The sequence below is a fragment of the Metabacillus herbersteinensis genome, from assembly GCF_042433335.1.
GTDB lineage: Bacteria > Bacillota > Bacilli > Bacillales > Bacillaceae > Metabacillus > Metabacillus herbersteinensis.
Genome location: NZ_JBHLVO010000020.1, coordinates 1 through 56624 on the forward strand (window position 1 = coordinate 1; position 56624 = coordinate 56624).

The following is a 56624-nucleotide window of genomic DNA, read 5'->3' on the forward strand; positions in this document are numbered from 1 at the left end:
AAAGACTTACCCGTCACAAGAAAAAGGCAGAACATTTTCTAGGTAGAATTTCGGAACAAAATCCCAAACTCTTTAAACATTGGGATATAGGTATCAAGCCTACGGCTGAATAATGGGAGCCGGATGAGCTGAGAGGTTCACGTCCGGTTCTGAGAGAGACTACTGGGGAGGTTCCTGTGGTCTACTTGCCTTGTTTGTTGTTTTCAATATAAAAGTGAAGCTGAACAATTCTTCCATTCCTTAAAGTTGAGGTTAAAGAAATTTAACCTAGAAATAGCTGAGGACAAAACTAAAATTATTCCCTTTGGACGGTTTGCGGAGATAAATGCAAATCAAAAGGGGAGAAGTAAACCAGATACCTTTGATTTCCTTGGCTTTACTCATTACTGTGGGAAAAGTAAACAAGGCAATTTTCGAGTGAAAAGGAAATCAAGCAGGAAGAAAGTCCGGGGAAAACTAAAAGAAACTAAAGAATGGTTGAAGAGTAATAGAAGTAAAGATATTCATATGATTATGGATAGATTTAAGCGTTCACTGATAGGTTATTATAACTACTATTGCGTTACTGATAATACCCAAAATGTAAACAACTTCAAAGATAAAATCGAGTATTTACTGTTTAAATGGCTCAATAGAAGAAGTCAAAGAAAGTCCTTCACATGGGATAAATTCAGATTATTTCTTAATAAATATCCGCTACCTTCTCCAAGGATTAAAGTGAATATTTATGATTTAAGAAAAGAAATTAACTACATTCTGTAAATGATGACTTGGAGGAGCCGTGTGCGTTAATTGCGCAAGCACGGTTCTGTGAGGGGGGTGGAGTACAATCTACCGTAAGGTAGAAAGACTCCCTTCTACTCGACTACTTTAAGAAGGAGTAAAGCTATTTCATCTTCAACTAAAGTGGCAGAATAGTTGAACAAGAAATTAGAAGGTAAATACTGATACTTTAGAAAAAAGGTAATATAAACTCTCAATTTGAAGAATTGAATGGCATTACTTAAATAAGTAATTACCCATTTTTCATATGCAGTTGTTAAGATAAATAGGTATAAGTGAACGGAGGGATAAAGTGTTAATACTAGTTTTGTTAATAACAATAGGCGTGGGAACAATCATTGGATACCTTAGAGAATTATCAAAGCAAAACAAGAAAATAATAGAATTGTTGGAAGAAGGTAGAAAATAAACACTGCTTCTTCAATTAACGGGTGCGTTAGTTGAAGAAGAATTAAGTGATTTATGAGTGAGGTCAGATTTTAGTTATTCAATTAAAGGGCGCTTATCCGTTGTAGGTAAGTGTCTTTTTCGTTGGTAAAAATGATTGATATAGTTATCTGGATTTGGTACTAAGCAATAGGGCAGTTTAATTGAATAAAGAATTACTCATTAAAGTAGCGTAATGTATATAAAAAGGGGCGAGAAGATTGGAAAAAGGCATCCTACCAAAAGTAACATTAAGAGAACTTACATTAGGAGATGTGGAAGACAGTTATCAATGGTGATTAGATATAGAAGTAACAAAACATCTTTATATGCCAGACCAATATCCTCCATTTAGTCGAGTAGAGACAAAAAAATGGTTAGGGCTGTGCGTAAACAGAACAAATTTTTATATCTAAGTATTCTTAGGAGGTATCATATGAACGAAAATAAAAATTTTATACATACTATTACATTCCTTCCCATTTTAAGTAACTTGATTTTTACTCTTAATAAAGCCCATCAATAATTAGAAATTCTTTCACATTAGACTGCTGAACGGAAAAAATGATGTTTTTTATTATCTAAAATTTAACAAATTAATTATGATTACATAGCTACCTAACCTCTTTTTGCCGATAAATATCTTTATGTTAACTAAATTTGTATATAGGATTCATCCGATACTATGAGATCTTGTTCAACTAAAAAACCACCTATACGGTGGTTTCAAAAGTGTAGCAAATAAAATTGTCTAAATTCATTATTATGTAGGAAATTGTTTTAGGTGAAAGTTTTGGCTGGACTAGCTGGATTCGAACCAACGATCACGGAGTCAAAGTCTGTTGCCTTACCACTTGGCTATAGTCCAACAAAATCCCCTTTAAAGGGGATAAGTATTATTAGTAACGGTTTTGTTGATTTTGTTGTTGACCTGAACTTTGTTGTACTTGAGCTGTAGCTTGGGCTTGCTGAACTTGTTGTTGAGCTCGTTCAAGCTGTTGCTGGGCCTGTTGCAATTGTTCTGGATTTGCATTAGCTTGAGCAGATTGAACAGCCTGTTCGTTATTGTTGGGGCAATATCCGCATTTTGAATACTATAGCAGGGTCTTAGGGATATTAATAATTAAAATTGTTTTGTAGTAGGAGGGGTTTTAAGAATGACAGAACATCAAACTAAACTTACTTCTTCAGAGATTTCAAGCCTATGGATGACGTATCAGTCTAGTACAATGATTATTTGCGGTGTGAAGTATTTTTTAGCAACCGTAAAAGATGAAGATATACGTGTGATCTTAAAATATGCTTTAGACTATTCAGAAAAACGAGTTCAAACCGTGACACAAATCTTAAACTCGGAGCAATATCCAATCCCAATCGGTTTTACGGAGCAGGATGTTAATACAGAAGCACCTCGGTTGTTTTCTGATACGATGATGCTGATTTATATGTTGAATATGGGAAGGATGGAACTAACAGCGTGTAGCATGATGCTTACTTTTTCTGCACGAGATGATATTGCTGCTTTCTACACAGATTATTTTACAGAGTCAAATGAGCTTATGAACAGGGCGAGGAGAATAGCCTTAATAAAAGGTATTTTTACTCGACATCCCTATATTCCGACACCAGGGCAAGTAGATTTCGTAAAGAAACAAAGTTTTTTAGCCGGTTGGTTTGGTGATCAGCGCCCATTGTTAGGAATTGAAATTGCCAATCTTGTGTACGATGCAGAAAGAAATGCAATAGGTGAGGCTTTGATTACGGGATTTAGTCAGGTTGCAAAGTCAAAGGAAGTTCGTCAATATATGTTGCGAGGAAGAGAGATTTCAGCGAAGCATTTTGAGGTTTTTAGCTCTATTCTACACGAGGAACACCTGTCAACTGCGAAAAATATGACATCGGAAGTAACCAATTCCACTTTATCCCCTTTTTCCGATAAGCTTATGATGTTTCACGTTACAGGGTTAAGCGCATCCGGAATCGGTCAATATGGAATTGCCATATCTGTTAGTCCAAGACGTGATGTAGGAGTGATGTACACTCGTTTAATTGCTGAGATTGCGAAATACTCGGAAGAGGGTGCCAATATTATGATTAATAACGGTTGGATGGAAGAACCACCAAAAGCAGCAGATCGTGATGAACTAGCAAAGGAATAATATGGAGGTAGGCTTATACAAAGTGAACAAAATATTAAATTAACTTCTGCTGAAATTTCTCAACTATGGTCTAATTATATGAGTGACAGTATGTCAGCTTGTGGTTCTTAAATATTTTTTAGAGAAAGTCGAAGATATTGAAATCCTGCCTATATTGGAGTACGCATTGGAGTTAGCACAATCGCATCTTCAAAAGCTTACATTCATTTTTAACAGTGAAAAATTCCTAATTCCATATGGCTTTAAAGATCAAGAAGACGTTGAGGTAACTGCTCCACCATTGTTTTCGGATACGTACTATCTTTTTTATCTGCAGCAATGGGGGCAGATGGGGTTGGATGGTTATAGTATTTCGTTGTCTTTAGCTGCACGTTCAGACGTATTCGAATATTTTTCGGAATGTATTGATGAATCGAAGGAACTTCTAAAAAAAACGGTTAATGTTTTACTATCAAAAGGGCTTTACATACGTGCCCCGTATATTGTAACCCCAAAGAAAGTTGATTTTATTAAAAAACAAAGCTTTTTGACAGGTTGGTTGGGAGAACGCAGACCACTAACTGCTTTAGAAATAACGAATCTTTATGCTAACCTTCAAAGAAATGTGTTAGCAGGGCTACAGTGATTGGTTTCAGTCAAGTTGCTACATCAAAAGAAGTGGGTCGCTTTTTGAAAAAAGGAAAAGAGATTGCTTCTAATCATATAGAAGTTTACAGTTCCATTTTAACTGAAAATACCCTTCCTACTTCTGTTTCTTGGGATACTGAAGTATCGGATTCAACAGTATCACCTTTTTCTGATAAATTAATGATGTTTCATTTCAATTCAATAGCTTCCCGTGCCATAGAATATTACGGGACAAGTTTGTCAGTAACATCCCGACGTGATTTATCGGCACATTACATACGAATTATGGGGGGAGTACTAAAATACGTAGAAGACGGAATAAACATCATGATTGATCATGGTTGGATGGAACAACCTCCTCGGATGATTGACCATGATGAATTGGCTAACACTTAGAAGATGATGAAATGGAGTAAATAGATAAACTGGAAAGCATCTTTTGGAGTGTGGCATTACCAGGATTTGCTCAACTATTAAATGGAAAGTTTCTCAAAGGATTCCTATTCATTTTTTTAGAATTCTTAATAAATGTGCAATCAAATTTTAATGAAGTAATCATGTTAAGTTTTCATGGGAATATTCTGGAAGCGATTGACAGAACCAATTATCAATGGCTGATGTTTTACCCCTGTCTTTATATGTTCGCCATGTGGGATGCTTATTAAGATGCAGGCGGTAGAAAAGAACCTTTTTCATTTTACCGTTTGTGTTTTCCGCATATTTCATAACAATTGGTTAAATCTATTCCTCAACGTTTACTGGAAGATCCTTTTTTATTGTCTATAAGAAGCAATGACAGAAATCGTTTGTGTCACCCAGTGGTCTGGATCTTGCACGCTGTATCCTGATTTTTATTGGGCCGAGCTTTCCCCGTATATCTTTTCTTCTTTGACTAGTAAATGCTTTAACACTGCTGGTACCTAGATCAATTCCAATTACATATTTCATCGCCAGCCTCCTTGATATGAAAGGGTTTGCATTTTCCGGGAATATATTACTATATTTGTTTTTAACCCAGCGGACAGTCAGCGTAACTTTTTCGCTGCTGCCTAGCAAAGGGAGTTCTTAAAAAGAATGCTGGCGGTGTGAAGTTTTAGCAACCGCCGCCAAATGGGGTTTATTAAAAATATAAATTAATTAATCGTAACTCTGGTTTTTTTAAATAGTTGTGAGATAGCAATCGATGCTGCTCCTAAAAAGATTGCATCATCCCCTAGCTGAGAGAAGAGGATCCGGAGCTGTTTTTCGTAATAAAGACTTGCGCGCTGTTTGACCATTTGTGTGACAGGCTGAATCAACCACTCCTCAGCGGCTGCCATTTCCCCCCCAATTATCACTAATTCAGGGTTGAGAATCCGCACAAGATTGCTGATTCCAATGCCAATATTTTTCCCGATACTCTCAAAGAGGAGAATGACATGTTTATTTTCTTCCTTCGCAAGCTCTACGAGTACGTCCATATCCGGACTGGTCTTTCCGAAACGATGTAGATGCTCTGTGATTCCATCTATTTGTGCCGCCTGGTGTAAGAGCGGTTTTACAGAGGCATAATGCTGCCAGCAGCCGACATTGCCGCATTCACAAGTTTCCCCTTGAATGTAAAATGTTGTATGACCTACCTCTCCGGAAAAGCCGAGCTGGCCCCGATAAAGTTCTTTATTTAACATAATGCTGGCTCCGATACCATGGCCAATACTTATATAAAGCATATTTGTGGAATCTCTGCCGAGCCCAAACTCTGTCTCTCCTAGAGCCCCTACCTTTGCTTCGTTATTCACGACAACAGGTAGGGAAAAGTCATTTTCAAGCATTTTTTGTAACGGGACATTCTTCCACTTTAAGGTTGGAGCGATGAGGATAGTACCGCTTTCATCGATTGTCCCAGGGAATGCGACGCCAATACCTACGACACCATAATGGCTATCCGGTACTTTTGATATAAGGCTTTGAATGGTACGCTTTAAATGTCCGTAAATATCATCCTGAGAGATTGTGTTAAGCGGTACCTCAATTCTTTCAATTATCGTACCTTGCAGATCTGTCAATATAGCTGAAATGAGGTGAACCTTTAAGTTGATGCCAATAGAAAAGCCGGCACGACTATTTAACATTAGGATTACTGGCTTTCGACCTCCGCTGGATTCACCAGGTCCTGTTTCATATACAAAGTGACTTTCAATTAATTCATTGACTAGGTTTGAAACCGTTCCTTTATTCAGTCCGGTGATCTTACAGACTACAGCGCGGGAGATAGGAGAATGCTGTCGTATCGCCTCAAGAACAACGGTTTTATTTATTTCTTTAACGAGGAATTGGTCACCCGTTAATGCCATAGTATCACCTTCTTTATTTCAATCAATAGTAATATCAAATATAGTATAATTCTTTTAAAAAAATTTATCAAACTTAGTTTAGCCTATGGACAAACTAAGTTAAGTAATGTTAATATTCAGAAAGTAGCTAACTTAGTTTATCCTCCGGATAAACTAAGCGATAGTATGAAATAGGTGTCGTCCATGAACGAAAGAGCTGAAAGCACTCCAAATTTTTTTTTTTTGAGAAAAGTAAGCGCTTCATTCAATCAGCGATTAGCTGTCGTAGGCTGCATTTATTAGGTGACAGAACAGAAGGGGGAGAGAATACATTGTCCATTCTATTTGGATGTCATGGTTCAACGTGGGAGTTAGATTATGATAAAGAGACCGATTATCTAGGCCATATTATCAGTGTGGTTGAGAAAGCTGGATTTAAAGGAATCGATGTTCAAGTCTCATTACTTGGAAGATTTAAGAATGCACCTGAACTTCTCAAAGAGGAATTAGCGAAAAGAGGTTTAGAGCTTGCTGCCCTTACACTTCCATTCAGTTGGAGTAATCACCAAGAAACAGAGGAAGAGCGGAAACTAGCAGACTATTTTATGGAGTATTTGAAGCATTTCCCCAATGCGATTATGAATATTGCTCCAAGAGTCGGGCTAAACCGTGACCATCTGTTAGAGCGGCAAAGGGATATTATTCAATGCGCAAATGCCCTTGCTAAGAGGGCTTATGATCAAGGAATCGTTTGCTCGTTTCATCCAAGTTCTCCTCCAACTTCATATTTTAGAACGGAAGAAGACTATAAAGTCCTTTTTGAAGGATTAGACTCAAGATATATTGGCTACACACCTGATGCCGGTCATATTGCCTTTGGGGGAATGGATGTTGTCAATATCTACAAAAAATATCTGCCATGGATTAAGCATGTTCATTTTAAAGATGCCTCATTCAAGCCTGAGTGGAAAACGATGGGCGAAGGTGCCATTGATTTTCCGCAGATTGTCAGTATGCTGGCGGAGCATTGTTATAAGGGGTGGATCATGGTAGAGGAAGAGACGAAAGAATCTGAGGCAAACCCTGATAATGCTGTCGTAAACATCGGGGACTATATGAGAAATCATTTAGCTCCCATTGTTAAAGGAGTAACTGTTAAAGGAGTAACGTCGTGATGAAAAAAACGTTATTCCTCCCTACATTGCTCATATCAGAAGTTTATCATCCATACTGTCTTGAAAAAGGGTCTACTGCTAATTTAATAGAGAAGCTAGCAGAGGATGGCTTTTATCGGGCGGTCGAAATCGGGTATGGGTATGATCCGCAAGAACGGAAGCAAATCTTGACATCAGCAGAGAAAAATAATTTGATTGTTACCCAATGGCTGACCTCTTTAATTAATGAGAAAAATCTCGATGTTTCAGCGATTGAACCGCAAAAAAGACGGGAATCCGTAAAGCAGATAAAAGAAAGTTTATATGCAGCAGCGGAGTGCGGTGCATCTAATATTGCATTTATTAGCGGTCCAGACCCGGGAGTGCAACTACGAAAAGATGCTGCAGAGAGCTTTTATCAAACTTTATCAGAGATTTGCGAGGAAGCCACACAATATAATATGAAAGTTTTGGTTGAGCCGCTTGATCGCGAGGCACATAAAAAACGTTTCTTAGGTCCTACGAGTGAGGCAGTCTCATTATTTGCAAGAGTGAGAGAGTCGTATCCGAATGTTGGTTTCGCTTTTGATACCGCTCATGCAGCCTTAAATGGTGAAAATATTTACGAAGCTTTAGAATTAGCAAAGCCCTATATTAATCAGTTGCATTTTTCAAACGCAGTTTTAGATGTAGAACATGAATTGTATGGAGATCACCACATGCCGATTGGTAGACCCGGCTTTTTAGATAGTGAAACAATCAGCAGTATTTTGTGGAAAGTAGAAGAGCTAGAGATTCAAGCAGATCAGGGACTTCGTGTATCAATCGAAGTTCGAGGTACAGAGAAACAAGAGCTTCATACGAATGAAAAAGCAGTAAGAGCAGTTTTAGAAAAAGCATTATTTACTGTAGGAATTCAAGGCTAGAGCGGCGGGAAATGCTCACCATTTAACCGAAATAGTAGGAGGAGGTTGAATCGATGACGACAAACACATTAGAAGAAATAAGAAGGACAAAGTTAGTGGCCATCATCCGCAGCCACTCTTCTGAAGGAATTGAGAATACCGTAAGGAGTCTTTATAAAGGCGGAATCCGTGCGGTGGAAATAACGATGAATACGCCAGGCGCTCTCAATGGAATTGAAAAAGTGAAAGAGCAGTATCCTGACTTGCTAATTGGCGCAGGTACGGTACTAGATGCGGAGACGGCAAGACTTGCTATTTTGTCAGGTGCCAGCTTCTTACTTGCCCCGACGCTGAATAAGCGAACAATCGAAACAGCGAATCGTTACAATGTACCGATGATACCAGGTGTATTAACCCCTACTGAGGCGTTAGCGGCTTATGAATATGGGGTAAAAATGGTAAAAATTTTCCCGATCAGTCACCTGGGGCCTAAATATCTTTCTGATCTAAAGGGGCCGATGCCGTTTATCGAAACCATGGCAGTAGGCGGTATTTCATTAGACAATGCCGGCGACTATGTAAAGGCAGGAGCAAGTGCTTTAGGAATCGGCAGTACGCTCGTTAATGACAAGCTCGTACAACAAGGTGATTTTACAGAAATTGAAAAACGGGCAGCCAGATTCGTAGAAATCATAAATGAATTTCAATCACCAACTGAAATACAAGAGAAAAGCGGTGATGGATATGAAGGTAATTTTAATTGACTCCGGCACGACTAATTCAAGAATTAGGTTAATGGATCAAGAAGCAAGCACAATCATCGATTCTGAAAAGGTTCTGATTGGTGTAAGAGACACAGCAATTAAAGGTGACAACAAGAATTTGATAGAACAACTAAAAAAGGGAATCCAGCGATTGCTGACTAATAATCATCTTGCATCTACTGATATTAATTATATCGCAGCTTCAGGGATGATTACTTCGAATCTAGGAATCTATGAAGTTCCCCATATCGACAGTCCTGCGAGCCTTAAGGACTTCGCAGAGAATTCGATAGTTATTAAGCTGGAAGAATTCTTTAATATCCCATGTATCTTTATTCTAGGAATGAAAAACACGGTAAACGTGGACTCAGATGATTTGATACCAGGTATAAATGATTTCGATGTGATGCGCGGCGAAGAAGTGGAATCCTTCGGCCTTCTGAGACAATTTGATGTTAATGGAAGAGGAATGATGGTACTCCCGGGTTCCCATACAAAATTTGTCGCGGTAGACGAGCAAAGGTCATTAGCGTATTGTTTATCGACATTAGGAGGAGAAACCCTTCTGGCACTACAGAAAGAAACGATTCTATCAAGTTCACTCGAACAAAAGCTGGTTGAAAGTATAGATGAAGAAATGCTTGAAGCAGGGTTTAAAGCAGCGAAACAGTATGGTTTAACAAGAAGTTTTTATCATATTCGCTTACTTCATTTATTTACTGACTTGGATGCGAATCAACGGGCGAACTATTTAGTAGGATCAGTTATCTACAATGATATCGAGGCTCTTTTGCAATCGGTGGAAGATAGGGAAGAAATAAAATGGTTCATTGTCGGAGGATCAGATCCTTTAAGGAAGGCGTTTGCTCATTTATTAAGATATTTAAATAAAAATTGGAAAATCATTGAAGCTAACAATCAACAAGTAGAATATTCACTCGTATTTGGTGCTAGTGAAATTATTTCAAAGTGTAGTCAATTGTACTTTAATGAATGAAAGCGCTCTAAAAAACAAGAGAATCTAAATAAGGTGGGGGAAAATATGAAAAAGCCATTGAAAATGTTTGGAGCCGTAAGCCTGTCAATTATGCTAGCAGTTTTAGCCGCATGTAGCAGTGAAACGAGCAAAACTGGTTCTGAATCTAGTAAAGACTCAGAGTTTCCGCAAAAATCTATTACCTTAATTGTCCCTAGTACGGCTGGCGGGGGAACAGATACAACAGCAAGAGCGTTAGCAGCAGAAGCTGAGGAATATTTAGGTCAACCAATTGGTGTCGTAAATAAGCCTGGCGGCAGTGGATCCATAGGAATGACAGAAGGAGCAAATGCCAAGGCAGACGGCTATACCGTAACAATGGCTTTTGTTGAATTAACCATGTATGAACACCTAGGGCTTTCCCCACTTACTCCAGATCAGATTAAGCCAGTTGGATTAATCAATTTTGACCCATCAGCGTTAACTGTTGCCGCTGATGCTCCATATGACACGTTAGATGAATTCATCGCCTATGCAAAAGAAAATCCAGGGAAAGTAAAAATCGGTAACTCTGGTACAGGCTCCATTTGGCACATCGCTGCAGCAAGTCTAGAATCAAATGCTGATATTAAAGTAAATCACGTACCATTTGAAGGTGCAGCGCAAGCGACAACCGCACTAGTTGGTGGCCATGTGGATGCTGTTACAGTAAGTCCAGCAGAGGTAAAAGCACAGCTTGATGCAGGAAAAGTGAAAACACTAGCGGTTATGTCAGGTAAACGATCAGACATCATTCCGGATGTACCGACATTTAAGGAAGCTGGTTTGGATGTTGAACAAATCGGTACTTGGAGAGGTTTAACCGTTCCAAAAGATACGCCTGATGAAGTAGTAACTGTTTTGGAAGATGCGTTTTTAAAGGCTGCTGAAAAGGAAAGTTTCACGAAATTCATGTCCAATAGTGGTCTTGGTATTCAGTTGAAAAGCGCTTCCGAGTTTAAGACATATATGAAAGAAAACTACGACTTGTATGGAAAAGTCATCTCTGGACTTGATTTAAATTAAAAATAAAGAGTAGGAGATTGGGAGTTTCCCAATCTCTAATTTTCAAAATTTAACTTGGTACATAGGGGCAAATTTCTCAACTAGGGGAGTGAAAATAGATGAGGATTCCAAACATCATTTGCGGATTCATTGTTATGTGTATTGCAGGGTTCTTTTACGCGCAGTCCTATCAGATTAAAGAAGTGAATGTTGCAGAAATAGGTCCGATTATCATGCCAAGGATTTATTGCGGATTATTGATCGTTTTAGGCGGAATTGTAGTGATTCAAGGGTTATTAGATAAGAGTGCGAAAGAGGAAAGGGAAAACACCATGGGCTATGCAGCTGCATCGATGGGGTTTGTCCTACTGTATATTCTTTTGATTCCATTTACTGGTTTTTATCTTTCCACCGTATTGCTTGTTGCAGGATTATTATTCTTTTCAAAGGTTCGTAATAAAATCTTGCTCATTTCCGTTCCTTTAGGGGCTACACTATTTATCTATATAGGTTTTGAAAAACTATTAAAAGTGGCCATTCCTATAGGTTCGTTATTTTCATAGGTGGAGGTGTATGACATGAATTTATTAGTAGAAGGATTAACGAATATAATGCAGTGGCAAGTTCTGTTGACGTTAGTTGTTGGGACGATTATCGGAATCACGATTGGTTCGTTACCAGGGTTAACATCAACGATGGGGGTTGCCGTGATTCTGCCTGTAACCTTTGGGATGGAGCCTGTTACAGGGATTTTATTGCTTATCGGTGTGTATTTTGGTTCTGTCTACGGTGGTTCCTTAACGGCCATTTTGATCAATACGCCTGGTACTCCTGCTTCGGCAGCAACGGCGCTTGATGGTTATGCGATGGCTAAACTAGGATTAGCCCATAAAGCATTAACGATATCAACCCTTGCATCAGCAATTGGCGGGACCTTAAGTGTCATCGTGTTGATGTTTGTGGCGCCACAATTAGCAAACTTTGCTCTAAAATTTAGTGCTCCAGAGACATTTGCGCTCGCGTTATTTGGTTTATCGATTATATCGAGTTTAGCTGGAAAGTCTCTTATAAAAGGACTTATTACAGGGATTCTCGGCTTGTTAATCGCCACCATTGGTTTAGACCCGATGGTCGGAGTGCCGAGGTTTACTTTCGATAGAATGGAACTAATTGGCGGCGTGAATTTTATTCCGATCATGATTGGGTTATTTGCTGCTTCAGAAGCATTTAAATCGATGGAGGATGCTTTTTCGACTCGAAAACTTATTATTACGGTAGAAAAGGTGAAATTGAAGTGGAGTGAATTTAAAACGTTAATTGGCACCATCCTTCGCTCAACGGGAATCGGTACGTTTATTGGGATGATTCCAGGTGCAGGTGCGGACATTGCTGCATTTGTCGCCTATAACGAAACCAAACGTTTTTCAAAAAGTAAAGAGCAGTTTGGAAAAGGGGAACCAAGAGGTGTTGCAGCACCAGAGTCAGCGAATAACGCGGTAACGGGCGGAGCGATGATCCCATTATTAACATTGGGAATTCCAGGAGATGCTGTTACGGCCGTCCTTTTAGGCGCATTTATGGTTCAAGGAATACAACCTGGTCCGATGCTGTTTGAAACAAACGGCCCCTTGGTCTATACCTTATTTATTGGTATGCTTCTTGCGAATCTTCTGATTATAATTATTGGTTTACCGGGCATACGTCTATTTACGAAGATTTTACTTGTACCTAAGGCCGTGTTAACACCACTTATCTTTGTTCTTTGTATTGTTGGCGCTTATTCGTTAGGGAATAGCTATTTTGATGTGCTTGTCATGTTTATTGCAGGTGTAATTGGCTATTTTATGTCTCGATATGACTTTCCGGCTTCTCCATTAATATTAGGACTTATTTTAGGACCAATGATGGAAAGTAATCTCCGTCGTTCGCTCGTAATGTCTGAAGGGGATATTAGTATCTTTTTCACAAGGCCAATATCAGCCGTGCTATTAGTGATAGCAATTATTACTTTGTTTACACCAATTATCGCAAGGTTTTTCAAGAAGTCGAGAGCATAGGGAGGGTTTAATATGAAAATTCGTAGTTATGAGCTTTTTCAAGTTCCACCGCGCTGGTTATTTTTAAAGATAGAAACGGACGAAGGAATTGTTGGCTGGGGTGAACCGGTCATCGAAGGCAGGTCTTCTACGGTTAAGGCTTGTGTTGAGGAATTAATGGAGTATTTAATTGGAAAGGATCCGTTACGAATTGAGGATCACTGGAATATGTTATATCGGTCCGGCTTTTACCGCGGCGGTCCGATTCTGATGAGTGCGATTTCCGGAATTGATCAAGCCCTTTGGGATATCAAGGGAAAGTATTTTAATGCTCCTGTTTATCAGCTGCTAGGCGGAGCTTGCCGTGATTCGATAAAAGTCTATTCCTGGATTGGCGGCGATCGGCCAGCCGATGTAGGTCAAGCGGCGAAAAGTGTCGTCGATGCTGGGTTTACCGCCGTAAAAATGAATGGCACAGAAGAACTGCAATACGTTGATTCCTACGAAAAGATTGATCAAGTTGTGGAACGTATTGCGGCAGTCCGTGAAGCGGTCGGTAATTATATTGGAATTGGCATTGATTTTCATGGCCGGGTACATAAACCAATGGCGAAGATTTTAGCGAAGGAATTAGAACCCTTCCGCCCGATGTTTATTGAAGAACCTGTACTTTCAGAAAATAATGAAGCCCTTAGAGAAATTGCGCAGCATACTTCCATTCCAATCGCTACAGGTGAAAGGATGTTTTCACGTTGGGACTTCAAATCCGTTCTTGCTGATGGATATGTAGACATTATTCAGCCTGATTTATCACATGCTGGAGGAATAACCGAATGCAAAAAAATTGCTTCGATGGCAGAGGCCTATGATGTTGCCCTTGCTCCACATTGTCCATTAGGCCCGATTGCTCTAGCTTCTTGTCTTCAAGTAGATGCGACGGCACATAATGCGTTTATTCAAGAGCAAAGTTTAGGTATCCATTACAATCAAGGCAGTGATCTGCTGGATTATGTAAAGGATGCAGCTGTCTTTGAATATAAAGATGGGTATGTCAGCATTCCTCAAGGTGCGGGGTTAGGGATCGAGATTGATGAAGAATACGTAAGAAAACAGGCCGAAGTGGGTCATAATTGGAAGAATCCAGTTTGGCGCCATAAGGATGGTAGTATTGCAGAATGGTAGATAACCGAACAGAATGATTTTTCAAAAGACAATAGCATAACGTGACGAAACCATTTTTAAAAAGGCATATGTAGCAGCCTGACGAAATAATAGGAGGAACGGGATGAAACCTAAAGTATTTATTGCAAAGCCTATTCCTAAGGAAGTAGAAGAATATATTTCTCACTATTGCGAATATAAAATTTGGGATCAGCAGGAACCGATTCCAAAGGATATTCTCCTAAATGAGGTCGCTGAAGTGGATGGACTTTTAACTCCAAAAGGGGTAATAACGAAGGATTTTTTAGAAAAAGCCCCCAAGTTAAAAATTGTCAGTAATATTGCGGTAGGCTATGATGCCTTTGACCTTACTGCCATGAAGGAGAGAGGAGTAATAGGTACCCATACTCCATACGTGCTCGATGAAGCTGTAGCCGATTTGGCTTTTGGATTAATTTTAGACTCTTCAAGAAGAATTAGCGAATTTAATCATTTTGTTAAGGATGGAAAATGGAAACAATCACTCGATCGTGCAGAGTGGTTTGGCCAGGATGTCCACCATGCCACAGTAGGGATTATTGGAATGGGACGAATTGGAGAAAAGATTGCCAGAAGAGCTGCACTAGGATTTGAAATGAACGTTCTGTATAACAGTACGAGAAAAAAACCGGAGTTAGAAGAGAAATACGGAATGGTTTATAGTGAGATCAATCCTTTATTAGAACGATCAGATTTTGTATTAGTGATGCTCCCGCTGAAGGATTCTACCTATCACTTTATCGGGGAAGAGCAGTTTCGTTTAATGAAATCTAACGCGATTTTTGTTAATTGTTCAAGAGGCCAGGTTGTTGATGAAAAAGCGTTAATCAAAGCATTGCAAGAGGGCCAGATTCGCGGCGCGGGTCTTGATGTATTTGAAGTGGAGCCAGTTGCTATAGACAATCCGCTATTGAAAATGGACAATGTCGTGACACTTCCGCATATTGGTTCCGCTACAGAAAAAACTAGATTCGATATGGCGATGAAGGCGGCAGAGAACCTTGTCGCCGGTGTAACAGGCCAAGTGCCGGAAAACGTTGTACCCGAATTGCAGAGTCTCGTAAAATCTCCAAGTGCATAAGATTCGGGAAAATAAATGCTAAATCATTTAAATAGGAGGAAAAAAATTGATAAAAAATATACAAGATACGACGACGTTGAACAATGGAGTAAAAATGCCTTGGTTGGGCTTTGGCGTTTTTAAGGTGGAAGATGGGCAGGTTGTTGTTGATGCAGTGAAATCAGCGATAAAGAATGGATATCGCAGCATCGATACAGCGGCCTTCTATGATAACGAACAAGGTGTGGGCCAAGGGATTAAGGAATCTGGTGTACCAAGAGAGGAATTATTTATTACATCGAAGGTTTGGAATGCTGATCAGGGGTATGAATCGACATTACAAGCATTCGAAACAAGCCTTAAAAAGCTTGGTTTAGATTATCTTGATCTTTATCTGGTTCACTGGCCGGTGAAGGATAAATATAAAGAAACGTGGAGAGCGTTAGAGAAGGTTTATAAGGAAGGAAAGGTCCGTTCCATTGGTGTGAGTAATTTCAACATCCACCATTTAGAAGACCTTTTAAAGGATAGTGAAGTAAAGCCGGTTATCAATCAAGTTGAGTACCATCCACATTTAACACAAGTTGAACTACGTGAATTTTGTGAAAAGCAAGAGATTCAGCTTGAAGCATGGTCTCCATTAAAAAAGGGCATTCTACTAAGTGAACCTGCCATTGTCGAGATTGCAAACAAGCATCAAAAAACTCCATCACAAGTGATTTTACGATGGGATTTACAAAATAAAGTGGTGACTATTCCAAAATCAATAAAGGAACATCGTATCATCGAAAACGCGAATCTATTTGATTTCAGCCTATTAGAGGAAGAAATGGAAAAAATCAATTCGCTTAACAAAAATGACCGCACTGGTGCCGACCCAGATAACTTCAACTTTTAATGATCATTCTATTAGGCTTACGTTAAAGATACTTATTTTAGACTCTATCGAATAACGAACAACAGAGTCTTTCGTTTAGGGATAAATCTCTCGTGTATCTATACAAAAATTGGTGGAGATCTCGAAAAAGTCCCAATAGGGTAAACCCTGAACTATGACCCGACCCGAATAATGGACACCTTGTAAAAAAGGACCATTATTCGGGTTTTTTGTGTGTTGTCATTCAAAAAATCCGTTTATAATCAATTTATAATATAAACGGGGGATTACATGAGCAAGATTATTTTCAATGAGCTTCAACTAAAACAGTTAGAGAACAATCCAAATATTTTACAACTTACTGAGCGATCTATTACCTATCATCCTGACTTTAAAATCAAAGCCGTACAAGAAAATCTTAATGGGAAAGGACCCTACCAAATTTTTTCCGAGCACGATTTTGATATGACAACTATCGGTTCGGGTAAACCAAAGAAATGCCTAGTACTTTGGCGGAAAACGTACAGATTATTTGGAGAGGGATGGCTTGCGTACGGATCGTAAAGGTAGTGGTAGTACTGGTAGACCTGCCTCAAAAGAACAGACAATAGAGGATAAACTCAAAAAAGCAGAAGCGAAAATAAAACTTAATGGTTTTATCAAAAATCTACCTTTTATTTGGGGATTTCAAAGGAGTTAAAACTATTTGTTAGACAGACTCACGTACGGTGGTGTGAGAGGTCGGGGGTTAATCACCCCCTCCTACTCGATTACATTGGTAAAAATTTTTTTGGAATTTCTATTCAGTAATTTTGCAACGAATAAAACATCATTTTAAGATTTTCTAATTATTGATCGGGGAAATTATTAAATATAAGAAGCATAGAAAAAAACTTCATTATAAAAGTAGCACTTCCTATACTTTTTTAATACTTTTGACTGAAATCCATATTCATTAAATAAATTCAAGTAGCCTTCTTCATTTCTTATGTACTTTCCTTTATCATGTGTCGCCATATACCAATTACAAATCGATTTTTGATCTGTAAAGCAAGGCTCCATCACAATGATTGCCCCTGAATTTAGTGTAAGAATTCTTTGGAATTCTTTCATATACATCTTGATTTGTTCACAAGGAATATGATGTAGAACAGCTATTATTAAAATCATATCAACCGAATGATCTTCTAAAGGGATTCGATCACCTGTAAAAACATTAAAGGAATATTCAGGGTATACTTTTTTGGCATAATGAACTCTCTTTTCATCAGGATCTATTCCAAAATAATGACTAGGTTTACTCAACGTACAATTGGACCCAATACCAGCCCCAAAATCAAGGAGAACTCTATTATCAAGCTCAAAATGTTCTTTTACATGTCGGTGAATATATTTATTCGTACTCCATTTTGGCCTAACTAACCAATGGTATAACGAAGGAGAAAGTTCCATTATATGTCGCTCCTTTAACTAATTTACTAGTAGGTTGCGTTATATTAGAATCTTCTCTCGTGAATATTAATGGTAATTCGGATTGTTGAATTGTAAAAATCATATGTATTAAAAAAAGAAGGAGCTTGGAATAGCTCCTTTTCATTAGATTACATTTGTTTTTTCTATTACATCAACCTTTAACGGTAATTCATGAATCGTAATTTCTGGACGACTTCCTATACGAATATTAAAAGATGTTTGTCCTAACCCTTCATTGATATAAAATGGATTTCCATCCTGAATATGAAGGCCTTTAATAATATTCATTCTAGCTAACTTACCCATTTTAACAAGATGATAAGCTTTTGGATAGCAAATCTGACCACCATGGAAATGTCCTGATAACAAGTAGTCAAAATGATAATCTTTCATATGAAGAACGATATTAGGATCATGTGTTAATATTAGATTAGTCCCTAGCTTAATTCCTTTATATGAAGCTGATAAATCACTTCGTTTTGTACTAAAGTCGTCAATTCCAATAATATTTAGAGGCTTCCCTTGAACAGTAATCATTTCATTTGTGTTCTTCATAACCTTACAGTTATATTTTTCAAGGATAGCGATTAATTTTGAAAGATCCTTACGTAAAAGATAATCATGGTTACCAAGGACAGCATAAATACCATATTTTGCGTTTAATTTATTTAAAACTTCTAGATAAGGAATAAGCTTTGGAATCGTTCGTTTACGGTCGAGAAAATCACCAGTTAAAGCAATTAGGTCTATTTGTTCCTTCATTAGCTTTTCATAAAGCTGTTCGGGAGAAATTGATATTTTTTCAAGGTGTAGATCAGAAAGTTGGAGGATTTTTAATGTCGGTACATATCGTTCTGTATGATCTGTATCTATTTTAATTTTATTTATTACGACATCCTGTGTATTTTTGTATGCTTTTTTAAACAAATAAAAAAGAATGAAAGCTATTAACGTCAAAAAGATGAAATTCAATCTTTCACTCTCCTTCCATAAATGAATTATACCTGTTTAAACTTTAATTTGTTACGGTAATTGATGGTAAGAAATTAACTAAAAGCAGCTATGATAAAATGTAGCCTTTGAGAAAAAGGAAATGGTATGTTTGTTTCATTTTGTCTTGTTTTTTTGTGTTTACTTTGAGGTTTAATCTGGTGTTCTTAAAGTAACGATACAAGAGTTGAAGAAAGGGAGTTGCTGTGGCTCACCTTTTCTTATTGAACAACCGTAGAAGGTTCAATGGCTAGTTAACCAAAGAATGTCGCATTTCGAAAACAATATGCAATATAAAAGTAGCTTGTTCAACAATCGGGCGCATTTCTAATTTATGACACTGTTTTTCTTTATGGAACCATAATTTATATAATTTAGACTTAGTGTGGGGCTCATTTCAAAATGAAATGAGCCCTTAGATATAACATGAGATATAAAAAAAATGATATTGACAATAAAGTTTATATGAATTATTATTATCTCATATTCAAGATATTTTACTTTGAGATACTTTAATATAGAGTATTGTTGAGGAGGTGTAAACATGGAAAGGAAATGCTCAAATCATCCATTTTTAATGCTCATGCAAACGGCAAGGGTTTTTCATGAACAAATAAGGGATGATATGACCAAAAACAACTTAAGTATTACGGAGTTTTCAGTTTTAGAGGTACTTTTTCATAAGGGGAAGCAAACAATACAACAAATAGGTAAAAGCATACTGATCACGAGTGGTTCAATGACATATGTTATTGATAAATTAGAACAAAAAGGTTTAATAAAAAGGAATGCATGTCCTGAAGACCGTAGAGTTATACATGTAACAATAACAGATAATGGACTTAAATTGATGAATATATTAATGCCAAAACATGAAAAATTCGTTGATTATGCTTTTGATTCATTGAATCCTGATGAGGTAGAGAACTTGGTGTTTCTTTTGAAAAAAGTAAAAACAAGATTAGAAAAATAGTTCTTTTATTTCTTATATATCTTGAACATGAGATAAAATTAATTAAATTGGAGGAATTAAAATGATAGATATTGGCTTATTAATTATTAGATTGGTAATTGGTGTTTTATTCATTGGTCATGGTGCTCAAAAATTATTTGGCTGGTTCGGTGGTTATGGTTTAAAAGGAACAGGAGGTTGGTTTGAATCAATTGGTATGAAGCCTGGTGTAACAATGGCTCTTATTGCGGGATTAGCAGAACTTATTGGTGGAATTATATTTGCCTTAGGATTCTTAACGCCACTTGCTGGATTAATTATTGCTGGAACTATGGTGATAGCTATTGTGAAGGTGCATGGTCAAAATGGATTATGGGCAACATCAAATGGATATGAATATAATCTAACATTGCTTGCAGTTGCTATTGGTGTGGCTTTAATCGGTGCTGGTCAATATAGTCTTGATGCACTATTTTTATTCTAATATATCTCGAAATAGAGATACTTTAACTAAAGAGGTTTGTGCGAGTGGAAGATTTTATACATCTACTCTTTGAAATAGCAACTGACCTACCAGGTTTTGAGGTTGACGAGTCCAATAACGAACTAGGAAATATACTCATGATGCCGTCATGCTTAGAGTCAATACGTTAAAAATTAGAAGAAACCTTACCTTCAGTAGAGGTTGGTGTTCTGAAAGGAGATAAATGATGAAACACATTTTTCAAAAAGGGAAAGATTTATCAAAACCGACTTTACTATTACTTCATGGTACAGGTGGGAATGAGTTAGATCTATTGCCAATTGCTGGAATGGTCGATGATGAAGCCTCTGTATTAAGTGTCCGTGGAAATGTAATGGAAAATGGAATGCCACGTTTCTTTCGAAGAATAGCAGAAGGTATATTTGATGAAGAAGATCTAATTTTTCGAACGAAGGAATTGAATCTGTTTCTTGATGAAGCAGCACAGAAATATGATTTCCATAGAGATAATATGATTGCCATCGGTTATTCAAATGGAGCTAACATAGCCGCAAGCTTGCTCTTTCATTATCAACACGCATTAAAGGGTGCAATACTTCATCACCCAATGGTACCTAGAAAAGGGATAGATCTCCCAAATTTATCAGGTAAATCCGTATTTATTGCAGCTGGAACAAATGACCCTATTTGCTCTGCGATTGAATCTGTTGAGTTACAATCTTTACTGGAAAATGCAAAGGCTAATGTAGTAATTCATTGGGAGAATAGAGGACATCAGCTAACAGCGGAAGAAGTTGAAACTGCAGCACAATGGTATCGAAACTTATTATCATAGGATTTATTAAAAAAATTTTGGAGGTTTAAGTTATGGATAAAACTGAATTAGGAGCACTAATATTACGTGTAACATTAGGAGTATTGTTCTTTATCCATGGATTAGTAAAATTCCAAGGTGGGATTCATAATATTGTAGGTTGGTTTGATAGTATTGGATTACCAGAATTCATGGCATATGGGGTTGCTTTAATAGAGATGGTTGGGGGTATCGCTTTAATCATTGGGTTAGCAACAAGACTTATTTCCGCCTTGTTTGCACTATTAATGATTGGGGCAACACTAAAAGTAAAACTATCAGTTGGCCTATTAGGAAATGGTCAAATGGCTGGTTATGAATTAGATTTAGCCTTTTTGGCAATGGCAGTTTATCTTGTGATTAATGGAAGTAAGGTATTATCAGTAAGTCAATTAATTTTTAATCGAGATACAAGCGTGACAAAATCAATTTAGAGTAAGAAGAGATAATATAAAAAACGAATAACTTTGGAAGAAATATAAAAGTTTAGTTTATAGAAAAGAGTAAATACACATACTATAGGCGGTGTTTAAATAATGGGTTTTTTATCTAAACTATTGGGGAATTCACCTAAAAAGGAGACAGAAAAAATGACAAATGTAAAATTAGCAGTAATTTATTACAGTTCTTCAGGTACAAATTATCAATTAGCTCAATGGGCAGAGGAAGGGGCTAAAGAAGTTGGTGCTGAAGTAAGAGTATTAAAAGTACCAGAAACAGCTCCCCAAGGCGCTATTGAATCAAACCCTGCATGGAAAGCGCATGTTGAAGCAACTAAAGATGTACCAGAAGTAAAATTAGATGACCTAGAGTGGGCAGATGCTATTATCTTCAGCGTTCCAACACGATTTGGAAATATGCCAGCACAAATGAAAGGATTCTTAGATACAACAGGTGGTTTATGGTTTAATGGTAAACTTGTTAATAAGGTAGTTAGTGCTATGACATCTGCACAAAATCCACATGGTGGCCAAGAAGCAACAATCCTATCACTTTATACAACAATGTACCATTGGGGTGCAATTGTTGCTGCTCCAGGTTATACTGATCCAGTTACTTTTGGTGCCGGTGGTAACCCTTATGGTACAAGTGTAACAGTTGATCAAAATGGAAAAATGATTGAAGATGTTCAAGCTGCAGTTAAGCATCAAGTGAAACGAACAGTATCAGTAGCAGAAATGGTGAAAAAAAGCAGTAAGTAATCTAAATTCATTCTCATATAAAAAGCTTTACTTCGTATTGAAGTAAAGCTTTTTGATGATTGTTTTCTAAGTCCCATGCTCTTTAATCGTTGTAAAATGGCACTAACTGGTTTTTACATACCTAAGTCTGTTTAAACATCTTTTTAAATATTGAAGTAGATCATAAGCTATATACGACATAGTAAATATAATGAGTGTCTTAAATAGCTTTAAGAATAAATTGTCAGATATATCATCCATATCTAACTCCAATAAAATTATATCAAAAATATTGATGAAGAATACATGAACAATATATATACCTAAAGCTCTTCCGCCTATTTTAGTAATGAACAAACCTTTCCCCAAAGTATTATTATTTAATACAAATAAAAAAAGAAATGAAGTTAAAAAAATAGTAGATAAAAAATATTCTCCATAGCCGCCTGATAGTACCTTATCTAATAAGTATCCTTCTGCCGCTTGAATAGCAGCGAAGATAAAAATTAATAATAAGTAGGTTTTTGCGGTTATTGCTTTTGCCTTTTTAAAGATCTTATTAAAAGCAAAGAAGAAGCCCAAAGTGGTATAAAAAAGACCAATAAATAAAGCATCACGGGTACTTAGAGGAAAATCATAGAACACTGAGTACGATTGTCCGAAAAGACCTATCAAGTTTAAAATTAGGCTTGCGATTAACAGAAGTCTTACTTTTTTAAACTTAAAGAACCCGAATAGAATGATAACACTCCAAATTAATGCCGGTAAAAACCACAACTGGTATCCGCTAGTCCCTCTTCCATAATAGATTAGGTCAAGAAACGAAAAATGATTAAAGTATTGCTCAAATTCATTTGGTGCATCAGCAGCTACTTTATAAATAATAAGAACATCATACATCATATAAAAGAAGAGCCAGCATACATATAGTTTGGTGATTCTTACAATATACCTTTTAAAATAATCAATTGAATCCTTTGTATGTATTATCTTTTTACCGAAAAAATAACCGGATGCAGTAAAGAAGAATGGAACCGCAAACCTCGAGAAGTTATCGAGAATAAATAATCCAATTTGGTTATCCCTTGGGAAAATATGAATGACTAAAACAGCAAATATTGCAAAAAATTTTATGAAGTCAATCGCGTTGTTTCTCTCCATTTTTTCGCCCCTTCAAACACTTTTACTAATTGCTCATATTATTTACAACAAAGAGCTTTTTATTTTTCTTTCTGAATCCGACCTTTAAAGAAGGTTGGTGAAATTTAGAAGGGATTGTGAATTAAAAGGATTATACATAGTGATTGTAGAAATTAGTAAGAACACCAAAACATTTAGGAGGGAAATTAATGATTAATAAAGTTGGTCAAATTATGTTGTATGTAAGAAACCAAGATGAGGCAGTGAATTTTTGGACAGAAAAAGTAGGGTTTAGCGTAATTTCTGATGAAGATAACGGTCAAGGAATGAGATGGATTGAAATAGCCCCAACAAAGGAAGTTGAAACGAGTATTATACTTCATAATAAAGAATTAATTGCCAAAATGTCGCCTGGATTAAATCTTGGTACACCTTCGTTAATGTTTTTCACGGAAAATCTCGATAAGTTACATAACGATTTATCAAGTAAAAATATCACTGTCGGGGAAATTGTAAATATGCCTTCTGGCAGAGTATTTAACTTTGCCGATGGTGAAAAAAATTATTTTGCAGTCATGGAAAAGAGTGAATAACAATCATTTTTTTTGAACGAAAGGGCGCGAAAGTTAAACAATGGGGTTGCCAAAGCAACTCCTATTTATTATTGCGCTAAAGGAGCATGAACGTGGCAGTTTGTTAAACTAGAATTATAGGAACTTTTTCTCTTCAGACCGTAAATAACAACTGGAGGTAAAAAATTATACTAGCATTCATTTGGTTTATAGTAGGCGTTGTTGCTTTTATAATTGACTTGCCCTATCAAATCAAGTAAGTGGAACCAATAAAGGTGGCATCTTAAAAAGCTTATCGCCAATGGCACGTGTGATTTATGGTGAATACGAATCTGATACAATTGCACCCGCCATCGCCATTGATCTTGAAAGACACTTGTATAGTCAATATAGTTTTCTCTATGAAATGGGTGGACTGATTAACCATATTGTGGAATCTCATCCGACAAATAAAGATACGAGAAGCTTCGATTTCTATTATCAAGAAAATCATTTATCGAAGCAATAAGTAGCAAAAATCTGATAACAATCTGTGATTTTGCCAATATTGCCGAAACTAGAGAAACAATTATTGATAAATTTTCAATCGTATCCGTGAGTTGAATAAACGAGATATGATGGAGGTTTATCAATGCCTTGAGCAAAATAATTAAATTAGAAATAGTAAAACAAGCCATATTTTAATACAAAGCTAGATGTCAGCCAGTGATAGAAAACTCATTTGCAATAATGAATTGCAAATGAGTTTTTATAGAAATGCGATTCACATTTATACAAGGATGAAAAATGAAAGAAAACTAGGTAGATTTCAACATCTGCCTAGTTTTTTTAATATTATATCCCAAGTGCTTTTTTCGTAACAGGACCAACAATACCATCTACAGACAGGTTTTTGGATTTTTGGAAAGAACGAACTGCTTTGTATGTGTTAGAACCAAATATCCCGTCTACTCCTTTGGTGTTGTAGCCTTTTGCAGTAAGTGTACTTTGAAGTGTTTTTACTCCGGATCCATGACTGCCCATTTTTAAAGTACCGCTGATTGTTCCTGTGGATGGTTTATCAGGTGATGACGGTGGCTTTGTTCCACTAGTTCCACCTAGTGCTTTTCTTGTTACGGGACCCACAACACCATCCACTGTTAAGCGGCGGGATTTTTGAAACTGACGAACTGCCTGATCTGTATTATTTCCGAACGCTCCGTCAATACCTTTGGTGGTAAAGCCAAGAGAAGTAAGTTTTCGTTGCAGATCTTCAACTGCCGGACCTCGGCTACCTTTTTTCAGAATCGAGCTATTATTCATGGCAGGAACAGAAGGTGATACTGAACTCGCAGTCACTTTGTATCCGTTCGATGCAGCAATAGAATCAAAGGACTTACTTGTAGAAGTAATAATAACTGTTGTGTTGGTCGGCACTTGACTGAACAACCATTCTACTTCATTGTCGAACATTCGAACACAACCACTACTAACGTATCCACCAATTGAGTTCGGATTGTTATTGCCATGAATGGCATACGTTGTACCATATGTTCCCCTCGCATTTATTCCTAACCAGCGGTTGCCAAGTGGATTTCGCGGATCACCACCTGGAATGTTGTCCTTGTAGTAAGGTCTGTTCACAATTTTATTCACAATCTTGAACTTTCCTTCAGGTGTGAGCGATTGACTTCTGCCTGTGCCCACCCTAAACACTTTTTTCAGCTGACTGTTTTCATAATATGCAAGCTGATTATTGCTCTTGTTGATGATAATGAATTTGCTACCTGCTGCGGATGCAGAACTCAACTCTAAACTAAAAATCATCAGAAAAGATAACACAAAAAGAATAAACGTTTTTTTAATCACAGTGACCATCCCCCTTATTCACTCTGTATTCAACCTATATAACGAAGTATATTTCAAGATTGTTACATAAATTAACAATATTTTGAAAATAAAAAACGTTAAGATTATTTAATCGGGCACGTTTATTTAGGTACGCGTCTATTTCGTGTGTTGGGCCACTTTGTTTAACAAGGGAAGGTATTAATTATGGACTTAATAGAAATAAAAGATAAAGAAGCTGATTATTTTTGTGGAAGGCAATCAATGAGATGATCAGAAGAACACTCAAACTTTAAAGTGCGAGGGTCAGACCCCTTTAAAGGAATTTCGTTGTAATGTGTGGAATATATGGAAAGACTGAAAGTTCATAAGGAGGAATGTAAAATGTATCATACGATTGAAGAATTTGTGACGAATTGGAGTCATGAAGCAAACTCTACACAAAAGATTATGGATGTTTTAACCGATGATTCACTGAAGCAGGAGGTGGCTCAAGATCACCGGACATTAGGAAAACTCGCTTATCATATTGTTACTTCCCTTCATGAAATGATGTCTCGAACAGGGCTTGTCTTTGAAGCAGCAAAGCATGAAAATGTTCCCACTTCAGCTAAAGAAATAGCAAACAGCTACCGTCAAGCGAGCGAGTCTATGGTTGCAGCCATAAAAGAACAATGGACAGACGAGTCATTGAAGGAAGTAAAAGATATGTACGGAGAACATTGGCCAAATGGACTTACTCTATCAATACTAAACAGTCACCAAATTCATCATCGTGGGCAGATGTCGATTTTGATGCGCCAAGCAGGGTTAAAAGTACCTGGTATGTACGGGCCTTCACTTGAAGAATGGCAAGAATATGGGATGGAAACACCAACTGTTTAATGAAGTGCCATAGCAATAAAGTCAATTAATTTTATAGCTGTATACGAAAGCCAACGCTACTTTTGTAGAATTGGCTTTCGTATGTAAAAATAAAACCAGTCTTCCGTTATCGGGACATAGAGAAATATTAAGATTTAATAAGGAAGTCTATTTGCCAGCGGTTAAGACGTTTTAGTGGAAAGGGGTATGACTAATGAGCTTTGAAAGTGAATACTTAAAAGTAGTTCGAGAAAGGTTTAAAAGTGTTAAAGAGCTTGGAGATAAGACAATAAGTCAATTATCAGAAGAAGATATCCAATGGGTATTAAATAATGGATCAAATAGTGTTGGAGTTATCGTTAAACACTTGAGTGGAAATATGGTGTCTAGATGGACTGATCTTTTAACTTCCGATGGAGAAAAGTCATATAGGAATCGTGAACAAGAATTTGAAAATAATATATCCTCAAAGCAAGAATTGATAACAATTTGGGAAAAAGGCTGGAATAGACTTTTTGAAACATTAAGTGATTTAGGAGAACAAGATTTATTAAAGAATATATATATTCGTAGTGAAAGCCATACTGTACTTGAAGCAATAGAGAGACAGATGGCTCATTATTCTTATCATATTGGTCAAATTGTTTATATTGGCAAGCAATTAAAAGACGAGAACTGGAAGAGTCTTAGTATTCCTAAAGGAAAGTCAGAAGTATACTTAAAACAAATGAAGAACATACACCATGGAAAATAAAGAGTATTCTATAATACCAGCTAATAGAATCGATCTTCCGTTATAGGGCGCTTTCTTGTAAGAAGAATAGCGTTCATTTTTTATGTTAGGGCGCACTTTTAAAGTAGAGTTCGTCTATTTTGTTTATCGATAATTAACGAAATAAAGAAGGGTTTGTCGTTACATAAATAGAAAATATATTAACTTTATTCTCAAATCATTGGATTGATCGTAGAAAAACCTGCAATTGTAAATATTGGATTAAATTTATTAAATAACTGTTATTTTCCTCCCTATCGCGCTCCCTGATGCTAAAATTAGTAATATTCAAATTAGTTTAAAGGGGGACACATTAAATGAACAAAATAAGTGATGTAATCACAAAAATTTCTTCTTCCTTTTCAAAATTAGAAGAAGTTGAGGGTGTATTACTCTCAGGCTCTCTATCTACAGACGCAAAAGATGAACATTCAGATATTGATCTCTATGTTTATTGTGACCAAGAAATTTCTCCTGTTAAAAGAACCTCTTTATTGAATGCTTATTCTGATTACATGGAGATAAACAACCAATATTGGGAGACGGAAGATGATGGTGAACTAAGAGATCCTCAAATTGGTATTGAAATTATTTATAGAAATTACTCTTGGATTGAGCATGAATTACAAAAAACGTTGGTAGATTGTACGGCTAATGTAGGTTATACTACATGTTTTTGGAGTAATTATTTACACTCTAAAATAATGTATGATCGAGATGGACGATTTAAAAAACTGCATGAAATAGTATCAGTTGAGTTTCCAACACAACTTCAAGAGAATATCATCACAAAAAACTACCCCCTTTTAAGGAATAGTATTACGTCTTATTATTATCAAATTCAAAAGGCCCTGATGAGAAAGGATCTCATAAGTATCAATCATAGGGTAGCTGCCTTTCTTGCTAGTTATTTTGATGTGTTATTCGCAATAAATAAGCTACCACATCCAGGTGAGAAAAAATTAATCTCTATTATTAAGAAAGATTGTAAACTTATACCTCAAAATATGGAGGATAATATTAATAGCGTGTTAACCAATAACACTGATTCTTTGTTAGATGACATAAATACGTTACTTAATCATTTGGACACACTCTTAGAACAAGAACAATTATTACCGTCAGGTACCAAATATTTAATTGCAAAAAATAAATAAATACAGGCTGCAGAAAGGCTCTGTAATGAATCAATAGGAAGTTCAAAATCTATTATCATTCTTCTTCAATCGCGCGCTTATTCGAAACAGGGTAGTGCCTTTTTTTATTGAATAAAGTATTGAGTAAACCGTTTCATTCTATTGATGATGAAGTAATTGTGGTTGCCAATATACATCATGATGGTGAAGGAAATATAGTAAGAAGACAATAGCTAAAGATAGTTAACCATTATATAAAATTACGAGCGTCACTTTTTCAATAACGGTGCAAGTTAGCTTTTGAAAAAATACCTTAAAAGTAAAGGAAAGTAAGGTTTAAAAAGGAAGTATAGTATTAATATAGAATAAATTACAAATAAGTTTTGTACTGAATATAATGGGAGATGGTAAAGTGAAGTCGGTAAAAGTTTATCATTATGATGCATTTAGTAGTAACCCAAATAAAGGTAATCCAGCGGGTGTAGTTTTAGAAGGAAATGACCTAACAGAAAAAGAAATGCAAGAAATAGCACTAAATGTTGGGTTTAATGAAACAGCCTTTCCTGTTGAATCGGATGTAGCTGACCTTCGAATTCGTTATTTCACACCAGGACACGAAATGAACCTTTGCGGTCACGCAACAATGGCTACCATTTATGCACTAAAGTCTAAAAGACTATTAAAAGGTAAAAGCGATTTAACGATTGAAACAAAAGCAGGGATTTTACCAATAAGAATAAATTCAACTATAAATAATGAACTATACATAACTATGAAACAGGCTTCTCCACAGTTTGAAGAGTTTAGTGGTTCCAAGGAAGATTTAGCTTTTTCAATTGGACTTTGTAAAGAAGATATAGAATCTGAATTTCCTATTTTATATGGGAGTACAGGTGTATGGACTTTGTTAATTCCAATAAAAGAACTTAGCGCTTTCAAAAGGATGAAGCCTAACAATAAACTTTTTCCCAATATATTAAAGGAAATGCCAAAAGCGTCTGTTCACCCATTTTGTTTGGGAACCTATGATTCCGATGCACATATGCACGCTCGCCACTTTTCTTCTCCATTTTCAGGTACGATAGAAGACCCAGTTACAGGCACAGCTTCAGGGGTCATGGGGGCCTACTATGCAAAATACATAAAAAATGATAGTGATACTAATTTAAATCTTTTAATTGAACAGGGAAATGAAATCGAAAAAGATGGTAGAGTAAAAGTGTCAGTTACCAATAATAATGACACTTATCATATTGAGATTACAGGTAATGCTGTTTATGTTAAAGAATTTGAGGTCTCAATCTAAAATAAAACAAATTTCTTGTTGACCAAAGGTGCTTGAGTAAAAAAGGATTGGTGTGGTTATTAAGCAATAGGGCAGGTTGTGGAAGAAACTTCTTTACAAGTTATACGTAGACAAGAGGTATAAAATAATCTAATAGTACCGACCATTAAATATAGTAAACACAACGAAAGAGGGATGATTTAGGGTATGAACAACCTTACGAAATTTAAAATAGTAAAGCCAGCTAATGAAGTATTTGAAGCCTTTGTAGACCCTTCAAAAATCGGGAATTTTTGGTTCTCATCGAGTTCTGAGAGATGGGAACAAGGCAAGACGGTTACATTGAGATATGATGAATACGATGCTCAAGGGGATATAGAAGTATTGGAAGTCGAGATAAATAGGAAAATCGTGTTCCAGTGGGGTGCAAACGGAGAAGGACATATTGTTACGATTACGCTAAAAGAGTTGGATAATTTAAGTACAATTATTGAAGTTAACGAAGAAGGTTTTAAAGAAACAGATGATGAGTTTATTAGTCAATTGATAGATAATAAAGAAGGTTGGGTATATATGTTGACTTGTTTAAAGGGTTATTTGGAATTTGGTGTCAACAAATTGAGAGCAGGATTAGTTAAATAACTAAAGGAAATAAAGAAGGCGAAAATCAATATTTTTTTGAATTGTTTAAATCTCTATACTTAATTGGGTTAAAAGATAATGGACTTCTTTAACTAACTGGCGATTTTCCTGAAATAAGAATGCGTCTTGAACTTAAAAAGAAATCTGTTTGCTTGGTATTGCTTTTTTGACGCAAACTACGTAATTTAAGTGGAGAGCATAAATATTCTCTCCACTGATTAATTAGAATGCTATTCAGTAAATGAAATGGGAGATCCAGTTGAAGTATGATGATTAACCCAGTCAAGCGATACTTTTGATACTTCAGGCCAGTTAGGTATTTGTGATCTATGTTGTTCCACCCAGCTCATACAATATTGGGGGTCAATATTATTTTCTTGGCATTGTGCTAAGAACGACTGAATTGTTGTTTCCGTACAGTTTTGCCATGATCCACAAGTATTTATCCAAATATTTTCTAGACTCGTTTGTATAGATGGATTATTTTCATTAGACATATTGGATTCCTCCTTTGTTAAAAGTTAAGAATGATTTAAACACTACCAACAGTAAGTATGTCCAAGGATTGATAATATATTACTTCATAATAGAAACAAATGAGCAGAATGGAAATCTGTTGAGTTAGATTTCCAACTAACAACACAACTTATAAAAACAGGAGTTAATATGCAAACGATAACGGAAATATCTAAAAAACCGTGGTTTCTTGGGAGTCTAATTGTTGTTTTTTTTGTCGTGGTCTTATGGAACATACCAATTGAGAAACGAAAATATGGACTCTCTCAAAGTAATTTAGCAACAGACTATACAGGTCTTCTTCCTGAGCGTGTTGAACGTGTAGTTAAAGTAGAAAATCGCACTGAATTACAAAAGATTGTAATTGAGGCAAACGAAAAAGGCCAGCAAATTTCAGTGGCTGGATTACAGCACTCACAAGGCGGCCATACTTATTACAAAGATGGTGTCGTTCTTGATATGCGGGCATTCAATGATGTGTTAGAAATTGATGAGCAAGATAAAACCATACGAGTAGAAGCTGGAGCAACATGGGAAGATGTCCAGGAAGCCATAACACCTTATGGTTTAGCCTTAAAAGTGAACCAATCACAGTCGATTTTTTCGATAGGGGGATCGCTTTCAGTAAACGCTCACGGGCGAGATATTCGTTATGGTCCGATGGCAGGAACCGTAAAGGAAATGACTTTATTAACCCCTACAGGAGAAATCAATAGAGTAACACGAGACAGCTCTGAGGAATGGATGAAGTACGTTTTTGGCGGATATGGTTTATTCGGCGTGATTTTAGATGTGACCTTGGAACTAACGGAAAATGACGTATACAACATTCATACCGCAGAAATGAAAACAGACGAGTATGAATCCTATTTTACTAATTTAATAGATCATAAAGATACAGCTATGCACTATGCAAGGGTAAGTGTTGCTCCAAGTACCTTTTTAGATGAAATGTATGTGATTGATTACAACTACACAGGAAAACAGGATCAAAATACGCCTCTCAAAGGAGAACAAGGTGTTCGTCTAAGTAAGCTTACGCTTGATTTTGGACGACAAGGTGGATTTTTAGAGAATGTTTTTTGGGAAACTCAAAAACTATATATTGATTCAATCGACGGTAATACAATTAATAGAAATAATGCAATGCGCTCGGAATCCACATTCATGGAATTTACGATACCTGGACGAGTCGAAGTATTGCAAGAGTTTTTTATTCCAGTCCATTCTTACGAAGAATACATAAATGATGTAAAGCAATTGCTCATACCAAACGACAAAAATGAAGATTTTAAAGTACATAATATTACGGTGCGATATGCAGCAAAAGACAACCACACAAGTTTGAACTATGCCAAGAAAGATATGTTTGGTCTAGTTATTTTAATTCAACATGGATTAGAAGAAAAAGAGATTGCTAATGCCGAAGCTATTATCCAAGATTGGACCAGTTTAACCCTCGACTATGGAGGAACGTACTACCTCCCTTATTATCGTTACCAAACAAAAGAACAATTCATGAAGTCATATCCTGGTTGGGAAAGGTTCCAAGAAGAAAAATTACGAAAAGATCCAAATGAAGTCTTTCAAAATCTATTTTATGATCATTACATCAAGTAAAGGGGCACAAATGAAGAATAAAAGTGAACGGTATCTCCCTCTTGTGGTGACAGTGGGACAGGTCGCTATTTTTCCATATTATATTGTTTGGTTAAAAGAAGTGTCTTTGACCTTCACGTTATTTGCATGGTTATTTGCCGCATTTTCTTTTGCGGCTGCTTGGGGCTATCGAATCTTTCAGTCGAAAAAGAATAAGAATAATTCTTATATCTCATTTATTTACACAGGGATGGGTGTTGTCTATATACTTGTAGGCTGTATAAAAAATTCGCTTGAATTTCTTCCCTATGCTGCACTTCTATTGCAAATCATTTTAGGATTTTTACAGGGTTACTTTCGTGCATGGCATATAGAGCAAAAGACCTATCGATTACACACTGTTCATCACTATTTAATTGTCGGTGTTACTATGATTGGTTTTTCTTTTGTTAGAATTATTTCTCCTGTTGTCTTTATTACTGTTTTTGGGAGTTTGTTATGTGTTTGTGGCTTTTGGAGTTTTATTCGAAAAAAGAAAGCTGAAGTACTCTAGGAGGAGACTACGTGAAATGAAATATATATATTACAAGTAAGGGGGGGCATTTTTGTTAGCTTTACGGATAATAACTTATTCTTTAATCATTGGAACTTTGCTTTTCTTAACAGCTGCCGTATTACCAGAAGTAGATATATTCAAATCTTTAGGAAGCGATATTTTCAAATGGTTGTATTTTATTCTAATTGCAATATTTTTTATAGTAACGAAAGATAAATGGTGGGTTAAGACAGTTTCATTACTTCTAAGTTTAGTAATTGCTATTATACTTATTGTTTTATTTATACCTTAAAAAAGTTGAACTGAAAATTATTAAAAAGAAGGCTGAGTTTTCTAGAAGTATGCGTATTCCATTATATGTAAATGATATTAAAAAAGATTTATGGAGTGAAATATGATACTACTGCTTGCTTCAGTCATTGGGTTTAATGCGATTGCATTTAAAAAAGTTAAAGGAATCTCAAAAAATAAAATTGTTCATATATGGGTTTTTACAATTACATTCCAGTTATTTTTTGATATTTTTATCGATTTAAAATACCATGGATACTGGTACTTTACAAAAGCTATAGATTGGGTGGGAATCCCAGCTTACATTATGTTAATCCCGCCAGTAAATTTGCTGTTTTTATATTGGTTTCCTTTTAAAAGTTCAATTATTAAAAAATTGCAATATTTTGTGATTTGGGAAATCTTATTGTTAATCTATGAAGTTGTTAGTCAAATACCTCATCCCTTTGGTTTCTTTCATTATGGATGGTGGAAATTATGGTACTCAGTATTATTGAATCCAATATTGTTAATCATTCTTCTAGGCTATTACAAATGGATTAGTAAATTAGAAAATGAGGTATGTTCGTAGAACTTTTATGAAACAAAAGATAAAAATTGACACAAAAAATAGACCTATAAATTGTCTGACAGCAATATTCAACGAAATGGCGCGATTGTAAAGTAATAAAAGCCCCATTGCTCTATTAACATAATGACAAATGGGGCTTTTAAATATTGGGATATCTTTAACGTTTTAAATTAGCATTTTCCTGAAGGTTCTTCACTATCATACAGTAAATTAAATCGGTTCATTTATTCTAAAAGCCTTCTTACTTGTTTTCCCCCCTGTTTCTTGCACGATCATAACAGCTAAAATAACCATTGCAATCCCAACGTACTGCCACAGAGTTAGAATTTCATCAAATAGCATGAAGCTTAAGAAAGCTGCAATAACAGGCTCCACCGTAGCAATTATGGATGCTCGACTGGATTCAACCGTTTGTAAACCTTTGGTATAGAGTAAAAATGCTAGCATTGTTGAGAGAAAGCTAAGACCTATAATCGAAATCCAAACTTCAAATGATGAAAACAAATGAACAACAGAACCTAATCCACTAAATGGAGTAATTGCAATTGCAGCAAAAACAAAGGTATAAACGGTTACAGTTAATGAATCATATTTCCTTAGTGCGAATTTACCAAAAATACTGTAGAGAGCATAAAAAAATCCAGATCCTAAACCCAGAATGAGACCATAAAGAGAAATCGATTCATCTGCATTTGGAAAAATCCCAATTACAAATGAACATCCAAGCAAAGTGGTAAATAAAGCAATCATTTTACGAGTAGTTAACAGCTCTTTAAAAAACACCCTTGATAAAATCGTTACAAATGCGGGTGCAGTATACAAAAGAATTGCAGCGATTGAAATCGAAGTCTCCTGTATTGAATGAAACAAGCACAAATTGAAAAGAACAATACTAAAAATTCCTGTTCCTACAAAATACTTACTATCAGAAACTTTAATTTTTAACAGTTTCTTGTTTTTAAAAAGTACATAGATTACAAGTAATAACGCAGCACACAAAGCACGTATCGAGACAACCTGAGTTGGTGTAAAACCCGAATTATATAAATTGGTTACAAAAATACCAATAATCCCCCATAAAGAAGCTCCTACAACAATAGAGAGATAGGCAAATTTTTTATCCATTCCATCGCTCCTTGCAAGGTATGATTACAAAGTGCTATTTTTCTTTTTTAGTTTTTCAATTTCTTCGGTTACAACAAATGCAAGGTCCTCATTACTATATAGTGCTAAAACATTAAGTAATGTATCATCAGCAATCGTTTCTGACTCTTCCTTTGGCACTGTTAAGTCAATCCCTTGTTGCAGGGCGTAGTTAGCAGCTTGGTTTGGGTAAGCACGCGAATAAAGTTCAGTAGGATTTAGCTGATTATTCACACACCATTGTGCGAACACTAGAATCATCATTTGCTCGTCTTGCTGAAAGTTTTTAATGATTTGGTCTTCAATTTCTTTATTATTCATTGTGAATTCTCCTCGTAAAGATATGATAATGACAACTATGTTTACAGTAAAACAGAGTATATTTTCATTTTAACTTAAAAAAGGATTCAACATCTCTATGAAATACAAAAAAATAAAGAAGAAAGTACTTTTAAGTAAAAGAGAAGATCGTTGGCATTAAGTAAAAAGTTAAGCTAAAATAAGAAATGATCAATGTATTGTGATTATGTTGCTGCTTTTAGGGACATAAAAGGTATCTAGTCTTGAACAATCATTTTGTACATATGAAGGAGAATTGAAATGGATAAAATTGAAGTTGGTGAAATTTTTACAATTAGTGATGACGAAGATCAAGAGCAAGAGGTTGAAGTATTAGGAGTCCTTACAATTGAAGGAACAGAATACGTTGCAGTAGGCTTTGTAGAGGACATTCATCAAGAAACTGAGGAAGAAATTGATATCTTCTTCTTAAAAGTAGATGAAGAAAATGAATTGTCAGCGATTGAAAGTGACGAGGAGTTCGAAAAAGTATCAGTTGCCTTTGAAGAAATTTTGGATGAGGAAGAGTAAAAGTAGCGAATAGAGAATAGAGAGGGGGATTCCCTCTCTATTTTCACTATTCTATTTCGTACTGATGAGTTCATTATTCGTCTCTGGAACCACATAACCAAGTCGTTGAAGATGCTTACGAATCCCACTTCGTTCCCACGTCTTAAAAATGGGTTCAGTTAACGACTTTTTTGGATAAAAGATCCCGATATTTGTTAGTTCTTCAAAGCTAAATCCTTTTTGAACATAGTCATCAATGAGATGATCGCGTTTATCGATAAAAGATAGAAATTTTTCCATCGCAACATGAAATTCAGCTTTTGTAAAAATACCTTTTTGATGTCCTGTTATGAAGGTGTCCGCATCAATGTTTAGTAATCGTTTTCCTGACTTTATGAAATCATCAATACTCCCATCTGCACCGTTATACCACGGACCGAAGGAAGTCATGTCATAGTCACCAACGTAAACTACTCCTAGATCTGGAAAGTAAGGGCATGAAAAACCACTAGTATGTCCAGGCGTGTGTAAGAAAACAGTTCGAACATCCCCAAAACTATAGTCTACGTCATACTCATATGTATCTGAAATTCCATCAAGGGAGTTAAGCCATTCTTGTGGAACGGATTTACGCCACAAATTAACACCATGAGATCCCCATTCCTGGAAAATTCCATTTCCCCTTGCGATCCCATCAATCGTACGCGATGTTTGAAACTCAATTGAGTTGATCCATTTTGTTGCATTCGGAAACAGATGATTATGACAGGTATGATCTGGATGGTAATGAGTGTTGATAATTAATTCAATTCCATACTCTTGGTCAATTTGAAGAAGTGCCTGCGGGTCTGCACCCGTATCAATTAACACTTTTTCAGAGCAATCAATATACAAACTCCTTGAGAACGGTACTTTACTATTGTTTGGACCTTCAACTACGATAATTGGACCAATTCGCTGCATTTTTTTCACCTCATTGTTAAATAATTACATTTTACGGTCGAGTGAATGAATATTCATTCATTATACAATAATTGTTTAAGTTAGGAAAGCCTTACCTTTTAGGTTAAGAGAGAAAATACCACTTGTCCTTGTTTTTCTGGAGAACCAAGCAGTGAATGTTGGTATAACCAATAAATGTAAAAAAAGACTTGATTATTATCATTTCATGTATTATTATCATTATATAAAATGATAATAATGAAAGAGTGATAAAAATTAAAAGCTCAAAAGCCGATCTCATTTTGCATCCTGTTCGAATGAAAATCATCCAATCGCTAGCAGGAGGGAGAAATTTAACAGCATCACAATTAACAGAGAAAATTTCCGATACTCCACAAGCTACCATGTATCGTCACCTGAAAATTTTACTTGAAAATGACATATTACTTATCGCAGAACAAAACAAAATTAGGGGTACAGTTGAAAAAGTATATGCACTAACAGAAAACGGGACAAATGTCACTCAAGAAGACCTTCAAAATGCTAGCCGCGAAGATCATATGGAGTACTTTATGAAGTTTGTCGCTACTCTATTAAGCGACTTTGGAAAGTATATAAAGAGTGAAAAAATTGATCTAGAAAAAGATGGTGTCGCATACCGACAAGCAAATCTCCACCTGAGCGATCAAGAATTTATGGATTTTGCAAAATCATTAAGCGCTGTTTATCAAAAAGCATTAAAAAATGAACCATCTGAAAACAGAACAAGTCGGGTAATTTCAACGATTATTATTCCTGAGAGGGGAAGTAAGCATGAATCATGAATTTAGAGAAGAAATTATCCAAGTCAATGGGGAGTTTCCACTAGAAGGGACTTTAACGATACCAACAGGACCTGAGAAAAAACATCCAGCTGTTTTAATCATACCTGGAACTGGAAAAAGTGATCGAGATGGAAACCTCCGGAAATTTAAAATGAATCTATATAAAGACTTAGCAGACTCAATTTCTAAACTCGGGTTTGTTACTCTTCGTTACGATAAACGAGGGACACATAAAAGCAAAGGGAAATATGTTGAAACCGGGTTTTGGGACTTAGTTGATGATGCGCAGCAGGCCGTTCACTATCTAAAAACTCATCCTGAGGTAGACTCTGAAAAAGTCATTATTCTTGGACATAGTGAAGGCTGTATTATTGCACCTGCAGTAAGTACAAGACTACCTGTAGCAGGTCTAGTTCTTATAGCCGGGGTGGGAGAGCCCTTTAAAACAGCAATACCAAGACAGTTTCAGCAGGTGTTAAAAGAAATCAACGACATGAAGGGTTCAAAAGGAAAGTTGCTTCGTTTTATGATCAAGTTGCAAAATCCAGAAAAAAGAAATGAGAAATTCATTAAAAAAGTGCTCTCATCTACAACCCCATCAATTAAACTCTTTGGTCTAATACCTGTTAATGCAAAATGGTACCGAGAGCATTTTGCTTATGATGTGATGCAAGAGCTTTCAAACGTGAAGTGTCCAACAATTGCAATCACTGGCTCAAAAGATATTCAAGTCATTCCTGAGCATGCGCAAAAGTTAGCAGAAGCAGTACAAGGGCAAGCTGAATGGCACATCGTCCCAAATATGAATCACGTTTTAAGGAAATATCCTAAGAACCATACGATGTTAAATTTAATGAAAGAATACAAGAGTATTCAAAAGCAGCTGATCGATGCTGATTTAATTTCAATAGTATCCCATTGGCTTTCAGAACATTACCTATATGAGGAAACCATTCAAGAGGAAAATGTTCGCTAGCCTTAGAATTAAAGCACTACATGTACTGGAAAAAATCAGTGCATTTTTTTGTGTCACGATAAAAGTAAGATTAAGTGCGGAACTTATCTGTTTAATAGTATATTAGTATTAGAACTTATGAGAAGAAATGGTAGGGAGTTAATAATGAAACTTGTATCTTGGAACGTAAATGGAATTAGAGCATGTGTAAAAAAAGGGTTTTTAGATTATTTTAAAACGGTGGACGCTGACATATTCTGTCTTCAGGAGACAAAGTTGCAACAAGATCAAATTACATTGGAACTAGATGGATACCATCAATATTGGAATTACGCGACGAAGAAAGGTTATTCCGGTACAGCAGTTTTTACTAAAAGTGAGCCCCTTACTGCAAAATATGGGATTGGAACGAATGATGAGGAGCCTGAAGGAAGAGTCATTACTTTAGAATATGAAACATTTTATTTGGTCAATGTTTACACACCAAATGCTAAAAGAGACTTGGCAAGACTTGGGTACAGATTAGAATGGGAAGAAGAGTTGAGGAAATATTGTCTCGAATTGAATGAAGTCAAACCAGTTATATTATGTGGAGACTTGAACGTTGCACATCAAGAAATCGACTTGAAAAATCCTAAGGGTAATAAAGGAAACTCTGGATTTACAATAGAGGAAAGGGGAGAAATGACAAAACTGTTAGACGCAGGATTTGTGGATTCTTTTCGCTATCTCTTTCCTGAAAGAACAGAAGCTTATACTTGGTGGTCATACATGAGCAAAGTCCGGGAGCGAAACATTGGTTGGAGAATTGACTATTTCATCATTTCAGCTAAACTAGCAAGTTCACTAATTGACTCGCAAATTCACGCGGATATCCTAGGTAGTGATCATTGCCCAATTATGATTGAGCTGGAACACTCTTTTAAAAATATTAGCGTGTGAGGAGAAAACAATGAAAAGTACAAGTGAAAAGGGCAAGTGGAAACAGCTCGTTGCATTGATAAAAGCAACACAACCACCCAAGTTTTTATTTGGAATCTCACTTTTTCTTAGTCTTTTAACAACATTGGCCGGTTTAGCCATTCCACTTCTAACAAGTCAGCTAATCGATGATTTTAGTTTGGATTCTTTAAGTCCGGGTGTGATCGTTGGGATCGTTGTTGCTTTCTTTTTACAAGCGATTGCAGGGGGAGTTTCTGTATACATCTTAGCAATCATTGGGCAACACATCATTGCTTCCCTTAGAGAAAGGCTTTGGAGAAAGCTCCTTGTCTTGCCAATATCCTACTATGATGCGAACGAAACGGGTGATTCTGTAAGCCGCATGACTAATGATACAGGAATCATTAAAAATCTAACCGTGCCCTCCTTAGAGATCCTGAGATTCTAATGCTCGATGAAGCGACATCTAGTCTGGATAGTCAATCAGAAGTCGTCGTCCAAGAAGCGTTGAAAAACCTAATGAAGGGTCGGACCACTTTGGTTATTGCTCATCGCTTGTCAACGATCGTCGACGCGGATCAAATTATCTTTCTGGAAAAAGGAAAAGTAACAGGCATTGGCACACACGAAGAATTGTTTCAAACACATGCCATTTACCGAGATTTTGCAAAGCAGCAATTAATCCTTCAAGGTCAAAGTACGAGCACGTAATGAGTTTTGATAAGGTTTACAGCCTGTTTTTCCTTAGAAAACTTATCGATACCAGATTTTTCTAAACAACTATGTTATAATGGTAGTACTATCGGTGATGTGATCTCTACAGATCGGAAAAAAACAAACCTTAAGGATGATAAAATGCTAGCAAAACTCAAAAAAGTAAAGTTCAATAGCGAAGGTAAAAATCCTGTCTATAAAGCAATACTTGAATGTCCAGAAGGAAAAGAACTGTATATTCATTTTGATTATTCCTTAACGAAGAAAAACTATGGCCCCTTAGAAGTTAGCTATAATGGAGTCCATCAAGGTACGAAGCTTGCTTGGTACACGAGAGATATAGAGAAAACGACTGTCGATAATTTCTTGAAGAAAATTGCTGTCGTTATGAATAAAAAGTACGGTTATGAGCTCGAACAATAGAACAAACATAAGAATAATTTACATTCCTAATTCAGCTTTAATGAGGAATGCGAAAAAAAAGACACAGAAGAAGTAAACTGTGTCTTTTTTATGGATATTTTTTGTGGCTATATCTAATAACACGTGTAATATCCATCCTTTATTATCATTCAACGTTAAAATCGCAAATGTTTAGAGGGATCTTTCATTGAAACCTAAAAAGCAGTAAGCCTTAATTAGTTGAGACCAACGTCGACTTTCCCTTCACTTTAAATGTTAGCAACAAACCAAACACCAAACAAACCGCTGAAAATAAGAAAGCACTTCTAAACCCACCATAATCATCAATCAACCAACCTGCGATCGTAGGACCGACAAATTGGCCAATTGCAAAATAAAAGGTAGCATAACTAAAAGCAAGCGGCATATCAGCGGGTTTAACATGATCCATACTTGAGGCTTGAACCAACGTAAATAAACCAGTTAATGTACAACTAAGAATGACGATATGAATAATAAACCAAATAAGTGTAGGAGAGAATACGGGCAGTAGTATCGCAAACAAAGTAATCCCCATTGTTAAAATCAGCGAGCTTCTTCTACCTATTTTGTCAGAAATAAATCCCCATATAGGACCACTGAAAATGGAAAGAATTCCATTTAAAGCAATTAATTGTCCCGCTAAGGCAACACTAACCCCTGAATCGATCATGAAGCTCATAATAAAAATCATTTGAACAATATATGCAACTCCAATTACTCCATAGATGAGTCCAACATTAATAACGTCCTTATTTTTATATACTTCACTTGGCGAAGAGGCTTGCTCATCTTTTTCTGAGGCTAGCATAATCGGGGGATTTTTTATAAATAAAAATGTTAAAAGACCAACGACCAAGCTGATGATCGCAAAAAGCCCCCAAGAAATTCGCCAACCAGAACCTAGAAATACATCATTTAAGTACGGAACGATAATTCCGGTGAACAAAATCCCGATTCCAACTCCGCTCGTAGTCAGACCAATTACAAGCCCCTTTTGCTCAGGAAACCATGCAACAAGTAGAGAAATCAAGGGAGTGTATGTAAAAGAAGTGCCAACGCCCAATAAAATCATAAAAAGAAAGGTCACCCAATAGGTAGGAGTGAACGCAAGACCAATAAGACCTAAGGAGACAAGTGAAATGCCGAGCAGTACCGTGTTTTTCCCACCCCATTTAGAGGCACAAACTCCAGCAAACATGATCGTACATAAGTAACCGAGGGAAGTTGTTGTGCCAAGAAAGCCAGCTTCCTTATAGGTGATCTGTAGTCCGTCTCTCATAAAAGGCAGGACAACTCCATATGAAAGTCTAGCAAAAGCTAAAACAACAATCGTTGTAAGCATTCCAATAAATGAATAGGTTAGAATATTATTTTCCCGAGGAAACTGCATTCGCGTCTCTCCTTTAAGCAAATTAATCACCAAACCTCTTTGGGTTATATATATGGTAAGTGAAGGACGTGTAGACAATTATTTTCATCGAGTGTTTTTTTACAATAAGGTTAATAGTAAGAGAGAGTTCTAATTGCAACTCTTTAATGTGGGTTCGTGTTGAATGAAAAAAGGAGGGGAGTGATTCATTCTATAGGGAAGTCTAAATACCATTTATCTTAAAAAAGGGGTAGTAAATTACTACCCCTTAGGAATTTTATGCTTATTAAGCTTGTTTTGCAGCTTGAATTTGAAGGGAGATCTTAATTTGATCTCCTACTAATACGCCACCAGTTTCTAACGCAGCATTCCAAGTTAAGCCGTAATCACTACGGTTGATTTTACCTTCTACTTCAAATCCAGCCTTCTCATTGCCCCAAGGATCAATACCAGTACCTTCAAATGCTACTGTAAACGTTTCTGATTTAGTTACGCCATGAAGAGTTAAATCTCCAGTTACGTTGTATTCATTTTCCCCTTTTTTCTCAGAACTAGTTGATACAAAAGTCATTGTCGGAAATTCTTCAACATTGAAGAAATCAGCAGAACGCAAGTGTACATCACGATCGTTGTTACGTGTATCGACGCTAGCAACATCAATTGTAAACTCAATAGCAGCAGTTGTTAAATCTGTAGGATCTGCCTCAATTTTCGCATCAAACTCCTGGAATCCACCTTTTACTGTTGCAAACATCATATGTTTTACAGAAAAATCAACACTACTGTGTGCCTTGTCAATTGCCCATTTTGTTTTAGTCATTTTATTCTCTCCCTAAGTTCTTTTTATTTACTCTAATTTTTATTTTAAAATCAAGAATACTTACTTCGAGATAAATTATATGATCTATTATTCTAATTGTCAATGAAAAATATGACAATTTACTGTGAATTTAATTCTATACTGCCAACTAGATACTATATGCTTGCTTAAATAAAGTTTCAAGAGAGCTTGAAACTTTACAATTATTTTTAATTAAAAGTAACGGATATCCCAAAAGTAGTCTAAATTAGATGGTATAAATGATAAGATAAAAGAAACGAATTTTCAGAATATGAACTGAGTGATCCTTAATTCTTTGTAAAGAAAGGTGAGCATAATTCAATGGCGTTTAAATTTTTTATAGGGAGCCTATTGGTATTTGCTATTTTGAATTTGATATTCTTCCTTGTTTCTCCGTTAAGATACCATCTATCCTTAAGATCGATTAGAAAAGTGCTATATACCTTATTTTTTGCTGCCGTTTCACTAGGTTTAATGTTTGATCAAATAGTCTTATCGAATTGGCCATTTATACTTACTTTGGCATCAATTGTTATTTTCATGGATCTCACACTCCTGCTCACACCAAGTATAATGAAAATATGGAATACTGAGTTTCAATATAGTGATTATGTTGAAAATGTAATAGATAAAAATGAAAAAATACAACAAGGAACAATGAGACGGGTAGGGACGATGTCTGAGATGATTCAAAATGCAGGAGAGTATTTCAGTGGCATCGCTATACCAAACACAGCTAAAGAAGAAAGTGATCAGTTGGAGAATTACCTCTCAACTTATTCTAATCAGTACGGTTTTCTAGTGCAATTATGGGATGTTGAGTGGGGAAAATCAGATGAAAGCAAAGAGGAAGAAGATCTCATTGATTTGACCTTAGAAAATTTAACAGAAGAGGAAGAAGAGCTTGCCTTTTTAGAAGGTATTGATGAAGTTTTAACAAGGATTGAACGCCTTAATTCGTTTGACTTAGGTATAGAGCGGGAATCCTACATAACATCTTTGTCTCAATCAGAAATCATTTCATTGATAAAAGAAGACAGTATGATTGTTCCAGTTTTTATGAACGAGAAAAATTTGTTTGTTGTTTTGAAAAATCAAAAGGGAACTTTGTTAGAAGTTGACGCAGTTCATATCACTAACTTAATCTATCTTTATCATTCATTTAACTAGAGTGATGATATAATAGAGAAAAGACCGCTTCACAGGAGGGTTTTAAATGGGAAATAGAACACTTGTCGTCAAATTTGCAGAAGGACAAAAAATCGCAAAGTTTACTGAAAGAGCCAAACGAACTCAAGATCTTCCTCGAGCAAAAAAGACCACTCACTTATCAGAAAAATCCACAAGCAAAATGTCTCATAGTGTACAGGAACTAAACAAAAAGGTATTACACTATATAAACAACTTATAACGTGATGCAGGGTGTATTTTAGCACCTTGCTTTTTTCTATTTATGAACTTATAAAATTCTTGTACTGTGGATAACGTTTCTGCATCCAGCTCCAGCGCCTAGCCCCGACGCACAGGACGTGCTAGTGCAGTCAATGCGACAGGATGTCGCGTTTTTGACTGCCTCGAGGTCATAAGTCAATTCTAAATTGAAGGCAAAGAACGCCTTCTATTTAGAATCGCCTTATGCTATGCCTAAGGCTGATCAAGGCGCTTGCGCTTTTGTTCTTTACAAGTATATTGGCACACTTTCTTGTATAAATTAGTAAAATAGATTACAAGGAAGAGGGAGATGTCATGGAAAAATCAAAAAAAGATAAAAAAGTCATTCCCAAAAAAGTAACTCGTTTCACTGGAGATACAAAACTAACAATAGAAAATCAAAAAGCATTAAAGATTATGAAAGCAATTAAAGGTAGCTTGGGTTAATATGTTCTATTCGAAAAAACCTTGTCAATCTTATATTGACAAGGTTTCATTTTTATTATTTTTGAGATCCAATCTCTTTATCACCATAATGCTGGCTTTCCGACCATAAACCAAAGCATTGCCAACAACAGCACAATGTAAATCCAAATCGAACGCTTCAGCTTGGCAGTGAGCTCATCAGGATTCTGTCCTTCTTCATAAAATTTACGAAGTGTTGGTGAAAACGCTCTTGCCAGAAAGAACAATGAAAGAAACAGAATAATCAGAGTCATAACGATCCAAGGTGTACCCCAAGTCCAAGGACCTAAAACGACTAAGAGTATGCCTGATCCAACAAGTACATGCCCCGAATGCTTTGACAACTGGACCACATATCGAAACGTACCTATGTAGGCATCCAGTTCTTCTCCTTTTGCAACACGTAGCTTCTTTACAAGGGGCAAAAGGATAAAGAAAGGTCCAATAGATGCAATCACACTAATTACATGGATAAAAATTAAAATACGGTAAAGTAAATACTCCATTACTTAACCTATTACTCATTAACAGGGCTGAACTCATGCACCCAAACTCGCATTTGCGGAAGCCAAGGCATACCTGGGTGATAGGCTAGTATTGATTGCTTATATTCTTCAACCGTGTCATAACCCTCATGTTTTGCATGCTCATCTGTTAATTCACCTAAGGACTGTGAATACACCTTATCCACTCGAAAGTTTTTATCCTTCAACACCATGATTTCTCCAACATCCGCATATCTTCCATTTCTGCGCGTTGCTGTTTTCTTACCTTCAAGAACTTTGGTAACATCGTCCTCCATTGTTACAAGGCGATCAACCGAACATGTTTTTGGTGGCAATTCATTATGTAATTCATTGTTACTCATTAGAAAAAACTCCCTTCGTATAAATATCTTTTATAATGTACCATACTTTGGGGTGGACTTGTACTTTCCCATTAAGTGACTTTATTAAGTACTATCCCAAAAAGTGAAACATTAAGTTAATACGAAACTAATAAGACATTTATTCCCTATTAATATTGCTCCGTACTCTGCAAGAACAATGGTAAAATAAGCTTATATAACCGTAGTTGCTAGGAGCGTGACAATCATAAAAAGTATAAGAAAATTCATCTATATAGCCCTGGGTTTTCTATTCATGGGTCTAGGCATTCTAGGAGTCATCTTGCCGTTACTGCCCACAACTCCATTTCTTCTTCTAGCTTCCGTATGTTTTATCAGAGGATCAAAGAAGTTTGAACTCTGGTTTAAGTCTACTAAACTATATAAAAAGCATTTAGAGGAATTCGTCAGAAACAGAGCGATGACGTTGAGTCAGAAGGTAACGATTCTTTTGTTTGCGGATTGTATGATCGCGATTCCGTTTATATTGTTGGACAATATATATGTTAGGATTCTTTTGATTTTGATTGTAGGGTATAAGTATTATTATTTTATTTTTAGAATAAGGACGTTGAAAACGCGATAGTTTTGGGGTAAAGAAAAAGCTATATCTTACTATATTCGTTACATTTGAGTCTTTGCCTTGACCGGGAATGGTTCGTGGATTCTAATCTCTCACAGGTCAGCCTTATAATGAGCTTCAAGCCCTTGGTAGGTAAGGGATTGGAGCTTTTTTGTGTTATTTGGTCATCAAAGACTTATTGAAATTTGCTCTTTTGATTGTTATTTGAAATTATTATATAACTCTTATTGTCATTTTATATTACATAATCGAACTTTTGTTTTGATAAAAATTACATTAAAGAGTTTTTATAGTTAAAGTGTCATAAAATGTAACATGTTATTTGATTAATTTGATTATTCTAAAGATAATAAATTATGAGATTTAAAGATATATTAAAAACTCTATGGATTAGAAACTTTCTACTCACAGTTGTAAAAAAGAAATAAGGAGGGAGTTCAAGATGAAAATTAATCAAGAACGTTTACAACAACATTTTGAGGAAATGAGTGAAATAGGGAAAATTGGAGAGACGGGAATTTGTCGTCCCTCACAATCATCGATCGAAAAACAAGCATTTGAGTTAGCGAGAAGTTGGATGGAAGAGGCAGGTATGACAGTAAGAATTGATCACTTTGGTAATTTAATTGGGAGACTAGAGGGGAAAGATCAAACTAAACCGGTTTTAATGCTAGGATCTCATTTAGATTCACAGCCATATGGAGGAAGATTTGATGGAGTGGCGGGAGTACTTGCAGCGATTGAAGTCGTAACAACGTTGACTGAACAAGGAATGACACCGGAGAATCCGATTGAAGTGGTATCGTTTTCTGATGAAGAAGGCTGGAGATTTAACAAGGGACTTTTTGGTGTTAGAGGAATCCTTGGTCAATTAGAAGAAGGGGAGTTATTACGAAAGGATAAAGATGGAATTACAAGAGAGCAAGCTTTAATAGACTTTGGCTGCGATCCAAATAAATTTGATGAATCCGTCTATCCACAAAATAGTATTGCAGCCTTTCTCGAATTACATATTGAACAAGGTCCAATTCTTGAGGAAAAGGATCAGCCAATTGGTATCGTAAGCGCAATCTCTGGACCCTTATGGTTAACGGTCAGGCTAACAGGATTTGCAGGTCATGCTGGATCAGTTCCAATGGCAATTCGTCAAGATGCATTAGTGGGAGCGGCAGAAATAATCGTTGCTCTAAATGAGATAGCCAAACAAGATCCATCGGCACCAACCGTAAGTACGGTTGGAACAATTGATGTTTTTCCAAATTCACGTAATATCATTCCTGAAAAAGTAGAGTTTACAGTTGATTTACGTGATATAGACATCAATCGCAGAGATTTATACGAAACTCAATTAAGAGAAAGAATTCAAAAGGTAGCTGATAAACATCAGTTAACATACGAAATTATAGAAGATACAAAAAGTGAACCACGATTTTGTGCAGATTGGATTAAAGATATCATACGAAACGAATGTAAAGAAAAAGGTTTAGAAGCACCTGAGCTAATGAGCGGTCCATTCCATGACTCCTTAGCTATGTCATATGCTTGTGATTATGGAATGATATTCATCCGTTGTAAAGATGGAATTAGTCATAATCCGGCAGAGTATGCTTCTTATGATGATTTGGCAAAAGGTACGGATATCATGTTTGGAACTGTATTAAAGATGATTAAACAATTGCAACCAAGTTTAACAACTTAATAGATGAAGCAATCTATGAAGTCGAATAGGGGGAAAGAAATAATGAAAATAAAAAACCTGTTTTCTACAATTCTTCTAAGTTTAATCATGATTCTAGCAGCATGTACGAATACCACTACAAGTGAAAATGCAAATAGTAGCAATTCTAAAGAAGGTGGACAATTAATTATTGGAATGGAATCAGAAGCTGATGTTTTAGACCCGCATAGAGCAGGTGGATGGGTGACAATGAGAATTACGAATCAGATGTTTGAACCATTGATTGGTGAAGACTTAAGTAAATCATCTGACGAAGAATCTGTGCCTAAACTGATTCCTGTTTTAGCTGATAGCTGGGAAGTTTCAGAAGATGGTAAAACCTATACGTTTCATTTAAGAGAAGGAGTTAAATTCCATGATGGAACAGAATTTAATGCTGAAGCGGTCGATTTTAATATTAAAAGATTAACGGATAAAGATTTTGATTATTACGATAATACTGGAGCAGGACGTACGTTTAGAACATGGAAATTTTTTGAAAGTAGTGAAATTGTAGATGAATATACAATGAATATCAAGCTTAGTCAGCCATTCTCAGAATTTCCGAGAATGTTAGCCCAAATCAATTCCCTTCAAATTGTTAGTCCAACTGCCATTATTGAAAATGGAAATGACAGTATGGGAGAAAATCCAGTTGGAACAGGACCATTTAAATTTAGTGAAAGAAATCGAGGGCAAAATATTACTCTCGTTAGAAATGAAGAGTATTGGGGAGAAAAGGCTATATTAGATACAGTTATATTTAGACCTTTATCAGATCCTGCCGCAAGGGTATTAGCTATTCAAAATGATGAAGTGGATATTATTGCAGTTCCACCACCAGATGCTATTGATAATTTGAAAGATCAAGGCTATGAAGTAATATCGGGAACTCCTCCACATGTTTGGTACTTAACATTCAATTTCGATAATGAATATATGAAAGATCAAAAGGTAAGGCAAGCAATCAATTATGCAATAAATCGAGAAGGTATTGCCAATGAATTATTAAATGGAACAGTAAATCCTGCCTATACGATGGTATCACCAGGTTCAGTCATTCATGATGCAGATAACAAATGGTATGAATATGATCCAGAAAAGGCAAAAGGGTTGTTGAAAGAGGCTGGATTGGAAAATGGTTTTGAAACGACATTACAATCATCGGTTGATGGTTCAGGACAATTGCTTCCAGTTGATATCGCTGAATGGATTCAAAGAGATTTAAAAGAGATTGGTATTGATCTTGAATTAGATACGCAGGAATGGATTACTTATTATTCAGGCTATAGTGATGGAATGGATAGTAATGTCGGAATGAATCAAATGTCATCTGGTCGTACTACTCCATATTTTCTATCAATGGTTGCGCACTCTGATTTTGTCGCACCTGGGGGTTTTAACTCTGGGAAGTATGTAAATAAAGATGTAGATACATTACTAGATAAGGCTTCCACCTCTTTAGATGAAAATGAATCAAATAATTTATGGAAAGAAGCAGAAGCAATAATTATGGAAGACGCGGCATTTGCTCCGATTGTAAATGATTCAGCACCATATGTTGTTCACTCTCGTGTTAAGGGGTTTGTTGTTCCATCTGAAGAATGGTACACATTAGCACCTGTTTGGATTGAAAACTAACATTGAAAGACAATGAATCAGAAGTGAGGGTATCTAATCTATGGGGTTAGATACCTGATGATTCACTTTCATAGATCTAAAAATTGGGAGGGGAAGGGATGTTTCGATATATACTTTCTAGAATATTATCTACAATTCCAGTCTTATTCGGTGTAACGATTGTTGTTTTTTTACTCATACGACTTATACCCGGTGATCCTGCTAAATCAATCCTTGGTGGTGACGCAACATCAGAGGCGGTAGATGTATTAAGAATTGAGATGGGGTTAAATGAACCCGTGTATGTACAGTATGGTACGTGGATATCTCAACTTCTTAAAGGGGATTTAGGATTTTCGTATACACTTCATACTCCCATTATTCAAGAGCTTTCTCCACGTTTTTTTAATAGCATGATCTTAACTATTGCTAGTTTACTTATTTGTGTAACCTTAGGTGTTATTTTAGGTTTGATAAGTGCATTGAAAAAAGGAAGTGTTTTTGACAAGGTCAGCATGGGTGTTGCCTTAATAGGAGCGAGTATGCCGGTATTTTGGATCGCGTTAATGCTTATGTGGCTATTTGCGATTAAAACTCAAATTTTCCCTGTAAGCGGTATGTACAATATGAGAAACCCAGGAGGATTCATGGATTTACTTCATCATTTAATCCTACCTGCTTTTGCTACCGCAACGGTTTCCTTAGCAGTCATTGCAAGGTTAACGAGAAGTACAGTGATAGACATTCTAAGGAAGGATTACGTGAATTATTTTCATTCATTTGGATTATCAAGATCAAAAATTAACCTCGTTCATGTCATGAGGAACTCACTGCCGCCAATCATCAATATTTCTGGTTTGCAAGTAGGTTATATTATTGGCGGAGCATTATTTAGTGAAGTTGTATTTAATTGGCCTGGCATTGGGCAAGCACTTTATGTAGCTGTTACTTCTAATGATTATCCCACCATCCAAGCTGGAATTCTTTTAATTGCGATCACTTTTGTGGTAGTTAATTTAGTCGTTGATCTTTTGAATGTTTACTTAAGTCCGAAATTACAAGATTCAATTAAAGCTGAATAGAGGTGAGAGGATGGCTAGTAAATGGAAACAGTCATGTAAAGCTTTTTTAAATGACAAAATGGCTACTATAGGAGCTGTTATTATATTGTTCTCTTTGATTTTAGCAGTTATTGCTCCTTGGGTATCACCGTATGATCCAAATGTAGTTGCAGAAGGAAGCGCACGTTTAATGCCTCCTGGATCAGAGGGACATCTATTCGGGACAGATCATCAAGGGAGAGATATTTTAAGCAGGATCATCTTCGGAACACAGACCTCATTAATTTCCGCAGTTGTTCCCGTCATTATTGCTGCAATCATCAGCATTTGTCTCGGGGTTATTGCAGGATATTATCAAGGGATTGTCGGTAACGTCATTATGAGAATTATGGATATCTTTTTTGCCTTCCCAGCTGTATTACTTGCGATCGCCATTGCTGCTATCTTAGGACCGGGATTACTTAATGTCATTATCGCTATGATTATTGTACGAATCCCTTATATGACCCGTGTTGTTTATACGGACACTTTACAAGAAAGCCAGAAAGAATATGTTGAAGCAGCTAAAGCATTTGGACTTGGTAAAGTGGAAATCATGTTTAAACAAATACTTCCTAATGTTTTACCTTCATTAATAGCCTACAGTACGACTCTTGCAGGCGTAACAATTGTTACGGTAGCCGGATTAAGCTTTATCGGACTAGGCGTTCAACCTCCAACTGCTGATTGGGGCAGAATGGCAAGTGACGGTAGTGAAGTACTAATGCAAGGGCATGCATATGTCACATTTATTCCAGGTATCGCCATCTTAATTTTGTCTTTTGCCTTCAGCATGATCGGTGATGGTTTAAGAAATGCATTAGATCCATATGAACATTCAAAATTGAAAGAAAATAAAAAAATGAGTACAAAAGCCATTCGAAATATTGCTTAATATTGGGTCAGGAGTTTATGAAAGGGTGGTTAGATGAATGTCCAATCAGCATTGCATACAAAATCTTTACTAAAGGTTGAAAATCTATCAACAAGAATCAAAACGACTGAAGGTTCTCTTACTGTCTTGGAAGATGTAAGTCTTACTATTGAAAAAGGTGAAATTGGAGCGATTGTTGGGGAGTCTGGTTCAGGGAAGTCAATGACAATTAATTCAATCCTACAATTGTTACCTAAAAACCTATTAGAAAACTACTCCGGAAATATAGAAGTAGACGGAGAAAATCTTCTCACTATTGGTGAGAAGAAAATGCAGGAGATAAGAGGAGGGAAAATCTCCCTTGTAGCTCAAAATGCTATGACTTCTTTAGATCCTTCCTATCGAGTAGGGAAGCAAATTGTCGAAATTATGTTAGATAAAACAAATTCGACAAAAACACAAGCGAAAGAAAAAGCGCTAGATTTGTTAGAGCATATGGGGATTGATGAACCGGAGCGGATTTTTCAATCCTTCCCACACCAATTAAGCGGTGGGTTAAGACAACGGGTTGTCATCGCAATGTCTCTTGCTTGCGAACCGGACTTAATTATTGCCGATGAACCAACTTCAGCCTTGGATCCGACTGTGCAATTACAAGTATTAGATTTATTCCAAAAAATAAATCGCAAGTTTGGAACAGCTATTTTAATTATCACTCATGATTTTGGTGTAGTAGCTCGTATCGCAGAGAAAGTAGCGGTTATGTATGCTGGGCAAATTGTTGAAAAAGGCACGACTGAAGAGGTAATTTTTAATCCAAAGCATCCATATACACAAAGTTTATTAAAATGTATACCAAACCTTGATTGGATCTTTGATGAAAGTGTAGGAAAAAAACCATTATTTCAAATTAAAGGGGAACCCCTAAATTTAATGCATTTATCAGAAGGATGCAGGTTTGTGAATCGATGCCATGTTGCTAATGATATGTGTCATAAAACTAAACCTTTATTGAAAAAAGTAAAACCAACTGGATTAAATCATTCCGTCCGTTGTGTACTGAATGAAGGGGGTAAATAGATAATGAAGAATAATACTCTTGTTGAAGTAAAGGGATTGCAGAAATTTTATGATGGTAAAAAAAGTTTATTTCTACCAAGTAAAAAAATAACGGCTGTGAAAGATGTGAGCTTTTCTATTCTTAAAGGAGAAACGTTTGGGTTAATTGGGGAATCAGGATCAGGGAAAACAACCGTTGGACGTATGATCCTTAGGCTAATCGAACCAACCAATGGCTCAATTGTTTATAACGGTGAGTCATTAAGAGACTTATCGAAAAAAGATATGGCCGCTTTACGAAAGGATATTCAGATTGTGTTCCAAGATTCAGGTTCAGCCTTCAATCCCAGAAAAACAATAGGAGAGCAGATTGCTCACGGCCTTCAAAAATTTGGTGGAAATAAAGACGCTCAATACATCCATAAAGAAGTATTGAAAATGTTAGAAGTGGTTGGATTGAGATCTGATTATTTTCATCGATATCCCCATGAATTATCTGGTGGACAAAGACAAAGAGCGGGAATAGCCCGAGCTTTAATCCTGAAACCTAAATTTCTCGTCCTGGATGAGCCAGTATCAGCACTAGATGTTTCCGTTAAAGCACAGATTATTAATCTTTTAATCAACTTGCAAAAGGAATTTGACTTAACCTATTTATTTATCGCTCATAATTTAGATTTGGTTGCTTATTTTTGTGATCGAGTAGCTGTTTTATCAAAAGGGGAGGTAATTGAAACCGCATCGACAAAAGATTTATTCAGAAATCCGAAACATGAAATGACGAATAAATTATTAAGTTCAATTCTTACCCTAGAGGGTGATTTAGGTCAGGTTTATAAAAAAAGAACAGTTATTTAATCATAAGGGAGAGATAGGGATGAATGAGTTGTTTTTTAAAGATATACACTCTGTAGCCAATTTACTAAAAAAACAAGAAATATCTCCGGTAGAACTAACAAAACAATTATTAGATAGAATTGATGATCTAGAACCATCTTTAAATGCCTATATAACTGTTCTTTATGATGATGCTATGAAACAAGCAGAATCGTTAGAAAGAGAATTACTAGATGGAAACATTCGAAGTCCACTACATGGTGTACCGATCGCAATAAAAGATATTTTTGAAACGAAGGGTAGTAGAACAACGTCAGGCTCTAAAATTTTTGAACAATCAATCTCGAATCGAGATGCAGATGTTGTAAAGCTATTAAAAGATGCAGGAGCCATTATAATAGGAAAAACAAATCTTCATGAATTTGCGATGGGAGCTACAACAGAAAATCCTCATTACGGTCCTACACGAAATCCATGGAATATAAAAAAAATACCAGGCGGTTCAAGTGGAGGTTCTGCGGTTGCAGTTGCGGCAGGAATGGGATTTGGAGCAGTTGGAACCGATACTGGTGGATCGATTCGACTTCCAGCCTCCCTTTGTGGAATTGTTGGTATAAAGCCAACGTATGATCTTGTTAGCAGAAAAGGATGCACTCCTTTAAGCTGGACTCTTGACCATATTGGACCAATGACTAGAACGGTTGCAGATAGTAGAATCATGTTAAAGATAATGGCTGCCCCTGTAAAAAAGAATAGGATTAATTTAGAAATAAAAAGAAATAATTTAAATGGAATACGAATTGGAATTTGTGAAAATTACTTTTTCGAAAACATGGATCAAGAAATGAAAAGAATCGTTAATCAATCGTTAATAAAATTAAAAGAACTTGGTGCAGAAGTAGTCGACATTACTATACCGGGTATAGGAGATGCGTTAGAGGCACATAAAATTATCTCAAAGTCAGAGGCATATACTTTCCATGAACCATCCTTCAAAAAAAACCCAGAAATGTACGGGGAAGATTCTCAATTCCGCTTGAATTCAGGAAATAAAGTTTTGGCAAGTGAATACATCAATGCTCTACATTATCGAGAAAAATTTATTCAGAATCTATTAGATTCAATGGCTGAATACAAATGTGATGTTCTTTTTTCACCCACTAATTCTATTCCAGCTTTTGATATTGGAAGTGTTCCTCCAGAAGAATCAATTAACAATATTTTTCATTTAGGCAGAACGCCAATTGGGAATTTATTAGGATTTCCAGTTATGACGGTCCCTTGTGGTTTTACAGCTGAAAACTTGCCTGTTGGTTTTCAGTTAACTGGCAAGCATTATGATGATGGACTACTCCTTTCTATAGGAGAACTTTACGAACAGTCGGAGAATTGGGTTTCCTATTTAGAAAAGAATGAAGCCTATTTAATCGGCAATGTGATAAATACTTAGGATAAAACCAGAAGAATAAACGTAAATATACCCCGATAGGTATACTATCTAATATTTTCTACTTAAATTTATTTTCTATTCAATCTATCAAATTAGTAAAAGGAGCGTTTTATTTAACAACCATTACACAAAAAATAAAAAAGTTAAAAAATTATATCGGAGGCGAATGGGTTGACTCTACTTCCGACAAAACAGAAATCGTTGTCAATCCAGCAACTGGGGAACTATTGCTGAAATCCCTCTTTCTACAGGAGAAGATGTGGATTGTGCAGTTCAAGTTGCGAATGAAGCATTTATAACATGGTCACAGACAGCAGTACCGAAACGTGCCCGAATATTGTTTAAGTATCAGCAGCTTCTTGTTGACAATTGGGAAGAACTCGCCAAGCTGGTCACGATTGAAAATGGAAAAAGTCTTTCAGAAGCGAGGGGCGAGGTTCTGCGCGGTATTGAATGCGTAGAATTCGCAGCTGGCGCACCCACATTAATGATGGGTAAACAGCTTCCTGATATTGCAACCGACCTTGAATCTGGAATGTATCGATATCCACTTGGGGTTGTAGGCGGTATTACACCATTCAACTTCCCGATGATGGTTCCATGCTGGATGTTCCCCATCGCCGTTGCATGTGGAAATACATTTGTGCTAAAGCCATCCGAGCGAACACCACTTCTTGCCGCACGCCTTGTTGAATTAATAGAGGAAGCGGGTCTTCCAAAAGGCGTTTTAAATATCGTTAATGGTGCACATGATGTCGTTAACGCAATGCTTGAGCATAAAGACGTTAAAGCCATTTCATTTGTCGGTTCACAGCCAGTGGCAGAGTTTGTATATAAAAAAGGAACGGACAACTTGAAACGAGTTCAAGCCCTTTCAGGTGCCAAAAATCATTCCATCGTATTAAAGGATGCAAACCTTAATCTAGCGGCAAGAGAAATTACTAATGCAGCTTTCGGCTCAGCAGGTGAAAGATGCATGTCAGCCGCTGTTGTTGCTGTAGAGGAAAGTATTGCAGATGAATTGATTACTAAACTAATAGAAAACGCTGATAATATCATGATTGGCAATGGTCTTGATGATGGGGTTTTCCTAGGACCAGTTATTCGTGAGGGGCATAAAAAACGAACAATCGATTATATTGAATCCGGTGTCGCTCAAGGGGCAAAGTTAATTCGTGATGGACGTAAAGACGAAGCCGCAAACGGTGAAGGCTACTTTGTCGGACCGACAATATTTGACCATGTCTCTCAGAAAATGAAAATCTGGCAAGACGAAATCTTTGCACCTGTACTCTCAATAATACGAGTTAAAGATTTAACAGAAGCTATTGATGTCGCTAATGCCTCTAAACTCGCAAATGGTGCATGCTTATATACGGATCGTGCATCAGCAGTACGACAGTTCCGTGAAAACATCCATGCAGGAATGCTTGGTGTAAATGTTGGAGTACCTGCTCCAATGGCTTTCTTCCCATTCTCAGGTTACAAAGATTCATTCTATGGTGATTTACATGTTAACCGTACAGATGGATTTGAGTTTTATACTCGAAAA

62 protein-coding genes, 1 tRNA gene and 5 pseudogenes (1 of these 68 running past the window's edge) are annotated in these 56624 nt (G+C 36.3%); 53 read left to right on the top strand and 15 right to left on the bottom strand.

Going from position 1 to position 56624, the window contains the following annotated elements:
- The first annotated feature begins 246 nt into the window (after positions 1–246).
- Positions 247–762 (top strand): group II intron maturase-specific domain-containing protein, encoded by a 516-nt coding sequence (locus ACFFIX_RS18470; protein WP_378936612.1) that lies wholly within the window; start codon positions 247–249, stop codon positions 760–762.
- A gap of 95 nt (positions 763–857) precedes the next feature.
- On the opposite strand, the gene ACFFIX_RS18475 is transcribed toward ACFFIX_RS18470, so the two are convergent.
- The gene (locus tag ACFFIX_RS18475; protein ID WP_378936614.1) at positions 858–1103 is read right to left on the bottom strand and encodes a hypothetical protein; all 246 of its coding nucleotides are present in this window, start codon (positions 1101–1103) and stop codon (positions 858–860) included.
- Positions 1104–1430: 327 nt separating this feature from the next.
- Here ACFFIX_RS18475 and ACFFIX_RS18480 point away from each other — a divergent pair.
- A pseudogene (locus ACFFIX_RS18480) lies at positions 1431–1619 on the top strand (GNAT family N-acetyltransferase); the annotation flags it as partial.
- A gap of 384 nt (positions 1620–2003) precedes the next feature.
- Here the strand turns inward: ACFFIX_RS18480 and ACFFIX_RS18485 are convergent.
- Positions 2004–2077 (bottom strand) — tRNA-Gln (locus ACFFIX_RS18485).
- Positions 2078–2366: 289 nt separating this feature from the next.
- Here ACFFIX_RS18485 and ACFFIX_RS18490 point away from each other — a divergent pair.
- The 4 genes and pseudogenes from ACFFIX_RS18490 to ACFFIX_RS18505 all read left to right on the top strand — a co-directional run.
- Positions 2367–3368 carry a DUF3231 family protein gene (locus tag ACFFIX_RS18490; protein ID WP_378936616.1) on the top strand — a complete coding sequence of 334 codons (1002 nt, stop codon included), beginning with the start codon at positions 2367–2369 and terminating at the stop codon, positions 3366–3368.
- 154 nt (positions 3369–3522) lie between these two features.
- Entirely contained in the window at positions 3523–3993 is a 471-nt protein-coding gene (locus tag ACFFIX_RS18495) for a DUF3231 family protein (RefSeq protein ID WP_378936618.1), read from the top strand.
- A complete protein-coding gene (locus ACFFIX_RS18500; RefSeq protein ID WP_378936620.1) occupies positions 3990–4391 on the top strand; it encodes a DUF3231 family protein in 402 nt (133 codons plus the stop codon). Before ACFFIX_RS18495 ends, ACFFIX_RS18500 begins: the two co-directional genes overlap by 4 nt.
- A 20-nt stretch (positions 4392–4411) precedes the next feature.
- A pseudogene (locus tag ACFFIX_RS18505) lies at positions 4412–4731 on the top strand (hypothetical protein); the annotation flags it as partial.
- Between the two features lie 397 nt (positions 4732–5128).
- Here the strand turns inward: ACFFIX_RS18505 and ACFFIX_RS18510 are convergent.
- Positions 5129–6328, bottom strand: coding sequence for an ROK family protein (locus ACFFIX_RS18510; protein WP_378936622.1), 1200 nt, complete (start codon positions 6326–6328; stop codon positions 5129–5131).
- Positions 6329–6639: 311 nt separating this feature from the next.
- Between ACFFIX_RS18510 and ACFFIX_RS18515 the strand changes: the two genes are divergently transcribed.
- From ACFFIX_RS18515 to ACFFIX_RS18565, 11 genes are all read left to right on the top strand, one after another.
- Positions 6640–7482: a sugar phosphate isomerase/epimerase family protein gene (locus ACFFIX_RS18515; protein ID WP_378936624.1), complete on the top strand. Its 843-nt coding sequence runs from the start codon at positions 6640–6642 to the stop codon at positions 7480–7482.
- Positions 7482–8387, top strand: a complete 906-nt coding sequence (locus ACFFIX_RS18520) for a sugar phosphate isomerase/epimerase family protein (protein ID WP_378936626.1) — start codon at positions 7482–7484, stop codon at positions 8385–8387. The genes ACFFIX_RS18515 and ACFFIX_RS18520 overlap by 1 nt, the downstream gene beginning before the upstream one ends.
- 53 nt (positions 8388–8440) lie before the next feature.
- Positions 8441–9130 carry a bifunctional 4-hydroxy-2-oxoglutarate aldolase/2-dehydro-3-deoxy-phosphogluconate aldolase gene (locus ACFFIX_RS18525; protein ID WP_378936628.1) on the top strand — a complete coding sequence of 230 codons (690 nt, stop codon included), beginning with the start codon at positions 8441–8443 and terminating at the stop codon, positions 9128–9130.
- A complete protein-coding gene (locus ACFFIX_RS18530; RefSeq protein ID WP_378936630.1) occupies positions 9111–10127 on the top strand; it encodes a 2-dehydro-3-deoxygalactonokinase in 1017 nt (338 codons plus the stop codon). Before ACFFIX_RS18525 ends, ACFFIX_RS18530 begins: the two co-directional genes overlap by 20 nt.
- A gap of 45 nt (positions 10128–10172) precedes the next feature.
- Positions 10173–11171: a tripartite tricarboxylate transporter substrate binding protein gene (locus ACFFIX_RS18535; protein WP_378936632.1), complete on the top strand. Its 999-nt coding sequence runs from the start codon at positions 10173–10175 to the stop codon at positions 11169–11171.
- A gap of 98 nt (positions 11172–11269) precedes the next feature.
- On the top strand, positions 11270–11713 hold the full coding sequence (locus tag ACFFIX_RS18540) for a tripartite tricarboxylate transporter TctB family protein (RefSeq protein ID WP_378936634.1): 444 nt from the start codon (positions 11270–11272) through the stop codon (positions 11711–11713).
- Between the two features lie 15 nt (positions 11714–11728).
- Entirely contained in the window at positions 11729–13207 is a 1479-nt protein-coding gene (locus ACFFIX_RS18545) for a tripartite tricarboxylate transporter permease (protein WP_378936636.1), read from the top strand.
- 12 nt (positions 13208–13219) lie between these two features.
- Complete coding sequence (gene dgoD / locus ACFFIX_RS18550) at positions 13220–14368, top strand: galactonate dehydratase (RefSeq protein WP_378936638.1); 1149 nt, start codon at positions 13220–13222, stop codon at positions 14366–14368.
- Between the two features lie 103 nt (positions 14369–14471).
- Complete coding sequence (locus tag ACFFIX_RS18555) at positions 14472–15467, top strand: 2-hydroxyacid dehydrogenase (protein WP_378936640.1); 996 nt, start codon at positions 14472–14474, stop codon at positions 15465–15467.
- Positions 15468–15513: 46 nt separating this feature from the next.
- Positions 15514–16344, top strand: coding sequence for an aldo/keto reductase (locus ACFFIX_RS18560; protein ID WP_378936642.1), 831 nt, complete (start codon positions 15514–15516; stop codon positions 16342–16344).
- A gap of 270 nt (positions 16345–16614) precedes the next feature.
- The gene (locus tag ACFFIX_RS18565) at positions 16615–16887 is read left to right on the top strand and encodes a hypothetical protein (protein ID WP_378936644.1); all 273 of its coding nucleotides are present in this window, start codon (positions 16615–16617) and stop codon (positions 16885–16887) included.
- Positions 16888–17190: 303 nt separating this feature from the next.
- Here ACFFIX_RS18565 and ACFFIX_RS18570 read toward each other — a convergent pair whose 3' ends face one another.
- Both ACFFIX_RS18570 and ACFFIX_RS18575 read right to left on the bottom strand, forming a co-directional pair.
- On the bottom strand, positions 17191–17775 hold the full coding sequence (locus tag ACFFIX_RS18570) for a class I SAM-dependent methyltransferase (protein WP_378936646.1): 585 nt from the start codon (positions 17773–17775) through the stop codon (positions 17191–17193).
- A 144-nt stretch (positions 17776–17919) separates the two neighbouring features.
- Positions 17920–18768 (bottom strand): metallophosphoesterase, encoded by an 849-nt coding sequence (locus ACFFIX_RS18575; RefSeq protein ID WP_378936648.1) that lies wholly within the window; start codon positions 18766–18768, stop codon positions 17920–17922.
- 562 nt (positions 18769–19330) lie between these two features.
- Here ACFFIX_RS18575 and ACFFIX_RS18580 point away from each other — a divergent pair.
- From ACFFIX_RS18580 to wrbA, 6 genes are all read left to right on the top strand, one after another.
- Positions 19331–19759 (top strand): MarR family winged helix-turn-helix transcriptional regulator, encoded by a 429-nt coding sequence (locus ACFFIX_RS18580; RefSeq protein WP_378936650.1) that lies wholly within the window; start codon positions 19331–19333, stop codon positions 19757–19759.
- A 61-nt stretch (positions 19760–19820) separates the two neighbouring features.
- Positions 19821–20222: a DoxX family protein gene (locus tag ACFFIX_RS18585; protein WP_378936652.1), complete on the top strand. Its 402-nt coding sequence runs from the start codon at positions 19821–19823 to the stop codon at positions 20220–20222.
- Positions 20223–20266: 44 nt separating this feature from the next.
- Positions 20267–20392 (top strand): VOC family protein, encoded by a 126-nt coding sequence (locus tag ACFFIX_RS18590; protein WP_378936654.1) that lies wholly within the window; start codon positions 20267–20269, stop codon positions 20390–20392.
- Positions 20393–20445: 53 nt separating this feature from the next.
- Positions 20446–21057, top strand: coding sequence for an alpha/beta hydrolase (locus ACFFIX_RS18595; protein WP_378936656.1), 612 nt, complete (start codon positions 20446–20448; stop codon positions 21055–21057).
- Positions 21058–21089: 32 nt separating this feature from the next.
- Positions 21090–21509, top strand: a complete 420-nt coding sequence (locus tag ACFFIX_RS18600; RefSeq protein ID WP_378936658.1) for a DoxX family protein — start codon at positions 21090–21092, stop codon at positions 21507–21509.
- A gap of 102 nt (positions 21510–21611) precedes the next feature.
- Positions 21612–22277 (top strand): NAD(P)H:quinone oxidoreductase, encoded by a 666-nt coding sequence (wrbA, locus tag ACFFIX_RS18605; protein WP_378936660.1) that lies wholly within the window; start codon positions 21612–21614, stop codon positions 22275–22277.
- Positions 22278–22379: 102 nt separating this feature from the next.
- On the opposite strand, the gene ACFFIX_RS18610 is transcribed toward wrbA, so the two are convergent.
- Positions 22380–23417, bottom strand: a complete 1038-nt coding sequence (locus ACFFIX_RS18610) for an acyltransferase (protein WP_378936662.1) — start codon at positions 23415–23417, stop codon at positions 22380–22382.
- Between the two features lie 188 nt (positions 23418–23605).
- Here ACFFIX_RS18610 and ACFFIX_RS18615 point away from each other — a divergent pair, with 188 nt between their 5' ends.
- Both ACFFIX_RS18615 and ACFFIX_RS18620 read left to right on the top strand, forming a co-directional pair.
- Complete coding sequence (locus ACFFIX_RS18615; RefSeq protein ID WP_378936664.1) at positions 23606–23989, top strand: VOC family protein; 384 nt, start codon at positions 23606–23608, stop codon at positions 23987–23989.
- A gap of 250 nt (positions 23990–24239) precedes the next feature.
- Positions 24240–24461, top strand: a pseudogene (locus ACFFIX_RS18620) (ABC transporter); the annotation flags it as partial.
- A gap of 341 nt (positions 24462–24802) precedes the next feature.
- On the opposite strand, the gene ACFFIX_RS18625 reads toward ACFFIX_RS18620, so the two are convergent.
- Complete coding sequence (locus ACFFIX_RS18625) at positions 24803–25825, bottom strand: L,D-transpeptidase family protein (RefSeq protein ID WP_378936666.1); 1023 nt, start codon at positions 25823–25825, stop codon at positions 24803–24805.
- Positions 25826–26179: 354 nt separating this feature from the next.
- Between ACFFIX_RS18625 and ACFFIX_RS18630 the strand changes: the two genes are divergently transcribed.
- The 5 genes from ACFFIX_RS18630 to ACFFIX_RS18650 all read left to right on the top strand — a co-directional run bounded on the left by ACFFIX_RS18630 (position 26180) and on the right by ACFFIX_RS18650 (position 30494).
- Entirely contained in the window at positions 26180–26680 is a 501-nt protein-coding gene (locus tag ACFFIX_RS18630; protein WP_378936668.1) for a DinB family protein, read from the top strand.
- Between the two features lie 193 nt (positions 26681–26873).
- On the top strand, positions 26874–27413 hold the full coding sequence (locus ACFFIX_RS18635; RefSeq protein ID WP_378936670.1) for a DUF1572 domain-containing protein: 540 nt from the start codon (positions 26874–26876) through the stop codon (positions 27411–27413).
- Positions 27414–27748: 335 nt separating this feature from the next.
- Positions 27749–28588, top strand: a complete 840-nt coding sequence (locus ACFFIX_RS18640) for a DUF4037 domain-containing protein (RefSeq protein WP_378936672.1) — start codon at positions 27749–27751, stop codon at positions 28586–28588.
- Positions 28589–28979: 391 nt separating this feature from the next.
- Positions 28980–29873: a PhzF family phenazine biosynthesis isomerase gene (locus ACFFIX_RS18645; protein ID WP_378936674.1), complete on the top strand. Its 894-nt coding sequence runs from the start codon at positions 28980–28982 to the stop codon at positions 29871–29873.
- 186 nt (positions 29874–30059) lie between these two features.
- Positions 30060–30494, top strand: a complete 435-nt coding sequence (locus ACFFIX_RS18650; RefSeq protein ID WP_378936676.1) for an SRPBCC family protein — start codon at positions 30060–30062, stop codon at positions 30492–30494.
- A gap of 230 nt (positions 30495–30724) precedes the next feature.
- Here ACFFIX_RS18650 and ACFFIX_RS18655 read toward each other — a convergent pair whose 3' ends face one another.
- Entirely contained in the window at positions 30725–30991 is a 267-nt protein-coding gene (locus ACFFIX_RS18655; RefSeq protein WP_378936678.1) for a hypothetical protein, read from the bottom strand.
- 169 nt (positions 30992–31160) lie between these two features.
- Here ACFFIX_RS18655 and ACFFIX_RS18660 point away from each other — a divergent pair, with 169 nt between their 5' ends.
- The 4 genes from ACFFIX_RS18660 to ACFFIX_RS18675 all read left to right on the top strand — a co-directional run bounded on the left by ACFFIX_RS18660 (position 31161) and on the right by ACFFIX_RS18675 (position 34027).
- Positions 31161–32630, top strand: coding sequence for an FAD-binding oxidoreductase (locus tag ACFFIX_RS18660; RefSeq protein WP_378936680.1), 1470 nt, complete (start codon positions 31161–31163; stop codon positions 32628–32630).
- A 10-nt stretch (positions 32631–32640) separates the two neighbouring features.
- Entirely contained in the window at positions 32641–33162 is a 522-nt protein-coding gene (locus ACFFIX_RS18665) for a hypothetical protein (protein ID WP_378936682.1), read from the top strand.
- A gap of 52 nt (positions 33163–33214) precedes the next feature.
- Positions 33215–33457, top strand: coding sequence for a hypothetical protein (locus ACFFIX_RS18670; RefSeq protein WP_378936684.1), 243 nt, complete (start codon positions 33215–33217; stop codon positions 33455–33457).
- Positions 33458–33559: 102 nt separating this feature from the next.
- Positions 33560–34027, top strand: coding sequence for a hypothetical protein (locus ACFFIX_RS18675; RefSeq protein ID WP_378936686.1), 468 nt, complete (start codon positions 33560–33562; stop codon positions 34025–34027).
- Between the two features lie 210 nt (positions 34028–34237).
- Here the strand turns inward: ACFFIX_RS18675 and ACFFIX_RS18680 are convergent, their stop codons facing one another.
- Both ACFFIX_RS18680 and yxiS read right to left on the bottom strand, forming a co-directional pair.
- Complete coding sequence (locus ACFFIX_RS18680; RefSeq protein WP_378936688.1) at positions 34238–35152, bottom strand: DMT family transporter; 915 nt, start codon at positions 35150–35152, stop codon at positions 34238–34240.
- A 24-nt stretch (positions 35153–35176) separates the two neighbouring features.
- Positions 35177–35491, bottom strand: coding sequence for a protein YxiS (gene yxiS / locus ACFFIX_RS18685; protein WP_378936689.1), 315 nt, complete (start codon positions 35489–35491; stop codon positions 35177–35179).
- Positions 35492–35764: 273 nt separating this feature from the next.
- Between yxiS and ACFFIX_RS18690 the strand changes: the two genes are divergently transcribed.
- Entirely contained in the window at positions 35765–36040 is a 276-nt protein-coding gene (locus ACFFIX_RS18690) for a DUF1292 domain-containing protein (RefSeq protein WP_378936795.1), read from the top strand.
- A 51-nt stretch (positions 36041–36091) separates the two neighbouring features.
- Here ACFFIX_RS18690 and ACFFIX_RS18695 read toward each other — a convergent pair whose 3' ends face one another.
- Positions 36092–36982: an MBL fold metallo-hydrolase gene (locus tag ACFFIX_RS18695; protein ID WP_378936691.1), complete on the bottom strand. Its 891-nt coding sequence runs from the start codon at positions 36980–36982 to the stop codon at positions 36092–36094.
- 245 nt (positions 36983–37227) lie between these two features.
- Here ACFFIX_RS18695 and ACFFIX_RS18700 point away from each other — a divergent pair, with 245 nt between their 5' ends.
- The 6 genes and pseudogenes from ACFFIX_RS18700 to ACFFIX_RS18725 all read left to right on the top strand — a co-directional run bounded on the left by ACFFIX_RS18700 (position 37228) and on the right by ACFFIX_RS18725 (position 40819).
- Entirely contained in the window at positions 37228–37785 is a 558-nt protein-coding gene (locus ACFFIX_RS18700) for a helix-turn-helix domain-containing protein (RefSeq protein WP_378936693.1), read from the top strand.
- Entirely contained in the window at positions 37775–38761 is a 987-nt protein-coding gene (locus tag ACFFIX_RS18705; protein ID WP_378936696.1) for an alpha/beta hydrolase, read from the top strand. The genes ACFFIX_RS18700 and ACFFIX_RS18705 overlap by 11 nt, the downstream gene beginning before the upstream one ends.
- A gap of 144 nt (positions 38762–38905) precedes the next feature.
- Complete coding sequence (locus ACFFIX_RS18710; protein WP_378936698.1) at positions 38906–39682, top strand: exodeoxyribonuclease III; 777 nt, start codon at positions 38906–38908, stop codon at positions 39680–39682.
- Positions 39683–39692: 10 nt separating this feature from the next.
- A complete protein-coding gene (locus ACFFIX_RS18715; RefSeq protein WP_378936700.1) occupies positions 39693–40130 on the top strand; it encodes an ABC transporter transmembrane domain-containing protein in 438 nt (145 codons plus the stop codon).
- Positions 40100–40393 (top strand): annotated as a pseudogene (locus tag ACFFIX_RS18720) (multidrug ABC transporter permease); the annotation flags it as partial. The gene ACFFIX_RS18715 and the pseudogene ACFFIX_RS18720, both read left to right, overlap by 31 nt.
- A 6-nt stretch (positions 40394–40399) precedes the next feature.
- Positions 40400–40819 carry a hypothetical protein gene (locus ACFFIX_RS18725; protein WP_378936704.1) on the top strand — a complete coding sequence of 140 codons (420 nt, stop codon included), beginning with the start codon at positions 40400–40402 and terminating at the stop codon, positions 40817–40819.
- A 211-nt stretch (positions 40820–41030) separates the two neighbouring features.
- On the opposite strand, the gene ACFFIX_RS18730 is transcribed toward ACFFIX_RS18725, so the two are convergent.
- Positions 41031–42230 (bottom strand): MFS transporter, encoded by a 1200-nt coding sequence (locus ACFFIX_RS18730; protein WP_378936706.1) that lies wholly within the window; start codon positions 42228–42230, stop codon positions 41031–41033.
- A gap of 265 nt (positions 42231–42495) precedes the next feature.
- A complete protein-coding gene (locus ACFFIX_RS18735; RefSeq protein ID WP_378936708.1) occupies positions 42496–43029 on the bottom strand; it encodes a YceI family protein in 534 nt (177 codons plus the stop codon).
- A 342-nt stretch (positions 43030–43371) separates the two neighbouring features.
- Here ACFFIX_RS18735 and ACFFIX_RS18740 point away from each other — a divergent pair, with 342 nt between their 5' ends.
- From ACFFIX_RS18740 to ACFFIX_RS18750, 3 genes are all read left to right on the top strand, one after another.
- Positions 43372–44220: a type II toxin-antitoxin system SpoIISA family toxin gene (locus ACFFIX_RS18740; RefSeq protein ID WP_378936710.1), complete on the top strand. Its 849-nt coding sequence runs from the start codon at positions 43372–43374 to the stop codon at positions 44218–44220.
- 46 nt (positions 44221–44266) lie between these two features.
- The gene (locus tag ACFFIX_RS18745) at positions 44267–44461 is read left to right on the top strand and encodes a hypothetical protein (RefSeq protein ID WP_378936712.1); all 195 of its coding nucleotides are present in this window, start codon (positions 44267–44269) and stop codon (positions 44459–44461) included.
- A 335-nt stretch (positions 44462–44796) separates the two neighbouring features.
- A complete protein-coding gene (locus ACFFIX_RS18750; protein WP_378936714.1) occupies positions 44797–44928 on the top strand; it encodes a hypothetical protein in 132 nt (43 codons plus the stop codon).
- A gap of 80 nt (positions 44929–45008) precedes the next feature.
- Here ACFFIX_RS18750 and ACFFIX_RS18755 read toward each other — a convergent pair whose 3' ends face one another.
- Positions 45009–45452 carry a hypothetical protein gene (locus tag ACFFIX_RS18755; protein ID WP_378936716.1) on the bottom strand — a complete coding sequence of 148 codons (444 nt, stop codon included), beginning with the start codon at positions 45450–45452 and terminating at the stop codon, positions 45009–45011.
- An 11-nt stretch (positions 45453–45463) separates the two neighbouring features.
- The gene (locus ACFFIX_RS18760) at positions 45464–45814 is read right to left on the bottom strand and encodes an ASCH domain-containing protein (protein ID WP_378936719.1); all 351 of its coding nucleotides are present in this window, start codon (positions 45812–45814) and stop codon (positions 45464–45466) included.
- A 217-nt stretch (positions 45815–46031) separates the two neighbouring features.
- Here ACFFIX_RS18760 and ACFFIX_RS18765 point away from each other — a divergent pair, with 217 nt between their 5' ends.
- The 9 genes and pseudogenes from ACFFIX_RS18765 to ACFFIX_RS18805 all read left to right on the top strand — a co-directional run.
- Entirely contained in the window at positions 46032–46418 is a 387-nt protein-coding gene (locus tag ACFFIX_RS18765; protein WP_378936721.1) for a YbaN family protein, read from the top strand.
- 439 nt (positions 46419–46857) lie between these two features.
- Entirely contained in the window at positions 46858–48114 is a 1257-nt protein-coding gene (locus ACFFIX_RS18770; protein WP_378936724.1) for a M20 family metallo-hydrolase, read from the top strand.
- 42 nt (positions 48115–48156) lie between these two features.
- Positions 48157–49773, top strand: a complete 1617-nt coding sequence (locus tag ACFFIX_RS18775) for an ABC transporter substrate-binding protein (RefSeq protein ID WP_378936726.1) — start codon at positions 48157–48159, stop codon at positions 49771–49773.
- A 98-nt stretch (positions 49774–49871) separates the two neighbouring features.
- Positions 49872–50834, top strand: coding sequence for an ABC transporter permease (locus ACFFIX_RS18780; protein WP_378936728.1), 963 nt, complete (start codon positions 49872–49874; stop codon positions 50832–50834).
- A 10-nt stretch (positions 50835–50844) separates the two neighbouring features.
- Positions 50845–51747 carry an ABC transporter permease gene (locus tag ACFFIX_RS18785; protein WP_378936730.1) on the top strand — a complete coding sequence of 301 codons (903 nt, stop codon included), beginning with the start codon at positions 50845–50847 and terminating at the stop codon, positions 51745–51747.
- A 33-nt stretch (positions 51748–51780) separates the two neighbouring features.
- Entirely contained in the window at positions 51781–52806 is a 1026-nt protein-coding gene (locus tag ACFFIX_RS18790; protein WP_378936732.1) for an ABC transporter ATP-binding protein, read from the top strand.
- Between the two features lie 3 nt (positions 52807–52809).
- Positions 52810–53643, top strand: coding sequence for an ATP-binding cassette domain-containing protein (locus ACFFIX_RS18795; protein WP_378936734.1), 834 nt, complete (start codon positions 52810–52812; stop codon positions 53641–53643).
- Positions 53644–53662: 19 nt separating this feature from the next.
- The gene (locus tag ACFFIX_RS18800; protein WP_378936736.1) at positions 53663–55072 is read left to right on the top strand and encodes an amidase; all 1410 of its coding nucleotides are present in this window, start codon (positions 53663–53665) and stop codon (positions 55070–55072) included.
- A gap of 122 nt (positions 55073–55194) precedes the next feature.
- A pseudogene (locus ACFFIX_RS18805) lies at positions 55195–56624 on the top strand (CoA-acylating methylmalonate-semialdehyde dehydrogenase); it runs 24 nt beyond the window's last position.

What these genes read in the sequence shown, in the direction of transcription:
- ACFFIX_RS18490 (WP_378936616.1), top strand. Translation starts at nt 2,367, where the DNA reads ATGACAGAACATCAAACTAAACTTACTTCTTCAGAGATTTCAAGCCTA.
- ACFFIX_RS18510 (WP_378936622.1), bottom strand. Translation starts at nt 6,328, where the DNA reads ATGGCATTAACGGGTGACCAATTCCTCGTTAAAGAAATAAATAAAACC.
- ACFFIX_RS18520 (WP_378936626.1), top strand. Translation starts at nt 7,482, where the DNA reads ATGAAAAAAACGTTATTCCTCCCTACATTGCTCATATCAGAAGTTTAT.
- ACFFIX_RS18525 (WP_378936628.1), top strand. Translation starts at nt 8,441, where the DNA reads ATGACGACAAACACATTAGAAGAAATAAGAAGGACAAAGTTAGTGGCC.
- ACFFIX_RS18530 (WP_378936630.1), top strand. Translation starts at nt 9,111, where the DNA reads ATGAAGGTAATTTTAATTGACTCCGGCACGACTAATTCAAGAATTAGG.
- ACFFIX_RS18535 (WP_378936632.1), top strand. Translation starts at nt 10,173, where the DNA reads ATGAAAAAGCCATTGAAAATGTTTGGAGCCGTAAGCCTGTCAATTATG.
- ACFFIX_RS18540 (WP_378936634.1), top strand. Translation starts at nt 11,270, where the DNA reads ATGAGGATTCCAAACATCATTTGCGGATTCATTGTTATGTGTATTGCA.
- ACFFIX_RS18545 (WP_378936636.1), top strand. Translation starts at nt 11,729, where the DNA reads ATGAATTTATTAGTAGAAGGATTAACGAATATAATGCAGTGGCAAGTT.
- dgoD (WP_378936638.1), top strand. Translation starts at nt 13,220, where the DNA reads ATGAAAATTCGTAGTTATGAGCTTTTTCAAGTTCCACCGCGCTGGTTA.
- ACFFIX_RS18555 (WP_378936640.1), top strand. Translation starts at nt 14,472, where the DNA reads ATGAAACCTAAAGTATTTATTGCAAAGCCTATTCCTAAGGAAGTAGAA.
- ACFFIX_RS18565 (WP_378936644.1), top strand. Translation starts at nt 16,615, where the DNA reads ATGAGCAAGATTATTTTCAATGAGCTTCAACTAAAACAGTTAGAGAAC.
- ACFFIX_RS18570 (WP_378936646.1), bottom strand. Translation starts at nt 17,775, where the DNA reads ATGGAACTTTCTCCTTCGTTATACCATTGGTTAGTTAGGCCAAAATGG.
- ACFFIX_RS18580 (WP_378936650.1), top strand. Translation starts at nt 19,331, where the DNA reads ATGGAAAGGAAATGCTCAAATCATCCATTTTTAATGCTCATGCAAACG.
- ACFFIX_RS18585 (WP_378936652.1), top strand. Translation starts at nt 19,821, where the DNA reads ATGATAGATATTGGCTTATTAATTATTAGATTGGTAATTGGTGTTTTA.
- ACFFIX_RS18595 (WP_378936656.1), top strand. Translation starts at nt 20,446, where the DNA reads ATGATGAAACACATTTTTCAAAAAGGGAAAGATTTATCAAAACCGACT.
- ACFFIX_RS18600 (WP_378936658.1), top strand. Translation starts at nt 21,090, where the DNA reads ATGGATAAAACTGAATTAGGAGCACTAATATTACGTGTAACATTAGGA.
- wrbA (WP_378936660.1), top strand. Translation starts at nt 21,612, where the DNA reads ATGGGTTTTTTATCTAAACTATTGGGGAATTCACCTAAAAAGGAGACA.
- ACFFIX_RS18610 (WP_378936662.1), bottom strand. Translation starts at nt 23,417, where the DNA reads ATGGAGAGAAACAACGCGATTGACTTCATAAAATTTTTTGCAATATTT.
- ACFFIX_RS18615 (WP_378936664.1), top strand. Translation starts at nt 23,606, where the DNA reads ATGATTAATAAAGTTGGTCAAATTATGTTGTATGTAAGAAACCAAGAT.
- ACFFIX_RS18625 (WP_378936666.1), bottom strand. Translation starts at nt 25,825, where the DNA reads ATGGTCACTGTGATTAAAAAAACGTTTATTCTTTTTGTGTTATCTTTT.
- ACFFIX_RS18630 (WP_378936668.1), top strand. Translation starts at nt 26,180, where the DNA reads ATGTATCATACGATTGAAGAATTTGTGACGAATTGGAGTCATGAAGCA.
- ACFFIX_RS18635 (WP_378936670.1), top strand. Translation starts at nt 26,874, where the DNA reads ATGAGCTTTGAAAGTGAATACTTAAAAGTAGTTCGAGAAAGGTTTAAA.
- ACFFIX_RS18640 (WP_378936672.1), top strand. Translation starts at nt 27,749, where the DNA reads ATGAACAAAATAAGTGATGTAATCACAAAAATTTCTTCTTCCTTTTCA.
- ACFFIX_RS18650 (WP_378936676.1), top strand. Translation starts at nt 30,060, where the DNA reads ATGAACAACCTTACGAAATTTAAAATAGTAAAGCCAGCTAATGAAGTA.
- ACFFIX_RS18655 (WP_378936678.1), bottom strand. Translation starts at nt 30,991, where the DNA reads ATGTCTAATGAAAATAATCCATCTATACAAACGAGTCTAGAAAATATT.
- ACFFIX_RS18660 (WP_378936680.1), top strand. Translation starts at nt 31,161, where the DNA reads ATGCAAACGATAACGGAAATATCTAAAAAACCGTGGTTTCTTGGGAGT.
- ACFFIX_RS18665 (WP_378936682.1), top strand. Translation starts at nt 32,641, where the DNA reads ATGAAGAATAAAAGTGAACGGTATCTCCCTCTTGTGGTGACAGTGGGA.
- ACFFIX_RS18675 (WP_378936686.1), top strand. Translation starts at nt 33,560, where the DNA reads ATGATACTACTGCTTGCTTCAGTCATTGGGTTTAATGCGATTGCATTT.
- ACFFIX_RS18680 (WP_378936688.1), bottom strand. Translation starts at nt 35,152, where the DNA reads ATGGATAAAAAATTTGCCTATCTCTCTATTGTTGTAGGAGCTTCTTTA.
- yxiS (WP_378936689.1), bottom strand. Translation starts at nt 35,491, where the DNA reads ATGAATAATAAAGAAATTGAAGACCAAATCATTAAAAACTTTCAGCAA.
- ACFFIX_RS18695 (WP_378936691.1), bottom strand. Translation starts at nt 36,982, where the DNA reads ATGCAGCGAATTGGTCCAATTATCGTAGTTGAAGGTCCAAACAATAGT.
- ACFFIX_RS18705 (WP_378936696.1), top strand. Translation starts at nt 37,775, where the DNA reads ATGAATCATGAATTTAGAGAAGAAATTATCCAAGTCAATGGGGAGTTT.
- ACFFIX_RS18710 (WP_378936698.1), top strand. Translation starts at nt 38,906, where the DNA reads ATGAAACTTGTATCTTGGAACGTAAATGGAATTAGAGCATGTGTAAAA.
- ACFFIX_RS18715 (WP_378936700.1), top strand. Translation starts at nt 39,693, where the DNA reads ATGAAAAGTACAAGTGAAAAGGGCAAGTGGAAACAGCTCGTTGCATTG.
- ACFFIX_RS18730 (WP_378936706.1), bottom strand. Translation starts at nt 42,230, where the DNA reads ATGCAGTTTCCTCGGGAAAATAATATTCTAACCTATTCATTTATTGGA.
- ACFFIX_RS18735 (WP_378936708.1), bottom strand. Translation starts at nt 43,029, where the DNA reads ATGACTAAAACAAAATGGGCAATTGACAAGGCACACAGTAGTGTTGAT.
- ACFFIX_RS18740 (WP_378936710.1), top strand. Translation starts at nt 43,372, where the DNA reads ATGGCGTTTAAATTTTTTATAGGGAGCCTATTGGTATTTGCTATTTTG.
- ACFFIX_RS18745 (WP_378936712.1), top strand. Translation starts at nt 44,267, where the DNA reads ATGGGAAATAGAACACTTGTCGTCAAATTTGCAGAAGGACAAAAAATC.
- ACFFIX_RS18750 (WP_378936714.1), top strand. Translation starts at nt 44,797, where the DNA reads ATGGAAAAATCAAAAAAAGATAAAAAAGTCATTCCCAAAAAAGTAACT.
- ACFFIX_RS18755 (WP_378936716.1), bottom strand. Translation starts at nt 45,452, where the DNA reads ATGGAGTATTTACTTTACCGTATTTTAATTTTTATCCATGTAATTAGT.
- ACFFIX_RS18760 (WP_378936719.1), bottom strand. Translation starts at nt 45,814, where the DNA reads ATGAGTAACAATGAATTACATAATGAATTGCCACCAAAAACATGTTCG.
- ACFFIX_RS18770 (WP_378936724.1), top strand. Translation starts at nt 46,858, where the DNA reads ATGAAAATTAATCAAGAACGTTTACAACAACATTTTGAGGAAATGAGT.
- ACFFIX_RS18775 (WP_378936726.1), top strand. Translation starts at nt 48,157, where the DNA reads ATGAAAATAAAAAACCTGTTTTCTACAATTCTTCTAAGTTTAATCATG.
- ACFFIX_RS18780 (WP_378936728.1), top strand. Translation starts at nt 49,872, where the DNA reads ATGTTTCGATATATACTTTCTAGAATATTATCTACAATTCCAGTCTTA.
- ACFFIX_RS18785 (WP_378936730.1), top strand. Translation starts at nt 50,845, where the DNA reads ATGGCTAGTAAATGGAAACAGTCATGTAAAGCTTTTTTAAATGACAAA.
- ACFFIX_RS18790 (WP_378936732.1), top strand. Translation starts at nt 51,781, where the DNA reads ATGAATGTCCAATCAGCATTGCATACAAAATCTTTACTAAAGGTTGAA.
- ACFFIX_RS18795 (WP_378936734.1), top strand. Translation starts at nt 52,810, where the DNA reads ATGAAGAATAATACTCTTGTTGAAGTAAAGGGATTGCAGAAATTTTAT.
- ACFFIX_RS18800 (WP_378936736.1), top strand. Translation starts at nt 53,663, where the DNA reads ATGAATGAGTTGTTTTTTAAAGATATACACTCTGTAGCCAATTTACTA.